Source organism: Pseudomonadota bacterium (genome assembly GCA_016711215.1).
Lineage (GTDB): Bacteria > Myxococcota_A > Polyangia.
Genome location: JADJTL010000002.1, coordinates 922247 through 979379 on the forward strand (window position 1 = coordinate 922247; position 57133 = coordinate 979379).

Below are 57133 nucleotides of genomic sequence, written 5' to 3' on the forward strand. Positions count from 1 at the left end.
GGCGACCTGTCGCTGCACTGGAGCGTGCCCTTCAATCGTGTCGCCTTCCCCGCCTCACCGGTCGGGACCGCGGCGCTGGAGCGACTCGATGAGGACGCGCTCGATTGCGCCGATCCACGCCAAGCGGCGGCCTGCGCCAACCGCGTCGACCCCGACCGTACCTCTCGCGGGACGCGCTACGACTTCGGCAACCGCCTGGCGGTGTTGCGCTTCCGCCCACGCCTATGGCGCGAGCGCCTCGCCCTCGACGCGCGCGCCTTCTTCGTGCAGTACCGCATCGCCTACGAGCCCCTGGCCTCGGTGCTGCCCTCTGAGCTGCTGCGTGGCGGTGTTTCAATTTACGAGAGCTACGTCAGCTCCCGCTCCGGGCTCTCCCTCGACGCCCAGGCGGTCCTGCCTGGCGACATCCGCCTGCTCGCTGGGGGCGAGCTCTTCTACGACGAGATGCCAGCAAACATCGCGCGCTGGCGCGCCGACCCCTCGCTCTTTGCCGGTGGCTCGCTCAATGGCGCACCCTGTCCGCCGGCCACGCCGGATAACCTCTGTCCAGTGGTGGTCCATAATGCCTCCAATCGCCTGACGAGTGGGCTCTTTGTCAGCGCTGAGCGCCGGCTGCCGGGTCAGCTGGTGCTCAACGCGGCGACGCGCGTGCAGTTCTACGGCGGCAAGCGGGCGCTCGATCCGGTCGTGCTCTTCTCCGGTGCGGCGGTCTGGGCGCCGACGCCGGCCCTCAGCCTCAAGACCAACTTCGCCGAGGGCTTTCGGCCGCCCTCGCTGCTCAAGACCGACAGCAACAGCGTTGGTTCCTGGCTCGGCAACCCGGAGCTCAAGGTCGAGCGCAGCCGTGCGCTCCAGGGCGAGGCCAACGTCAGGCTGCTCGCCGATCACGGCGGCATCCGATCGCTGAGCCTCCGCGCTGATTATGCCTATACCTGGGTCAGCAACTTCATCCAGCTCAACGAGGGCCGCTTCGTCAACGTGGCGTCGATCGGCACCCACAGCGCCGAGCTGCTGGCGCGGATCAATCTCAAGGGCGGTCAAAGCTTCGCGCTCGGCTACAGCTTCCTCGATGGCGCCAGCGACGATCAGGGCAAGCTGCGCTCGCAGCCCAATCAGTGGCTGACCCTGCAGGCCTTGCTGCCGCTGATCGGCCAGCGCTTCTTCCTCACCTCGAACCTGACGGTCGTCGGCGGCTTCGAGGATCCGAATCGGCGCGGCGCGTCGACGACTGCGATCTACCTCGGACGGATGGCCAATGGCCTGCCGGTCCAGAGCCCGGTGGTCACGGGGGGCTTCACCGATCAGACGATCGACTCCGTCGGGCCGACCGCGAGCTGGAACGCGGGCCTACGCTACCTGCTCAGCGACTACGGCCTGCGCCTGGCCGTCGACGCCTATAATCTCCTCGACCAGCGCGGCTTCCAGCCCAACGGCTTCCTCGAGCTGGCGTCGGGTTTGGAGCCCGTCCCCAATCCCTACCGCGGCGTCTCGGTCTTCGGCAGCGTCGAGCTCGCGCTCTGACGCCGAGCCGCTGGAGCGCCCGCGTCGCCCGTCCCTGTGCCCGGCTCGGTGTCGTGGCCGCGCGCGCCGCGCGCCCCCCCCCGCATCGCGCTGAACAGCATCGCGCTGAGCAGTTGTCCCGCGCTGGACGCGGGCGTAAGACTGATCGCGCGCGGGCGACACTGGCTCCAGCAGCGGAGGTGAGAGGGATGGCTTCAGCTCGACCCTGGTGGCGGATCTGGACCCTCGTTGCCTGCCTCGGGCTCGCCGGCTCGCTGGCGGCGCCGCCGGCGCAGGCAGCGCCGGACCCCGCGGGGAGCGGGCGCCGCGGCAGCGGTAGCGCTCGAGCCCCTGGGGACGCGATCGCTCCCGATTCCTCGGCGCCCGCGCTCGAGGACCTCGTGCTCTCGGCGATGAAGACGCCGACCACGGTCCAAGAGGCGCCCGCGGTCGTGACGGTGATCACCAGCGAGCAGATCCACCAGCAGGGCTTTCGCCTGCTGGCCGACGCGCTCGGGATGGTCCCGGGCTTTCTCACCCACGGCTGGGGCTACAATGTCGTGGCCACGCCCCTGACCCGTGGGATGCTCTTCGGCGCGCTCTATCTGCAAGACGGCGTCGACATGTACGACCCGATCGGCTTTGTCCTGCTGCCGGCCTTGCTGCCGATCGAGACCGTCCAGCGGGCCGAGGTGACGACTGGTCCAGGCGGCGTGCTCTGGGGCTCGAACTCCTTCGTCGGCGTGGTCAGCCTGGTGACCAAGACCGCCGACGACCTCGATGGCCTCGAGGCCCATGCCAGCTATGGCGGCGGCCCCAGCGGTCGCCAGGGCGATACCCGCGTCTACCTGATGGGCGGGACGAAGCTCCTCGGCGGCAAGCTCAAGCTCTTCGGCCACGCCGCCTATCGCAGGTTCCGCCAGGGCGGCTTCGGCCTGCCCCTGCGGCTGGTGGTCTCTCAGCTGACGCCCTCGCCGATCGTGATGGAGCCCGACTTCACGGCGAGCTCAGGCGATGCGCGCCAGATCGACCTCTCGGGCAACGCGCAGTACGGCGCGCTCTCGCTGCACTGGAGCGTCCCCTTCAATCGCTTCGCCTTCGCGGCCACGCCGATTGGCTCGTCGGCGATCGAGCGGCTCGACGAGGATGCGCTGGACTGCCGCAATCCCGCCCACGCGGAGGCCTGCGCCAACCGCGTCGACCCGGACCGCTTGACCCGCGGCACCCGCTACGACATCGGCAACCGGATGGCCGTGCTGCGCTATCGTCCGCGCCTCTGGCGCGAGCGGCTCGGCCTCGATGCGCGCGTTCTACGTCCAGTACCGGATCGCCTACGATCCCCTCTCACTGGCCCTCCCCTCGGAGCTGCTGCAAGGCGGCGTGTCGGTTTATGAGAGCTACCTCAGCACGCGCAGCGGGCTCTCGCTCGACGGCGACATCGCGCTGTCCGGCAACACCCGCTTGCTCGCGGGTGGCGAGGTCTTCTACGATCAGATGCCGCTCAATCTCGCGCGCTGGCGCGCCAGCCCCGCGGTGTTCGCTGGCAACCAGATCCAGGGCTCGCCCTGCCCCCCGGCGGTCGGTGACAACCTCTGCCCGGTGGCCGTGCACTACGCCTCGGACCGGCTGACGAGCGGGTTGTTTGCCAGCGCGGAGACGCGTCTGGCGCAACAGGTGGTGCTCAACGCGGCGACGCGTCTGCAGCTCTACGGTGGCAAGCGGGCGCTCGACCCGGTGGTGCTCTTCTCGGCTGCGGCGGTCTGGGCGCCGACGGCCGACCTGAGTCTCAAGGCCAACTACGCCGAGGGCTTTCGGCCACCCTCGCTGCTCAAGACGGACAGCGGCAACGTCGTCTCGTGGATCGGCAACCCGGAGCTCAAGGTCGAGCGCAGCCGGGCGCTTCAGGGCGAGCTCAACGTCAGGCTGCTCTCCAACCACGAGGCGATCCGGCTGCTCAGCCTGCGCGCGGACTACGCCTACACCGCGGTCAGCAACCTGATCCAGGTGATCGAGGGGCGCTTCGTCAACGTGGCCTCGATCGGGCTGCACACCGCCGAGCTGCTGCTGCGCCTTCAGCTCAAGCGCGGGCAGAGCTTCACGCTCGGCTATAGCTTCCTCGACGGCGCCACCGACAATCAGGGCAAGCTGCGCTCGCAGCCGAATCAGTGGTTGACGCTGCAGGCGCTGCTGCCGCTCTGGGCGCAGCGCTTGTTTCTGAGCTCGAACCTGATCGTCGTCGGCGGGCTCGAGGATCCCAATCGACGCGGTGCGGGAGCGAGCACGCTCTTTGTTGGGCGCATGGCCGACGGCCTGCCCGTCAGGAGCCCGGTGGCGCTCGGCGCCTTCACCGACCAGACCTTGGACTCGGTCGGCCCGACCGCGACCTGGAACGCGGGCCTCCGTTACCTGCTGGCGAAGGGTGGCCTGCGCTTGGCGGTGGACGCCTACAACCTGCTCGACCAGCGAGCCTTTCAGCCCAACGGCTTCTTCGAGCTGGCCGCCGGGCTGGAGCCGGTGCCGAACCCCTACTTCGGGGTTTCGGTGATCGGTAGCGTCGAGCTGACGCTCTAGCCAGCCTGCTGCGCGCTAGGGCAGGCCTTCGTCGCCCTCCTCGTCCTCGCCCGGCGCGGCTTCGACGAGCTGGTAGTCGCTGACGCTGAGGTGGAGCTCGCCGTCGGCGAGGCGCGCGAGGCCGACGACCTCGACGAAGGCCTCGACGAAGTTGAGCAGCTCATCGCCCTTCTCGCCGCTGTCGATCAGGTACTGCTCGCCCTCGGCGGTCGCCACGGCCACCGCCAGGGCCTCGCCTTCGTCGTCGAGCCTGACCGTCACGACGATGCCGCGCACACTGAGCTGCCCCGCTTGATTGGCTGCCATTGTCGCCTCCTCGCGCGACCTACGCGCCCGTCCATCTTACCTGACTCGGCGGGGAGCCGCGTCGGTCGTCCCCGGGCAGGGCCGATCGCGGCGCGCGGGCCTCAGGCCCAAAAGCGACGCTGCATCAGCACGAGTCCGAGCAGCAGCAGCAGCGCCGAGGCCAGCGCCCAGGGCGTGCCAGGCGCCTGGCGCACGCGGAGCGCAATCTCGGGCGGCTGACCCGCTTGCTGGAAGACGCCGGCGAGCAGCAGCAAGCGCGTGCCGGCTGCGAGCACCAGTGGCTCGTTGTAGCGCAGGTCGACCTCGCGCCGGGCGCCGCCGGCCGCCTCGAGCGTGAGGCGGGCGGTGGCCTGGCGCCGCGAGCCGTCGGGATGCGTCTCGAGCCTCAGCGTCCGCAGGCGCGCGCGGTGCTGCGCATCGAGCCTGGTGAAGCCCGTCGTCGTCAGCACCAAGGGCGGCTGCTCGCTCCCTCCCAGACCACCGATCAGATGCGCGAGCAGCGCCACCAGGAAGGCGAGGTGCAGCAGCGCGGGCCCATGCGCCCAGGGGCTGCGTTGGCCGCCGCGCCACTTGCGCAGGGTGCTCTGCCAGGTGCAGAGCGCCGTGTTCAGGCCGTAGATCACGAGCACGACGATCAGCAGGTAGAGCCAGAGGTGCCAGGCCGAGGGCGGGGCGAAGAAGGCGCGAAGATCATCGAGCTGGACCCGCGCCGAGGCGCCCTCGCGGGTGGCGGCGAGCACGATCGAGCCGATGGCGAGCAGCAGCACGGCGCCTTGGCCGCAGAGCAGCCCGAGGCCCTGCGAGCGCAGCAGCGGCAGCCAGCCTTTGGTGGCCGGGCCGCTAGAAGGCATGGCTCGAGGCGCCGAAGAAGAACGAGGTGCCGACGTAGGCCACCCCGACCCAGGCGAGGCCGATCCCGGCCAAGGCGGGGCGCACCCAGCTCCGTCCGCTCAGCGAGGGGGTCAAGCGCAGGTGCAGGAAGGACGCGTAGTGCAGCCAGAGGATCACCGACCAGATCACCTTCGGGTCCCAGAGGAAGTAGGCCCCCCAGGCGACGACGCCCCAGATGCCGCCGCAGATCATCGAGAGGGACCACAGCCCGAAGCCCTGCAGCGCGCGGCGGTCGAGCCGGCGCAGCCACTCGGGATTGCGGTCGTGCCACCAGGCCAGCGCCGCCGCGGCCGCCGCCGCCCAGAGGGCATAGGCGCCGAAGGCCAGCGGCACATGTAGCGGGTACCAGATGCTGCGCATCAGGGGCGGGGGAAAGCGCAGCGTCCAGGGGAAGGCGAGCGCCGCGCCGCTGGTGATCGTCGCCAGCAGCACGAGCGGCACCGTATACCAACGCGCCGGCTGCCAGGTCGCCAGCGCGACCAGGGCCAGCGCCAGGCCGAGGGCGCTGAAGGACTCGAGCTTGGTGGTCAGGGGGAAGAAGCCGATCGCCAGGCCGCGGCCCACCAGCCCCGCCGTCTGCAGGCTCACGCCGAGCGCCAGGCAAGCCCGGCCCCACCGCGCCCGCTGACCGAGGGCGCTGGCGACGGCGGCGGCCTGCAGCAGCAGGGCAGCGATGAGGAGCGCGGTCGACATCGAGTGGGGGCCCCGAGGAGGGCGAGGGTGAAAGCTACGCCGCGCCCCGCCGTGGCTCAAGCCCTTCCCGCTGGAGCGCTGCCCTTGGCGTCGGGTGCCCTGGTGAAGTGGCGACGGCCGCGTCAGGCGGACTATCATTCGACGGCGCGTGGTGCCTCGCAGGGGCGAGTCGCATCGCCCATGCGGGGGAAGGCACGATGGCTCAGCAAGATGGTGCCGCTAGAAGATCGATTGCGGCCGCGCTGGCCCTGCTGGCGGTGGCGCTCTGGCCCCTCACCATCCCCGCTGGCCAGTCGCCCGGCCAGTCGCCTGGCCAGTCACCTGGCCAGTCACCCAGCGCCGAGGAGCTGCAACGCCGCAGCTACTCGACGGAGCTGCGCCCCTACACGCGCAAGGTTTACCCCGACCATGGCCTCGCCGACACGCTGACGCCGCTCGGCCGCGCCGCGCGCGGCTTCTACCTGACGGCGGCCTACCTGCATCGCCTGGGCGCCGAGCGCGCGTCCGGCGTGATGCGGGACGCGCTGATGAACGCGGTCGTGATCGACGTCAAGGACGACTGGGGTCAGGTGCTTTGGCCGAGCGCGGTGCCGCTGAGCCGCGGCGTGCAGCGACCGCTGATGCGCGATCCGCGCGCCATGCTCGAGACCTTCCATCGGCGCGGCATCTACGTGATCGCGCGCATCGTCTGCTTCAAGGACAGTCGCCTGCCCTATGTGCGGCCCGATCTCTCGGTGCGCTTCCAGCCCCAGGGGCGGCGGCTCTTCCGTGCCGGCGCCGGTTGGATCGACCCATGGTCGGCCGAGGTGCAGGACTACATCATCGATCTGGCGCGCGAATGGGAGAGCTACGGCGTCGATGAGATCCAGCTCGATTATATTCGCTTCCCCAAGGGCAAGGCCGGCAAGGTCGGCCTCTGGCTCCATCAGGTCGGCGATACGCGCACGCGCTCCGAGCTGATCACCGGCTTCCTCGAGCGCGCCGATCGCGCGCTGAAGGTGCCCCTCTCGGTCGACATCTACGGTCTGACGACGCTCGTCGACGGCGATCCGCGGCAGCTCGGCCAAACGGTCGAGACGATGTCGCGCTATGTCGAGGCGATCTCGCCGATGATGTACGCCAACGGCATGACGAGCTACTTCCGCGATCAGACGATCAGCGAGTGGGTCTACGACTTCATCCAATGCGGGCTCTGGCGCGCCCGGCTGAAGATGCCGCCCAAGGTGGCGCTGCGCCCCTTCCTGCAGGCCTACCCCAACAACGTGCCCTTCTTTGGCGCCGACTTCATCAAGCGGCAGGTCCTCGCGGCTCGCGCGGCGGGCGCCGAGGGCTTTCTCTTCTGGAACTCGACGATGCGCAACAAGACGGCCTATCAGGCGCTGCGCGGGCTGGGGCGGCGCGAGCTCGACGCGATGGCCGTGCGGACGGGCTGGACTGAGGCCGCGACGATCGAGGCCGCGGTGCAGCAGCCTGGCGCCTGGTGCAAGCGACCGGGCGAGGGTGCCGTCTTCGGCGTGCCGAAGGCGCGCTAGCGCGGGAACGGCCTCGCCGACGATGCGGTCAACCTCGCTCAGCGGTGTGACGCTGATGCTGCTGGCGTCCGCCGCCTTCGCGGCGATGAGCGCCTGCGTCAAGGCGCTGGGCCCCGCCTTTCCCTTCGCCGAGGCGGTGCTCGTGCGAGCCTTGCTCAGCCTGCCCCCGCTCGTGCTCCTCGCACGGGCGTGGCGGGTGCCGCTGCGGGCGCGACGTCCGCTGCTGATGCTGGCGCGTAGCCTGCTCGGCTTCGCCGGGATGCTCTGCTATTTTTTCGCCCTGCAGCGCGGCCCGCTGGCCATCGTCACGCTGCTCAATCGGCTCCAGCCGCTCTTCGTCGCCGCGCTGGCGCCCTCCGTGCTTGGAGAGCGAACGACCCGCGGGACCGCGCTCGTGCTCCTCGCCAGCCTCGCCGGTGCGCTGCTCGTGATGCGTCCGGGGAGCGCGCACTTCGACCTGCCGGCGCTGGTCGCGGCGCTGGGCGCCGTCGTCAGCGCGCTGGCCCACCTGGCCGTGCGTCGCTTGAGCGCCACCGACGACCCGCTGCTGATCGTCATCGCCTTCACCGCGGTCGACGTGCTCGGTGGCGCGGCGCTCACTTTCGGCCAGTTCGTCTGGCCCAACCCGCGCCAATGGTGGCTGTTGACGGGCACCGCGGCTGCCGCCGGCCTCGGGCAGGTGCTGCTGACCCACGCCTATCGGCGTGATGAGGCCTCGCGGGTGGCCGCCGCGAGCTATAGCTCGGTCGTCTGGGCGCTGGTGATCGGCTACCTTTTCTGGCACGAGCTGCCGGATCGCCTGGCCCTGCTCGGCGGGGCCGCGATCGTCGGCGCCGGTCTGGCGCTGGTGCTGCAGCGAAAGGCGAGGGCGCGGTAGCCGCTAGCGGACCGAGCGGGTTGATAGGCGCCGGAGTCCCTGGCCGATCGGTCTTCCGGCGGCTGGCGATGGGGTCAACCATCCCGGCCCCAGCAGACCCGAGGCAAGCGATAGGAAGAAGCCCCTCCTCATATCTCCAAGGGTTTCAGTCATCGAGCCGACGGCACGCCGGTTGCTTCCACCTCTCGTCGGTGACTCTTTTCCTGCGACATAGGACCGTCGGACTCGCGCTGCTCGCCACGCTGGCTGCCGGCTGTGCGCCGCTCTCGGGCGGCGCTGCTTCCCCCGAGGCGCTGGCAGCCGAGGCTGCCGAGGCGCATGGCGACGAGGGTGAGCTGGTCGCGGGAATCGAGCTCGTCAGCTTCGGACCGAGCCTGAACGGCTCGGCCTGCAGCGACGCGCCCTTGCCGGAGCTGGAGATCATCGGCGCGGTAGACGCCGCCAGCCCGCCCGAGCCTTCGACGACCTGTGACGCGACGCCCAAGCCGGGGGTCCTGGCCTTTCGCGAGTTCGTCCTGAACCACTTCGCCTGCGGCAGCGACAACGGCATCGCTCGGACCTGCGGCAGCCGCGTCGGTGCGGAGCGCAGTGCTCACGTCGAGGGGCGCGCCTGGGATTGGGGCGTCAGCGGCTCGAGCGCGACGCGCGCCGCGGCCGAGGAGCTCCTGGCCTGGCTGCTGGCCTCGGATGCGACTGGAAGGCGCCACGCGAATGCCCGCCGCTGGGGCATCACCACAATCATTTACAACGAGCGCATCTGGTCGGCGAGCATCGATGAGGAGTGCGCCGAGGGCTGGAGCGAGCGCTGCACGCGCTACTGCAGCTCCTGTTCCGACTTGGCCCGCGCCGGACGCTCGGGCGACCTGCTGCACCGCAACCACGTTCACTTCAGCTTCAGCAGCGCTGGGGCCGGGATGCGGACCAGCTTCTTTACGGGTGGCTCCGTCGAGGCGCCGCAGTTCGCGACGGCGACCGGGACGAACGCGTCGGCTACAGTCGAGGCGGGGGACGGGGGGTCCTCGTGGTGGACCCTGCCCGACGCCAATAGGGTCGTCGAGCCGGCCGTGATCGCCGCGCGCAAGGCGGCGGCCACGGTGGCCGAGGCCGCAGAGCAGGCCTCCGAGTGGGCCGGAAGCGCCTGGAGCGGGACCGTCGACGCGGCCGCAGCGGCCTGGCCGGTCGGCTCGGTGGCGGGACTCTGGCGCTCTGATTCGACGACGACCGCGCCAAGCCTGCCGGGTTGGCAGCCAGCCGGGACGGCCTATCCGGCGACGACCTCTACTGGAACCTACGCTGGCTATGCTGGAACCTACGCTGGAACCTACGCTGGAACCTACGCTGGAACCTACGCTGGCTACGCGGGCAGCACCTATCAACCTGCGTACCAGCCTGCGTACCCATCGGCACTGAGCGGCTACGCGGCGACGAGCGGTCTGGCGGCCTGCTGGAACGCCGGCGGCGCCTGCGAGCTAGAGAGCGCCCCGGTTGGTCTGGGCGACTGCCGCTTGGGCATCGTCGTCTGCAGCGGCGGCGTCTCCGTCTGCACCCGGCGCGCGGCCTGCGCGAGCGTGCTGACCACGGCGGCGACGGATACGACGCTCCTCGGCAACGCGATGCTCCTCGGCACGGCGGCGACGGCAGCCCGCTGCACGCCGACGGCCGAGCAGTGCAACGGCCTGGACGACGACTGCGACGGCCAGATCGATGAGGCCGCCGATCTGCGCCAGGTCGAGGGCCTTCCCTGCCCGAGCAGCGGCGTCGGTGGCTGCCAGGCCGGCACGATGATCTGCGCCGGCGGCGAGCTGCACTGCCAGCCGCGCGCGCCGGCGCCCGAGGTCTGCGACGGCCTCGACGACGACTGCAATGGCACGATCGACGATGTGCCCGGCGGCTGCGCGGCCACCGCCGCGGCCGCCACTCAGCCGGTCCCGGAACTCTGCAACGGCAAGGACGAGGATCGCGACGGCTTCCCCGACAACGGCAATCCGGGCGGTGGCGCGCCTTGCACGCTGATCGAGTCGGGCGGCGGCCAGGGCACGGTGATGTGCGCCGCGGGCGAGCTGCGCTGTGTGGCGCTCAACTTCGCGGCACCCGCGGCGTCGCCGGCGACTGCTAGCGTGAGCGCCGCCGCCGCGGCCGCTGCCGACGCCGACGCCGATCCGGGCATGTTCGGCTGCGCGCTCGGCGCGCGCTCGCCAGGGTCGCGGACGCCAGCCGGCGTTTGGGGCCTGGTCTTGCTCCTCGGCGCGTGGCTTTGGCGCCGTCGCGCGCAGGGGCCGCAGCGCTGCGCGCGCCGCCCGGAGGTGGGCCGCGCGTGGGCCAGCGTCGGGCCTACCCTCGTCGCCGTCGGTCTGCTCGCGCTGGCGACGGGCTGCGGGCTGGTCTCGCCGAAGGGCGACGGCTCGGCCGTGGAGCAGACCTTGGCCGCGCCCTCCTTGAGCTTCACCTACGATCCGAGCGTCGGGCTGGCAGACTGCCAGACCGTCCGTGTGCTCATCGGGGTCGGCCGTGGAGCGACCTGCGCGACGGGCAATGTCGTGGAGCTCGATCTCGAGACCGAATATCTGCCGCAGGTCCTCGCCTGCGAGATGCCGGCGAGCTGGCCGCTCGAGGCGCTGAAGGCCCAGGCCGTGGCCGCCCGCGGCTTCGTCTGCCACAACAAGGCCCGAGGCGGAAAGGGCGTGGCGCGTGGTTGTGCCGACATGACCGACGACACCTCGTCGCAGATGTATAGCTGCGGCACGGTCCCCGCCGAGGCCGTGCGCGCCGCGGTCGAGAGCACGCGCGGCCAGCTCTTGCTCCTCGACGGCCGCGTCTTCGAGACGGAGTACAGCAACCCCGCCCTGGGTGGCCATGCACGCGGGCTGAGCCAACCCGGGGCCTTGGGACTCGCGCAACAGGGGACCTCCTACGATCAGATCCTCGCGACCTACTACGGCGGCGAGACTCGGCTCGTCGGCGAAGGCGGCTTCGTGCTCGGGGCAGGGGTGTCGACCTACGCTGCAGCGGGGACCACGCCGATTGGGCTGTCGATCAGCACCTGGACGGAAGAGGCGCGCGCGACTGCGGCGCGGGCGCTGGGGGCGACCCAGGCGGGCCTGACGACGGCCACGACGGCGGCCGGCAACCTCTGGGACGGCACGGTCACGGCGGCGGGCGATGCCACCGCCGCGACCAAGGCGTACTTCGCCGAGCTCCAGCGGCAGTGGGACGCGTCGCGGGTGGCCTCGTCCTCCTCGAGCTACGCGGCCTCGAGCTACGCGGCCTCGAGCTACGCGGCGGCGGCGGGCTACCAACCCGTGGCGGGCGATCTGACGAACTCGACCTGTCTCAACAGGGACTGCAGCAACGAGCTGGGGACCGTCTCGCTCCACCCGACGACTGGCCAGCGCTATTGCTATAGTCCTTGCAGCACCCGGCTGGCCAACGCGGGGCTCTACGCCAACGCCAACACGGTCTACGGGCGCTATCCCGTGACGGCCTACAACCCGAGCACCTACGCGACGGCCTACGCGGCGGCGACGACGGTCGATCAGAATGCCCTGCTGCTGGCGCTGGCGCGCGACCAGGCAGCGACTGCCGCGACGACGGCCGCGACGACGGCCGCGACGACTGCCGCCGCCGCGCGCTGTGTGCCGCTGGCCGAGACCTGCAATGGGCTGGACGACGACTGCGACGGCCAGATCGACGAGGCCGCGGATGTCGCCAAGTTCGAGGGCCTGCCCTGTCCGACGGAGGGCGGCCAGGGCGCCTGCTACGCCGGCACGACCATCTGCGCCGGCGGCGAGCTGCATTGCCAGGCGCGGCCGGCCTCGCCCGAGCTCTGCGACGGCTTCGACAACGACTGCAACGGCACGATCGATGACGTGCCGGGTGGTTGCGCCACGACGACCGTCTGCACGCCGCAGGGCGAGCAATGCAACGGTCTCGACGACGACTGCGACGGCTTCCCGACAACGGCAACCCGGGGGGCGGGGCGGGCTGCACGCTCGACGATGGCAGTGGCGGCCGCGGCACGGTGATGTGCGCGGCGGGCCAGCTCCGCTGCGTGCCGCTGCTCTTGGCGCCGACGCCCGCGCTCCTCTCCGGGGCCAACCCGCTGGCGGGTCTTGCCGACCACGAGGCCAGCGCCGCGCTCGGTTGCAGCGTCGGGACCGGCCCGCGCTCGCGGCCGGCCGCGCCATCGCTGGGTCTCGCACTCGCCGCGCTCGCCGCCTTCGCCGCGCTCGTCCGGGCCCACCGCCGCCGCCGCGCCCTCGGGCGGACTGGCGACCAGAGCCGCCAGCCTGGCTGATCCGGCCCTCGTCGCGCGGCCGGTCGCCAGCGCCACCCGCAGCCAAAAGCGTCAGCAATCAGTAGATTTTTCATGGAAGTAGCGCGCATTGCGCTTGGCACGCATGTCGCATCTAAGCTCAGCGTCGGGCAGCATGCGGGGCGTCAGCGAGGCGCCCCCGAGGAGCGGCGATGAAGACCACGACAGGGCGGCGCGGCGTGACGATGATGGCGATCTTGGGCCTGGCGCTCGCGCTGGTCGCCTGCGGCGCCGACGAGGGCGGCACCGACTTCGGCACCCCCTGGGACCACGGCCAGGGCGCGCCGACCGGCACGTCGACCGGCACGCCCGCCGGCAGCGACCCGGCTGGCGTCGGCGGCTATGACCAGGCGCTCAGCCCTGGCGGCACGCTCGCCGGCGCCCAGCCCGGCACCCAGCCCGGCACCCCGACGCAGGCCGGCGCGACGCCCCAGGATCCCTTCGGCGGCTACACGCCGACCAACGCCTACACGGGCACGACCACCAACCCCTACGGCACGCAGGGCGGCGTAACCCCGACGGGCGCCGGCGCCTATGGCGGCGGCACGGCGTCGACGGCGGTCTACGACGACGGCACCGAATACGCGCTAAGGCTCAACCGGGTCGAGTCAGGCTTCGAGGCCGCGCTGGCCTGCAACCTCTGGGATGCGCGCAACCTCGTCATTCCGGCGACCTGGGCGCTGAAGATCGTGCCCCTGGTGGGCTTCCTCTGGGGCTCGATGACCAAACTGGCGCTCGTCCGCAACGCGCTCTACTTGCGCTACGGCATCGCGCTTACCGATTGGGGCTGCGACCCGCGCGTGCAGGTCGCGGTCGGCGGCAAGTCGGCCACCTCCGAGGCCTTCACCGGCGACGCGCCGAATCTCGTTCTACTGCGGGGGCTCAAGCGCGGCGAGCTGCTGGGCAAGACGATCGACGTCGCGGTGCTCGACCACGACAGCATCATCGTCACGGAGTGGGATACGACGATCGCGCGCTGCACGGGGACCGTCACCGAGGCCGCGCTGACGGCCAACGTGCTGACGCTTAGCTGCAGCTTTCCCTGGCCGGGCGGGCTGGGCTCTGTGCTCTCGAGCGAGACGATCACGAACCTGGTGACCCAGACCGGCGCCACGCCCTCGGCCGATGGCAGCATCGTCCAGGTGACCTTCGCCTTCCGCCCCTAGCGCCGGTCCTTCGCCCCCAGCAGCGGACCGCGCTCAGGTCGGCTCGACCTTGATCGCCGGCAGCCGCCAGATCTCGCTCGCGTAGTCGCGAATCGTGCGATCCGACGAGAACATCCCCGTGCGGGCGATGTTGGCCAGCGACATCCGCATCCAGCGCCGCCGATCGCTGTAGGCGGCGTCGATCTTGAGCTGTGTCTGGCGATAGGCCGCGAAGTCGGCCAACAGCAGGTAGTAGTCGCGGTCGAGCAGCGAGTCGATCAGCGGCTGGTAGAGCCCGGGCTCATCGGGGCTGAAGAAGTCGCCGCTGATCAGGTCGATCACCTCGGCGACGTCGTCGTCGTCACGATAGATCGCGCGCGGGTCGTAGCCCTCACTTCGCAGCCGCGCGACGTCATCGACGTCATGACCAAAGATGAAGATGTTCTCACTGCCGACCTGCTCGGCGATCTCGACGTTGGCGCCGTCGAGGGTGCCGACGGTCAGCGCGCCATTGAGCGCGAACTTCATGTTGCCGGTCCCCGAGGCCTCGAAGCCCGCGGTCGAGATCTGCTCTGAGACGTCGGCGGCCGGGAAGATCAGCTCACCCGCCGAGACGTTGTAATTCGGGTAGAAGAGCACCTGCAGCCGGCGCCCGATCTGCGGGTCGCTGTTGATCCGGGCGCTGAGGTCACCGATCAGCTTGATCACCAACTTGGCCATCGCGTAGCCGGGCGCAGCCTTGCCGCCGAAGATGAAGGCGCGCGGGGTCCGCAGCGCCCCCGGGTCGCGCTTGACGCGCAGGTAGAGGTGCACGATGTGCAGCGCGTTGAGCAGCTGGCGCTTGTACTCGTGGATGCGCTTGATCTGAACGTCGAAGATCGCGTAGGGGTCGAGCTCGACGCCGTGGCTCTGGCGTAGATGCTCGGTCAGGCGCTGTTTCGCCTTGAGCTTGACGCCGTCCAATTCGCGCAGGAAGTCGGCGTCGTCCTGCAGCGGGTCGAGCCGGCGTAGCTGGTCCAGGTCGGTGATCCAGCCCGCGCCGATGCGGCGGGTGATCAACGTCGCCAGCGGTGGGTTACAGCCGAGCAGCCAGCGCCGCTGGGTCACGCCGTTGGTCTTGTTGTTGAACTTCTCCGGCCAAAGGCGGTGGAAGTCCGGCATCACGCGCTTCTTCAGCAGATCGGTATGCAGGCTGGCCACGCCGTTGACGGAGAACGAGCCGACGACGGCCAGATGGGCCATCCGCAGCCGCTTGGTCGAGCCCTCCTCGAAGAGCGAGACCCGGCTGATCAGGTCGTCGTCGCCGGGGAAGCGCTGGCGCACCTCGTCGAGGAAACGGTGATTGATGTCGTTGACGAGCTGGAGGTGGCGCGGCAGCACGCGCTGCACGAGGTCGATCGGCCACTTCTCCAGCGCCTCCGGCAGCAGCGTGTGGTTGGTGTAGGCCATCGTGCTGGTGACGGTCGCCCACGCCTTCTCCCAGCTGAAGCCATGCTCGTCGAGCAGGATCCGCAGCAGCTCGGTGATCGCCAGGGCCGGATGCGTGTCGTTGAGCTGAAAGACGACCTTCTCGGCCAGATCGTCGAGCGTCGGATGCGTGACGAGGTGGCGGCGCAGCGCGTCCTGCAGCGTGGCGGCGACGAGGAAGTACTGCTGCTTGAGGCGCAGCTCCTTGCCCGAATAGAAGTTGTCGTTGGGGTAGAGGACCTTGGTGATGTTCTCTGCCAGCACCTTATGCGTCACGGCGCCCACGTAGTCGCCGACGTTGAAGTCCTCGAGGTCGAAGTCCTCGGTGCCCCGCGCGCTCCACAGCCGCAGGGTGTTGACCGTCGGGTTGCCGTAGGCCGGAATCGGCGTGTCGTAGGGGACCGCCTGCACGTCGTGGGTGTCGAGCCAGCGCGAGCGCAGTTGCCCCGTGCCGTCATCGTAGACCTGCACGCGGCCGCCGAACTGCACGCGCACCGTCTGCGCGGGACGGGCGATCTCCCAGGGGTTGACCACGCGCAGCCAGTCGTCGGGTTCTTCGATCTGCCGGCCGTCGAGGATCTCCTGGCGGAAGATGCCGTAGTCGTAACGCAGCCCACAGCCGACGGCGGGTAGCTGCAGCGTGGCCATCGAGTCGAGAAAGCAGGCCGCCAGTCGCCCGAGCCCGCCGTTGCCGAGGCCTGGCTCGGCGCCCTGTTCCTCCAGCTCGTCGAGCGAGTAGCCAAGCTCGGCGATCGCCTTGCGATAGGTGTCGAGCAGGCCGAGGTTGGACAGCGCGTTATGCAGCGCGCGGCCCATCAGAAACTCCATCGACAGGTAGTAAACGCGCCGAGCGTCCTGGTGATAGTAGGTCTGCTGGGTCTGAATCCAGCGCATCAGCAGGTGCTCGCGCACCGACATGCAGAGCGCCTGGTAGAGATCCGCCGGCGTCGCCGAGTACTCGTCGCGTCCCAGGGAGGTCTGGATGTGGCGCAGGAACGAGCGCTTCACCGACTCGACGTCGGCGCCCACCACAGGCATGCGCCAGAGGCTGGGTCGGCGCTTGCGCGCCACGGTGCCGCTGCTCAAGGTGCTTCTCCTCAGTCGGCGCTCGCGCCGCTGAGGACGCGGCGGAGCTGCTCGCCAAGCTGCTCGATCGGCGCGGCGCCGTCGACGCGACGCAGCAGGCCGCGGCTCTCGTAGTAGGGCACGAGCGGCGCCGTCTTGGCGTGGTATTCGGTCAGCCGGCGGACGACGACCGCCTCGGTGTCGTCGCTGCGCTGCACCAGGCGCCCGGCCAGCGCGGCCGGTGGTGGGTCGAAGGCAAGATGGTAGATGCGCCCCGTCTGCGGGTCGCTGCGGCGACCGGTGATGCGCTCGACCAGCAGGGCATCGTCGAGCTCGAAGAGCACGACATGCGTCAGCGGCCTGCCGTCGCGCTCGAGCGCGGCGTCGAGCGCTCGAGCCTGCGCCAGCGTGCGCGGGTAGCCATCGAGCAGGAAGCCGCGCGCGCAGTCGGACTGAGCGAGGCGATCGTCGACCATGCGATCGACCAGCCCGTCGGGCACGAGCTGCCCGCTCTCGGTGAAGCTGCGCAGCTCGGCGGCGAGCGGCGTGCTCTGCTTGATCGTCGCCCGGATGATATCTCCGGTGGAGATGTGCGGAATCGCGAAGTGCTCGGCGACGGCACGCGCCTGCGTGCCCTTGCCGGCCCCCGGTGGTCCCAGTAAAACGAGCTTCATCTTCCTCAGCCCCCTAGCGGGCGCAGACTCTACGCGATCAGGCGCGAGCTGCCAACCCGTGGCAATCCGTGGCCGGTGGGCGCCGCGCGCGGCGGAGGGCGCGCCGCTTGCCACGCCCTGGCGGCGCATGGTACGGGCGGAGCATGTCCGAGAGTGACTCGGCGGCCCTCGCGGTCGACGTCCACGCGCTGCCGCGGCACGTCGCGATCATCATGGACGGCAACGGGCGCTGGGCCCGTCAGCGCGGTCTGCCGCGCCTCGCGGGCCACCGCAAGGGTGCGGAGTCGGTGCGCGAGGTCGTCCGCGCCGCGCGCGCCATCGGCATTCCGGTGCTGACCCTCTTCGCCTTCAGCGAGCAGAACTGGGATCGGCCGCGGGACGAGGTCGATGCGCTGATGGAGCTGCTCTACCGCTACGTCCTGGACGAGCGCGAGGAGATCCTCGGCAACGATATCCGGCTCGCGGCGGTTGGCGAGCTCGAGCGGCTGCCGGCGCTGGTCCGTGAGGCGCTCGGGTTGTTGATGAAGCTCTCCGCCAAGCGGCAGTCGATGGTGCTCTGTCTGGCGCTCAGCTACGGCGGCCGCGAGGACCTGGCGCGGGCCACGCGCAGGATCGCCGAGCGCGTGCAGCAGGGCGCGCTCCAGCCCGAAGCGATCGACGAGGCGCTGGTCGGCAGCCACCTCGCTACGGCCGGGCTGCCGCCCGTCGATCTGCTGATTCGCACGAGCGGCGAGATGCGGCTCTCCAACTTCCTGCTCTGGGAGCTGGCCTACGCCGAGCTCTTCTTCACGCCGACGATGTGGCCCGATTTCCGCAAACCAGACCTGCTGGCGGCGGTCGCCGAGTTCCAGAGTAGAGAGCGCCGCTACGGGCGCACCTCCGCGCAGCTCGACCCGCGAGCGGCGACCTCCGCCGGCGGCGGCTGAAGGTCGGATGCCACGCTTCGCAGCAGCAGCGGCAGCAGCAGCGGCAGCGAGGGCCGGCTGATGGCCTTTCTCGACCGGGATCTGGCGCGCCGGCTTTCGATCGTCGCGCTCCTTCCGCCGCTCGTCTGGCTGGTGTTGCAGCAGCGGGCGGTCGGCGTGGTGGGCGTGGCCCTCGTCGTCCACCTGGTGGCGGCGCTGGCGCAGGCCGAGCTCTACGCCATGACGCTGCGCGACGAGGCCCGGGTGCTGCGGGCCGCCGGCGTCGGGGCGGGGCTGCTCGCCGGTGTCGCGGTCGTCTGGGTGCCGAGGCTCGACCTGCTGCTGCCGCTGCTGATCGCCACGACGATGCTCTTGGCGATCCTCCAGCTCTTTCTGCACGCGGACCTGCAGCGCGCCGCGCTGGCGACCGCGGTGCTGGTCTTCGGCGTGCTCTACGTGCCGCTGCCGCTGGCCACCGTCGCCCTGCTCAAGCGCCTCGATCAGGGCCATCTGTGGTTGGTGCTGCTGCTCAGCCTGACCTGGCTCGCCGACACCGGGGCCTACCTGGTGGGGCGCGCCTGGGGCCGGCACAAGCTCTATCCGCGCATCAGCCCGGGCAAAAGCATCGAGGGCGCCGCGGGCGCGATCGCGGCGGGGCTCGCTGCGGTGGCCGTGGCCAAGCTCTGGTACCTCCCCCTGTTGAGCTGGTGGGATGTGCTGCTGATCGCGGTGCCCGGCAGCGTCCTCGGCATGCTCGGTGATCTGGTCGAGTCGATGCTCAAGCGCAGCGTCGGCGTCAAGGACTCGGGGCGGCTGCTTCCGGGGCACGGCGGGCTGCTCGATCGGCTCGATGCGTTGCTCTTTGCCGCGCCCTACGTCTACTACTATGCGCTCTTCGCGCTGGGACAGCGTTGAGCCAGCGTCGGCGCAGCGCGGCCGGCGGGGTTGCGGCGCCCTGCGCGCAGCGAGAGGGATGAGGCCAGGCAGCATGAAGCGAATCGCGATTCTGGGTTCGACCGGGTCGATCGGCGTCAGCGCCCTCGACGTGGTGGCGGCCTTCCCCGAGCAGTTCGAGGTCGTGGCCCTGGCGGCCGGGCGCAACGTCGAGCGCCTCGCCGAGCAGGTGGGCCGCTTTCGCCCGCGCCTGGTCTCGGTCGCAGGTGCCGACGAGGCCGAGCGCCTGCGGGCGCTGCTCGATTACGAGAGCGCCCGCGGTCTCGAGATCGTCTCCGGGCCGGCGGGTCCCGACGCCGTGGCGGCCCACGCCGACGTCGAGTTCGTGCTGACGGCGATGGTCGGGGCGATCGGTCTGCAGCCAACGCTGGTGGCGATTCGTCGCGGTATCGAGGTCGGCATCGCCAACAAGGAGCCTCTGGTCGCCGCTGGCGAGCTCTGCACCAGCGAGGCGCGGCGCAGCGGCGCGACCTTGCTGCCGGTCGACAGCGAGCATAACGCGATCTTTCAATGCCTCAGCGGCCAGCGCCGCGACGCCGTACGCCGCCTGATCCTGACCTGCAGCGGCGGGCCCTTCCGGCGCACGCCCGACCTCGGCGCGGTCACGCTCGAGCAGGCCCTCAAGCACCCCACCTGGTCGATGGGTCCCAAGATCACGATCGACTCGGCGACCCTGATGAACAAGGGCCTCGAGGTGATCGAGGCCCATTGGCTCTTCGGCCTGCCGGCGGAGCAGATCGACGTCGTGATTCACCCGCAGAGCGTGATCCATTCGATGGTCGAGTACGTCGACGGGTCGGTCTTGGCCCAGCTCGGCACACCCGATATGCGGGTGCCGATCGGCCTTGCGCTCGGCTATCCGGCTCGTTTCCCCCTGCCGATCCCGCGCCTCGACTTCGCGCAGCTCGCTCAGCTCAGCTTCGAGGCCCCCGACCGGGAGCGCTTCCCCGCGCTCGATCTGGCCTATGCGGCGCTGCGTCGCGGCGGCACGGCGCCGGCGGTGCTCAACGCCAGCAATGAGGTGGCGGTTGCCGCCTTCCTCGCCGGTCAGCTCCGCTTCGTCGAGATCGCCGAGCTGAGCGCGCGCACGCTCGACGCACACGCCGTGCAGGCCACCGACGCGCTCGAGGTCGTGCTCGAGGCCGACCGCTGGGCGCGCGAGCAGGCGCGGGCTCTGCTCGCGCGCGGCCTCGGTCGCGCGTGAGGGCGCTCGCCACCATGGCTCGTGCTGCGTCATCGGTCGCCGCGTCGCCCGTCTGCTACGACGACGGGGGCCTGCGCCTGCGCGGCACGCCGCTCTACTTCGACGCCCCGCGGCCGCGCGCGCTCTGCTTCGTCAGCCACGCGAATGTGGCGGGCGCCGCGGGCCACGCGCGCCTGGTCGCCAGCGAGGCCACGGTTCGCCTCCTGCCCGCGCTTCAGCCACGGCCTCGCCGGCGGGCGGGCGTCGACGGCGCCGCGGCGCTGACGCCGGCGCTCAGCGTGCCTTACGGGCAGCGCTTCTCGCTCGGCCGCCTCGACCTCGAGCTGCTGCCCTCGAGCTTTGCGCTCGGTGCCGCCGCGCTCTGGGTCGGCGGTGGTCGGCGCAGTGTGCTCTACACCGGGCCGTTGCGTCGGCCCTCACCCCTGCTCGCGCAGTCGCAGTCGCAGTCGCTGGCGCTGCGCACCTGCGAGGTGGTGGTCTTGCCCGCGGGGCCAGACGCGTTGCGCGCGCCCGAGGCGCCTGCGCCCGAGGTGAGCGCGCGGGCGCTGCTCGCCTTCATCGAGGCAGCGCTCGCGGGGCAGCAGCTTCCGCTGCTCTTGGTGCCGCCCCTCGGACTGGCTCAGGAGCTGGTCCACCGCCTGGCCGGCGCGGGCTACATCCTGCGCCTGCACCGGAAGATCTTCGCGGCCTGTCAGGCCTACGCGGCGAGCGCGGCGACGCCGCTAACGCTCGGTGCTCTGCGACGTGGGGTCCTGCGCAGGCGGCGTGGCGGGTGGGAGGCGCGCGAGGTGGCGCTCTGGCCGGACGATCCGGCCGAGGTGCTCGCGCTCGTTGGGCTGCCCAAGGTCCGTCGCGCGCTGATCGGTGGCGGGGCGGGATTGGCCGCCGCCGCCGGTCGGCTCGGCTGTGAGGCCGCGTTTGCGCTGGGCGGCGAACCCAGCTATGCCGAGCTGGCGCAGCAGCTGCGAGCGTCGCAGGCCACGCAGGTGGTGCTGCTGGGGGCGAGGGACGACGACGCGCTCGAGCGGGCACTGCGGCGCGACGGCTGGGTCGTCGAATGCTGTGGTCCCGCGCGCCAGCTGACGTGGCTCTGACGCGAGGGGGCGGGGGCCTGCGGGCGGTGCGTCAGCGGCGCCGAGTGCGTTAGGATGCGCTCGCCGCCGCGGCCGACGGCGTTGCCGGCGATGGGCAGCGGGTGGGGGCACGATGTTTGGTCTTTCCTTCTCCGAGCTAGCGGCGATCTTGGTCGTGGCCCTGGTGGTCCTCGGTCCCAAGCGCTTGCCGGCCCTGGCCAAAGGGCTCGGCGAGACGCTGCGTCAGCTGCGGCGCGCGTCGGCCGATCTGCGCGGGGCGATCGACGAGCCGCTGCGCGAGCTGCGCGGGCCGCTCGAGGAGCTGCGGGGCGATCTGCAGCAGACGGTGCACCACTTCGAGCGGCAGGTGCACCAGGCCGCGGTCGACGACGCGGCGCCCGCGCCGGCTGCGGTGATGGCGCCGGCTGCGGTGATGGCGCCGGCTGCGGCGGTGGCGCCGGCCGATCCGGCCGCGCTGCAACGCCAAGGTGAGCCTTGACCACGCAGGACCGGCCGATGAGCTTCGTCGAGCACCTCGAAGAGCTGCGCCGTCGGCTGATCTACAGCGCGATCGCCTTCCTCGCCTGCACGATCGTCGCCTATCTGATCAGCGATCTGCTCTTCGCCTGGTTGGCGCGGCCCCTGGTGCAGGCCTGGCGCGCCGCTGGCCTGGGGCGGCCGACCTTGCACTTCGCCAACCCGATCGAGCCCTTCGCCACCTATATCAAGGTGGCGCTGCTCGGCGGCGTCTTCCTCTCGGTACCCGTGATCTTCTATCAGCTCTGGTGCTTCGTCGCCCCGGGGCTGAAGGCCTCGGAGCGGCGCTACGTGATGCCCTTCACGCTGCTCAGCAGCGCCTTCTTCATCGGTGGGGCAGCCTTCGGCTACTTCGTCGTCTTTCCGCTCGGCTTTCGCTTCTTGCTCGGCTTCGCGCGCAGCGATGCGGGATCGTTGCAGCGGGCCTTCTCCGCCGTCGGCGTGGCGGTGGGGCAGGGCGGGCTGATCGCGCTCCAGCCGACCTTGATGATGGCGGAGTACTTCGCCCTGGTTTGGCGCTTGCTCGTCGCCTTCGGCGCGATCTTCGAGCTGCCGCTGCTGCTCTGCTTCCTGGCCCTGGCCGGCATCGTGACGCCGCAGGCGCTCTGGCGCTGGAATCCCTACTTCATCATCGTGGCCTTCGTCCTCGGCGCGATCTTGACGCCGACGCCGGACGTGTTGACCCAGTCGATGATGGCGCTGCCGCTGATCGTGCTCTACAACCTGGGGATCGGCATCGCCTGGCTGGTCGCGCGACGACGCTCGGCTGCGGGCGGGGGGACGAAGGCGGCGGGCGGGTCTGCTGGCGGCTAGCGCCGGGCCTGACTGGCGGGGCTCGGCTTCTCCCAGTGGTCGGGGCGGCCATCGCCCTTGGTGTCGCGTCCGACGCGGGCCAGCTTCCCGTCGGTGTACTCCTCCCAGTAGTCCAGCTGGCCCTTGCCGTCGCTATCGCGCTCGAGGCGCTCGACCTTGCCGTTGCGATAGTAGCGCCAGATGTCCGTCTGACCGTCGTAGTTCGTGTCGAGATCCTGGCGCACGAGGCGGCCCTGCTCCAGCACGTTGGTCAGGTCGACCTTGCCGTCGAAGTCGAGGTCCATCTCCTCGGCGGCGACCTGGCCCTGCGCCCAATAGCGCGTGAGATCGGGACGACCGTCGAAGTTGAGATCGACGGTCTTACAGGTCTGCTGGCTGCCGACGAAGAGCTCGACGACGTCGGGCTTGCCGTCGTGGTTGACGTCGAGGCGGCGGACCGTCTTGCCCTGTTCCTGGCAGGCCGAGCGGTTGATGGGGGCGTAATGCGGCACCGACGACCGGCTTCCGGCGCCAGCGGCGGTCGTGCCGCAGCCGCTGCCGCCAGCGGCCGCCAGGAGCAGCGCGACGAGGACGGGTGATCTCAATTCGGCCATCGATGTCTCCTGAGCCGACCTCGGCTGGGCGCATGGTAGGCCATGCCGACGATCATGTGAAACGAAACCAAAGGAAGAGCAGGCCGCTCGACATGGCGACCCAGATCAAGAGCGCGAACGCGCCGTGTCGGAGCTTGACGCTGAGGATCTCGTCCTCGACCTGCTGCGGGGGCCGATAGTCCGCCGGTCGCACCAACCGCTGGCCTTGGGCGCGGAAGGTCGCCAGGTCGGAGCGCAGCGAGGCCACGCGGTCCTGCATCACTGAACCGCTGTGGCAGAGGGGTGCGAAGCTGCTCAGCAGCAGCGCCAGGGTGAAGCCCAGGCTGATGCGCACGCGGGGGTAGTCGCGCAAGCGGCCGCCGAGCAGCGTCAGGGGCGGCGCCTTGCGCGCGCTGCCCAGGCGTCGCGGCTTGCCGAGACCGGGCTGCGTTCCCTCGCCGAGGCTGAGCGGCTCCAGCGGATCGAGCAGCTCGGCCTCCTCCTCGGGGGCCGCATAGGGGAGGTCGAGCTCGATGGCCTCGTTTTCGCTCCCTGGGCGCTGCTGCGGCCCGCCCAGCTCCCGACGCTCGAGGCCCGGCGCCGCTGCCGCGCTCGACGCCTCCTCGGCCACGGTACCGTCGAGCAGCACCAGCGCGTCCTGATCGATGCCCTCGAGCGTTCGATCCATCGCGGCGGCTGCGAGCGCGCCGGCAGAGAGCGTCGGATGCGTACCGCTCGGGAGCCCGGCGTCGGCAAACAGGACGTCGAGGTCGTTGGCTGAAACCGTATCGCTGGTCGCAGCGCGCGCGCTGGCCGGCGGCCTCGCCTGGTATCCGCCCGCCAGGGTGCGGCCACCCACCGGGCTGGCCGGCGGGCGCGTGCCCGGCGTGCCCCTCTTGCCTGCGCCAGCGTCGGGACCGCCGCGATCGACCACCGCGCCGGTCCCATCGACGATGCGAAAGCTGGCCCCCGCCTGCGCCACGCGGCGCGCGACGTCCTGGGCCTCGTCGAGGTCGCCGCTGGTCGCGACGACGACGCCCCGCTGGCTCAGCGCCGTGTCGAAGCCCGGCCGCGCCGGGAGCCCGAAGACCTGCAGCAGGCGCGGGGCGATCGCGCGCGCCGCGCCTGGTTCGCCCTCGACCAGGGCCAGCACGCGGTAGCTCTTGCTGATGGGGGCCTGTCCCAAGCGCTAGCTCCCCTCGCGCGCTAGCCGCCGCAGGGCGGCCTCGAGCCCGCTGCGAGCGGCCGCATTGCCGGGGGCCAGGGTCAGCGCGCGCCGGTACTGGGCGAGAGCGTCGTTGGTGCGCCCCTGCTTGAAGTAGGCGTCGCCGAGCATCACCACATAGCGCGGTTGTCCAGGGCTCAGCTGCGCCGCGCGGCGCAGCCGCTGCGCGGCCGTGACGTAATTGCCCAGCTCGAAGGCCACCTCGCCCAGACCGCCGTGCGCCTGGGCATTGCGCGAATCGAGTTGGACCGCCGCGCTGAAGTAGCTGCGCGCCTCGTTATAACCGCCGCGGCGCAGTCGCTGCTGGCCGAGGTCGACCTGCAGCTCCGCCGAGCGTTGATTGGCCTCGCGCGTGGGCCGGTCGGACCTCGCCGCGCGGGTCGGCGCAGCCGCCGCCGTGACGACGGGCCGCCGGGCGCGGCTGCGGGTCGCCGGCTCGGGCACGGGTGTGGGCGTGGGCGCCACCGCTACGGCCGGGCCGGGGGCGGGGGTTGGTCGGGCGACGGTCGTCGCCTTGTTGGTCTGCGCGACCGGCTCGCTCTGCGTGTTCGGCGCCGCGGCGTGCCCCTCGTTCGTGGTGTTCGCCGCCCGGGAGGGACTCCCCACACCCGAACTCACGTCGCCGGGCGCGGCGGCCGGCGTGGCCTCTGCAGGCACCTCGGCCACCGCGCCCCTACCGAGCGCCGCGCCCGGCGCGGGTAACGCTTCTTGCCTGGGGGTGACGCGCTTCTTCTGCAGCTCAGCGAGCGGGCTGCGGCCGCTGTCTCGCGCGAGCCAGAACACAGCGCCCAGCACCAGCGCAGCCAGTCCGAGCACGGCGCCGAGTACCAGCGCCGGCGACAGCGTGCGCTGCGGCAGCGCGTCGGTGCCGAGCGCGCCATAGAAAGAGGGGAGCGCCGCTGGCTCGCCGTGGCTGCGCTGCAGCGCCTCCTCGGCCGCCATGCCCTCGGCGAACCATTCGCGGGCCGCGTCCGTCAGCGAGACCCCCGTGGTGTCGCCGCTGCCGAGCGCGGTATCCGCTTCGCTGTCGGCGGCCTCTTCCGCCGCGGCGGCGTCGGCGGACGTGCCGTCGGGGAGCATCGTCCGCGCGGCAAAGACCTCGGGCGTCAACGCAGGCACGTCGGCACCCTGGACGATGATCGCAGCGCGCGACGCGGTCGCGCCGGGCGGCGCGACAGTCTGGGCTGCCGGCGCCTGCTGCGCGCGCTCCGAGTGTTCGGCGTGCTCTGTGTGTTGCCGCAGATGCGCTTCCATCTGGGCGCTGGTGATGCCAAGGCCGATCAGCGTTCGGTCGCCTGCAAAGGCGGCCTCGGCCGGCGCGGCGGCGACCTCTTGCAGCGTGTCGTCAGGGCCCCCGAGGGGGGCGGCCAGCGCTACCGCCTGGCTGCGGGTCGGGCGCAAGGGCGGCTGTCCTGCCGTCGGCGGGACAGTCGCAGCGTCTGCCGAGGACTGCAGCGCTTGGAGGAAGCGCACGACGGTGGGAAAGCGTGCCTCCGGAGCCTTGCTCAGCCCCTGCGCCACGGCCACGGTCAGCGCGACAGGGAGGTCGGGCCGACGCTCGTCGAGTGCCGGAGCCCTGGCCTCGAGGTGCTGCGTCAGCAGGAGAAAGGGGCTCGAGCCGGCGAAGGGCGGAAGACCGCAGAGCATCGCGTAGGTCAGGGTCGCGAGCGAATAGATGTCACTGCGGGAATCGACCGGGGCGCCGCGCGCCTGCTCAGGGCAGAGGTAGTGCGGATCGAGGAGCGCGGGCAGGCCGCGCCCGTCGCTCGGCGGTTGGCTGACGGCCGCGAGCGGCGCCAATCCTAGCCCCAATAGCTTGACGACGTCCTCGCCGTCGCGCCGCGTCAGGAAGACCTTGCGGGGCTGCAGGTGACCATGGACCAGGCCCAGCGCGTGGGCCTCGGAGAGGGCGTCGCCCAACTGCCGAAGCAGCGCCAGGGCCTGCGCGAGCGGCAAGGGCCCCTCGCGCTCCAGGCGGGCTGCCAGCGTTTCGCCCTCGAGGTACTCCATCGCCAAGAACAACGCGCCGTCGGCCTCGCGCCCGACCTCGCGCACCTTGGCCACGTGGACGCTCTCGATACCGCAGGTGCGGGCGAGCGCCTCCTCGACCTCGTCGCCGGTGCGGGGATCCTTGAGCCAGCGTGCCTCCACCAACTTGAGGGCGAGGCGCTCTGGCGGGCTGCCGCATTCGGCGCGGTAGACCACGCCCAAGGGGCCTTCGGCGAGGCGGTGGACGAGCAGGTGGCGCTGGGCGATCAGCTTGCCGAGCAACGGATCCGTCACGGTACAGGTCCACCCTTGAGCCCGCGGGGAAAGGCTCTCCTCACGCCGCTGAAGCACGTGCCGCCGAGGCTGGTCCCCATCGTCGTCGCCGCGCGTGGCGGATCGTCCCCCAACCGCGCCGCACATCGATCTTCTTCGCCTTCGTCGTCTTGTTCTCGCGAGTTGTTCTTGCGAGACCGACCAGCATAGCGCCACGCTCGCTTATCCTTGACCGGCAGGAAAGCTCAGGTCAAGTCGCGCGACCGCGCCGCCGACCGCGCCGCCGACCGCGCCGCCGACCGCGCGGCCGACCAGCGCCACGGACCGGCGCCGCCGACCAGTGCCGCCGACCAGCGCCTCAGAACAGCGCCTCAGAACACGCCGCCCCCGCCGACCAGCAGTCCCCCCGTGCGTGATCCCGTGAGTGAGCCCCTAACCGGCGCGAGGCGCAGGTGCTCCAGGAGGCCAAGCGCGGTGGGCGCGGAGCTCACCGCGGGTTGTCGACGGGGCGCGAGGTAGAGATAGAGCAGGGCAGCGGCGCTGGCGAGCGAGGCGAGGCCGAGGGTGGTCATCACCCAGCCGCCGCCCGAGGTCGCGTAGAGGCGCTCGCAGTTGCGGTAGTCGGGCCTCGCAGGGCCACGACAGTCGGTGCCCTTGCCGTCGATGGCGAGCAGGGGCAGCCCGATGGCGAGCCCGACGGCGGCCATACCGGTGGCGGCGAGGGCGGGCCAAAGGGGCCAGCGCGCGGGCGCCTTTGCCGTTAGCGGCGCGCCGGATTCGCTGGCTCGCGGCGCAGGCGCGTCCGCGCGGCCCGTGCGCGGCGCGGCGCCGGGGCCAGGGGCTTGCGCGGCGGTCGTGGCGCTCGGCGCGGTGGGTGCGGCCGCTGCCACGTCGGCTGGGGCGCTGGGCGCGGGCTCGACGGCGGCGGCCGCTGCCCCCGCGCTCCCCAGTGGCCCGGCGGCCTCGGCCACGCGCTCCGCGAGGGCGCTGGTGGCGGTGATCGCCTCGGCCAGCGTGCAGACGTCACAGCTCCCGCGCTCGCTGCCTTCGCGCTGCGGGCCGCGATAGAGGTCGATCGCCATGGTGTAGTTGCGACCGACCACGGCGATCCGCGCCGTGGCCGCGCGTTCGACGAAAAGCGCGCGTTGGGCCTGCGCCGCGCACTCGGCGCTGGCACAGGCAGTCCGCGCCTCCGCGGCCCGCAGGACCTGGCGGGCGCTCAAGGCTGGCAGCTTCGCCGCGCGCAGGCCGGCCGCCAGCGCCTCGTGAAAGCGCGCCACGATGGCCGGGTCCTGGGGGGGGTCGAGCCGCGGGATCAGCGGCGCGATCGGCTGGGCCGCCGCCTGCCGCAGCGGCACCACGAAGGCGAGCGCCGCGCAGGCCACGACGAGCGCGAGCACAGGGTCGCGCCCGATGCCGCGCGCGCGTCGCCGGGCCGCGGAATGCGGGGGGCGTTGGCGTCGGCATCGTTGCAGCAGAGGTGGCCGGGAACTCATTTGCGCGGCGCTTTCGCTCAGTCGAGGGCGCCCGCCCGTCGGGCTAATGGCGCCCAATTACGACAATCCGTGCGACGATCCGTGCGACGACGCGCAGGATGATTCCAGTGATCGCCACTCCAGCGACGACGACGATGCGACGACCGCGATACGCTTGCGGCTGTCGACCTTGCGGCTGTCGACCTTGCGGCTGTCGACCTTGGTAGGCGTTACAGGGTTCGAACCTGTGACCTTTGGCTCCGGAGGCCAACGCTCTATCCAGCTGAGCTAAACGCCCGAAGAAACTGTCCACCTCTTAGCGAAAACCCGCCCCAGCGTCAAGGAACGCGCGGCCCGGTGCCGGTCCACGGCTGCGGGCGCAGGGTGCGGCGAAGGGTTGACCCGCTCCCCTCGCAACGGCTATAGCGCGGCCAGGAGGGGCTCGCGATGTCTACGCGTCCCGGTCGAGCGCTGGTCAGCTTCGCCAACCCGCACCCGGAGCGCGACTACGAGGTGCGCCTGGACTGCCCTGAGTTCACCTGCGTCTGCCCGGTCACCGGCCAGCCCGACTTCGCCACGATCCGCATCGTCTATGTCCCCGATCGGCTCTGCGTCGAGCTGAAGTCGCTGAAGCTCTACCTCTGGTCCTTTCGCGAGGTCGGCAGCTACCACGAGGCGGTGACCAACCAGATCCTCGACGACCTCCGGCTAGCGTTGACGCCACGGCGCCTGCACGTCGAGGGCGATTTCCGCGTGCGGGGAGGCATTCATACCGTCGTCGCCGTCACCTATCAGCAGGCCAAGCGCGGGCGTACGACCCGCCGGCAGGCCTGAGGGCGCTTGCCGGCCTCCCGGTCGACGGTATATCTACAGACCGAGTCATATCTTCGCACCGCGTCGAGTTCCACACCGGGTCGGCCACGAGCCTGTTGCGGGGGGTGGGCTGTGAGCCAGTGCCTTGGCCAATCACGCTTCCTCTGCCGCGCGGCGCTCGCGCTCTTGGCCGTGGCGACGAGCGTTGCCCTTGCCTTGCCCCGAGCGGCGTCGGCCCAGGCGGGGCCGCCCCGCGCGGACTCGCCGCGCGCCGGCAGGCTTGACCAGTTCGATGGCACGTTGGCCGGCACGCAAGGGGCCGAGCGCGACGGGCCCGCGGCGCCGCCGCTCATGCCGCGCGGTGCCGCCGAGGCGTCGCCGGCCCCGCTGAGCGAGCCTGGCGTCGTGGAACGCCTCGAGGGAGCCGCGACCCACCCGCAGGTGCGGCGCGCACAGCAACTTCGTCGCCGTCAGAGCGCCGTCGCCCTCCAGCGCCCTTTCGCTGCCCCCGAGCAGGCGGCGCAGGCCACGCGGCGCGCGGTGGTCCAGGCCACGGCCGAGTATCGTCGTTATCATGCGCTGGGGGCGGCGCTCACTGTGCGCGCTGCGCCAGCCGTCGGCCCCGCGCCGTCTTCCACCACCTTGAATCGACAGGGCGCGCCCGTCGGTGGCGGTGCGCTCGGCCTCGCCGTCGGCGAGCCGAACCCCGCCGGCGTGGCGCCATCGCGCCGAGCGAGACAGCCCCCGCGCGCAGGCCGCCGCCTGCCCAGCGGCGAGGACGCCTGTCTGAGGGTCGCGCGGGTGGAAGCTGCGCTGGCTGCCTCCTCTGCAGCGCGGCGCCCCGAAGCGGGTGCGGGCGCGGGCGAACTGGCGGCGCGTGGCGCACGCGTCCCGGGTCCTAGGGAGCCGCCCTCCGTCGCGAACCGGTTGGCGGCCGAGCTGAAGGACCCACCTGCGGTGGGGCATGCGGCGCCGAGCTGCGTGGCCACTGCCCGCGCGCTGCGGACGCAGGCGCTGGAGCTACAGGCGATCTTTGGGTCGCTGAGCGGCTGGCCGGCGTTCGAGGCCGAGGTGATCGCGCCCGCCCTCGCCGTACCTGGCCCGATGCGGCCGCCCCCGGGGCGCATTCGCTACCTCGGTCACTAGCAGCGCCGCCATCGGCGGGCGGCCAAGGCCCGCTCAGGCCTCCAGGCTGATCTTCAGCTCGCCAGAGAGCACGCGCGCCAAGGCTTGCTCCTCGAGCAGGTCCTGCATCCGCTGGCCGCCATAGCGCTCGATGACGCGGTCATCCCATTCGTCGGCGATCAGCGCCACGTCGCGCACGGTGGCGACCAGCTCGTCACCATCGAGCGTGTCGCCGCCAAGGATCGAGTGCAGGAAGACCAGCAGGCTCCCCTCTTCGACGTAGGCAAAGGCGCCGAAGCGCAGTATCGCATTGAGCGTGAGCAGGCGGAGCTGCAGCTCCTGGGTCATGCGCACGCCTTTGACGAGCTGGGCGACGCAGCGCACGATGGCGCGCTCCTCACCCCAGGGCACGACGTTGATCATCACGTAGCACGAGCCCTGCTTGACGACATACATGCCGTCTTCGACCTTGCGAAAGGCGCGGTGCTTGCCGAGCGTGTCTGCAATTACTGCGCACGTCTTGACTTCGGCGGCGTTCATCGCTTGCTCCTTCAGCCTGACCCAAGGCTGCAAGCGTGATTTATCACGACCGGCCGGGATGCCCCAACAGCCATCGCAGGCGCCTTGTCTTGAGCCAGCGCCCCGCTCGGCCCGCGCACGAAGGCTCGACGCGGCGGCGGTGTTATGATGCCCGCGATGTCCCGCCTTCGCGCCCAGCGCAGCACCGACAAGCGTCACGCTCGCCCTTGCGCCAGCGGGCGCGCGCCGCGAGCGGCAGCCGCTGCGCGACGACGCGCGTTACTTGCCGGCGGCGCCGCGGTCTTCGCCTGCGCCCTCGGGCTCGCCTGTGGCGAGTCGGCGCCGGTGCCGACGCTGCGCTTTGAGGGCGAGGTTGGTCAGCGGGTCCCGCTGCAGCTCGTCAATGGCGTGCCCGCGCTCGCCGCCGTCGTCGATGGCGGCGACGCGCAGCTCTTTCTGCTCGACACGGGTGCGCCGCTCACGCTGCTCGCGCAGCGCGCCTTCCCCGAACGTCCGAGTGGCCCTCAGACCCTGCGCCTCGGCGCCTTCGGCCTGGCGTTCCCCGCCGCGCCCGCCGTGATGAGTGCCCTCTTCGCGAGCGAGAGCGCCTGCGCAGGTCCAACGCCGGCCGGCGTGATCGGCGGTGATCTCCTGCGCCAGTTCGGCCTCGAGCTCGACCTCGCTGGGCTGCAGGTGGCGCTGAGGGCGGCGGAACCCGCCATCGACGAGGGGGCAGCCGTCTCGGCGCCGCAGGTGATCCCCTTCCGCCTGCGCGGCGGTGGCACGGTGCACCCCACCGAGGACGTCAGCGTGCAGGTCGGCGCGACGCGGGTGATCGTGCCGCTGCGGGTCGAGGGTGTCGCGGTGGAGGCGCTGCTCGATACGGGGGCGACGACCACCTTGATCCGCGACGGCCTCTTGCGCCGCTTGCCTGCGACCGGTCGTCCACTCATCTGTTGCGAGAGGGTTGAGACTGCGAGCCAGGGCGCGCTGGCCGCGCGGATTACGCGGCTGCGGCGGACGGAGCTGGGCACGCTGCGGCTCGACGGGTTGGCGGTGCTCGTCTTGCCGGACGCGACGCCCTTCGCCGCGCTCTCGCGCGAGACCGGTCGCTCAATCGATCTGATCCTCGGGGCGGACGTCTTGCGGCAGCTCGTGTCGTACCTCGATTACCCGGCGCGCCGCTGGCGTGTGGCGCTGCGCGGCGACGCTGTTCTGGCGCCGGCCGACGACTTCGTGCTCGCGGGCTTCACCTTTTGTGCTGCGCGCGACGGCGATGGGGCGATCGTCCAGGATGTCTTCGTCGGCAGCGACGCCTTCGCCAAGGGCGTGCGTAGCGGAGAGCGGCTGCTCTCGATCGGCGGGGAGCCGGTCGCGGGCCTCGATCGCGCGGCGCTGCTGGCGCTGCTGCGCCGCACGCCCGTCGGCGAGACGGTCAGGTTGGCGTTCGGCACGGGCAGCGGGATCAGCGAGCGCGTCGTGCGCATCGAGCAGCACCTGCCTCCGCTCCCCTGACGACCACCCTGACGACGCAGAGGAGGGCTCCCATCGCCGCGCTCGCCCCGCCATCGCCAGCGCTGCTCTTTGGGCGGCGGCCAGCTGCCGGGCGGCAGCGGCGGCGAAGCGCGTCCTGGGGCGCGTTTCGCTCGCTTGGCGCCGTGGGCTGCTGCCTGCTGCTGTCGCTGTCGACGCCGGCGCGCGGCGCCGATCGCGCGGCCTATTGGGGCCTCCTGACGCGTGCGGTTGGCGAAGTGGTCGAGGGTGAGCTGCCGGCAGCGGTGGCCAGTTTGGGGCGGGCGCGCGCGGAAGCACCAGCGGCGGCAGCCGTGGTCGACACCTTTGTCGGGCTGGTGGCGCTGGCCGGTGGGCAGGTCGAGGCCGCGCGGCGCCACCTCGAGCGCGCCATCGCGCGCCGCTGGGCCGAGCCGCTGCTCTTCTACTGGGCCGCACGCGCTGCGCTGCGAGCCGGTCGCTCCAGGGTCGCGCTTGGGTATATGGATCGCGCGCTCGCCCTGGGTCGCGATCGCGCGCCGCTGTGGATCGGCGACGCGCTGATTGCTCGCGCTGCTGGGCGGTCGTCACGGGCCGCGGCTTCTGCCGCCGAGGCCGCGCGCCTCTGGCCCAATCTGCTCGACCCGCGCCTCTTTCCAACGCCGGCCGAGGGGGCGGTAGAGCTGCTCGGGCGCGCCCTCCACGAATTGCCGGATCCGCTGCGGCTCTGGCGCACCCAGGCCCACCTCTATTGGCGGCTGGATCAGGTGTTGGGCGCGCGCCAGCAGGTCTCCAGGGTGCTGGCGCGGCAGCCCGACGACGCCGATGCCTTGCAGCTCGGCGCGCGCTGCGCCCTCGCCCTCGGCCAGCTCGACGACGCCCTACGCCTGAGCGCGCGCGCGGTGCAAGTCCGGGGCGTGGCCGTGGCCCAGGCCTTGGCCACGCGCGGGCTGGTCCTGGCCGCCGCGGGTCGCGGAAGCGAGGCCCTGGTCTGGCTACGGCGCGGGGCAGATGCGCGCCCCCGCGACGTCGAGCTGCTCCTGGTCCTCGCGCAGGTCTGCGCTGCGGCGGAGCAGGGCGACTGCGCCCGGCGCTTCTTCGGCTGGGCCGCCCGCCTGGCGCCGGAGCAGGGCGCGGCTCAGCTCGGTCTCGGGCTGGAGCACCTGCAGCAGGGACGGCTCGAGGAGGCGCGGGTGGCGTTGGCGCGCGCGATCCGCGCGGCGCCGGGCGATCCGCGCGCGTACGCGGCGGCGGCGCAGGTCGAGCGCCAACGCGGTCGGGCTCCCGATGAGCTTGCGGGGCTGCTGCGGGCGGCGGCGCGTGTCGCCAGCGTCGAGCGGCGGCTGATGATGCGCGTCGGAAGGGTGGCCGCGGCTGGCCAGCGCATGCTTCTGGCGCTTGCCGCCTGCCGCTGTGAAGACGGGCCCTGCACGCCGCCCGCAGGTGGTTGTCTGCGCGCCGCCTCTCGCCCGTCCGGTGCGGCCGGCTGGTTCCTGCGCAGCCACCTGGCCGCGGTCAACGGCAAGGGAGCCTCCGCCCTTGCGGCGGCGCGAGCCGCGGTGGCGCGCTTGAGCCCGGCGTTGCTGCTGGGCGCCACCGCCCCGACCGCACTCTGGGCGGAGGGGCGCGGACTTGACGGGGTGCGTTACCGCTTGCGCAGGGCGGTCGCCTGGGTGCCACTCGGCGATAGCGCTGCGCTTGGCAGGCTATCGCCTTGATATCAAAGATCATAGCTGGCGATGGTGGGTCTCTGTAGGCAGATCTGGGCGGTCTCGCGGTGCGTCAGCTTCTACGCAGCTGCGGCGCAGCCGCTGACGCCCCGTTCCGGCGCTGTGTCGTAAGAGCTTAAAATCTTGCAGTAAAAACCTTCGATGATTCCACAAGTGCTGGCGCATAAAATGCATTAGCTGCGCGCTTCACGACGCGATGCGTCGTTGCACGGGTTGCATGATGGGGCATGATGGGGGTGCATGATGGGCGAAACCGACGCGACGGCGATCAACGCGACCTCGATCAGTGCGACCGCGATCAATGGAACCTCCGTCAACTGGGCCTCGATGAAGGGGGCCGCGGCAACTGACCTGCCCCTCCGCGCCGCTGCTGTCACGCCCGCCGTGATGCAGCCCGGGTGGCTGGCGTCGGCCCTGCGTCCGCGCGGCGGACTGGTCGTGGTGGTCAACCCCAACGCACGCGCTGTCGGCACGCGCGTGATTCGCCAATTGCAGGAGCTGACGGCGAACGACGCGCTGCTGATCTCCGAATCGCCTGAGCAGACGCCGCTGATTGCCCGACAGATCGTGCGTGGCGGTTACGATACCGTGCTCTGCGGAGGCGGCGACGGCACGTTCACGCGGCTCGTTACCGAGGTGCTGGCGCTGCGGCCGGCGCGTCGCCCGGCCTTTGGCCTGCTGCGGCTCGGCACGGGCAATGCGTTGGCGACCGCGCTTGGCGCGGCGCGGCCATCGGCGCGCGGTTTGGCGGCCGACCTTCGTTGCGCGCGCGACCGCTCGCGCCGGGTCACGCTGCCCTTGCTGCAGGTCGAGGGCCAGCTCGCCCCCTTCGCGGGGGTAGGCCTCGATGCCCTGATTCTCGAGGACTACGTCTCCTTCAAGCGCTCGATCGAGGACACCCCGCTGCAGCGGATCGGCAGCGGGCCCCTCGGCTATGGTCTGGCGATCGCCGGTCGGTCGCTTTGGCGTTACCTTCAGACGCCGCTGCCGAGCGTCGTCATTCGCAACACGGGCCTGGCGGCCTACCGTATCGATCGCGAGGGCAACCTCGTTGGCGCTCCCCTTGGGCGTGGTGAGGAACTCTACCGCGGTCCGGTCAGCCTGGCCGCAGCCTCGACCATTCCCTTCTATGGCTTCGGCCTGCGGCTCTTTCCGCAAGCGGACCAGCTACGCGATCGCTTTCAGCTGCGCATCGGCCATGTCGGAGCGGCCACCCTGCTGGCCAATGTTCCCGCGATCTTTCGCGGGTCGTTCGCGGACGAGCGCATCCTCGATTTCGCTTGCACCTCCGTTGCGGTGGAGTGTGAGGACCCGACTGCGTTGCAGATCGGCGGCGATCTGGTCGGTCGGCGCGAACGGGTGCAGATCGGCCTGCGGCAGGTCGAGGCCGTGGTTGGCAGCCGTGGCGACGAAGGCGGGAGCTGGGGTGCCGAGTCCGAGGTCTTGCGCGCGGGCGTCGCTGCCTCCTGGAGTCGGAGCGCCGCCACCGCCTGAGGAAACCCGCTGGCCCGAACGCCGCCGCGCGCGGGGCGTTGGTGCGCTGCCGTCGCGGCCAGCCGAGCCGAGGCGCGGCCAGCCGAGCCGGCGTTGCCCTCGGGCGCCGTTTGACACCCTGATCGCCGGTCCCTACCATCGCGCGCCATGCGCTATTGCCCGTCCTGCGGCAACGCTACCGGCGCCGTTGCCGCGCTCTGTGACCACTGCGGCGGCAGCTTGAAGCCGTCGTCCTCAGCCCCTCGTGGTCACGACGGCGTTCCAGCGGCCCCCGCGCCGATCGCTGCCGTCGCGGCGCCCGAGGTCGTGGACCTCGCGCCGCCCGCCGCGTTCGACGCTCCGGCCGCCAGCGACACCCTCCAGGGCTTCGTGCCCTCTGCCCGGCGGGCCGTCGCGCTTGATCAGACGGCCGCCCAGGCGCTGCCGCCGCCACCGCCACCGTCCGAGACGGCTCCTCCTTTGTCGCCGGCTGCGAGCGTCACCGACCATGCCGAGCCCGAAGCGCAGGCGGAGGGCGACCTGCCGGCGATCCCGCGTGGCGAGGTGCAGGGTTGGTGGTCCGTCGTGCGCTACGCTCTCGTGGTCAGCCTCGTGCGCGCGCGGCTGCGTGGCGTCCTGCGCCGCTTGGAGCAGGACGTCAGGAGCGCCGAGGGGCAGCTCGACGCGGCCTATGCTGAGCTGGGCCGGGCGGCCCGGTTCGGCGCGCGTGCGGTGCGCGGTGGCGAGAGCGCGCTCGACGCGCTGGAGCGCCTCGAAGGTCCGCGGGCTCAACTCGAGCAGCACTTCGCCAGCCTGCGCGCAGAGCGGCAGGCTGCCCGGCAGTGTTTCGCTGACGAGGCGCGCACCGCCGGTGACCGTCGCGACCGCGCGGAGGCGAGTGCCTCCGAGGTGCTGCAGACGCTCCAGGTGCGAAGAGGCGAGCGTGCCGCGCTGGCGTTGCGCCTCGGCGCTCAGCGCAAGTTACTGCGTCTGCTGGCGCGCGAGCGCGATGCCCTGCGGGTGCGTGCCGCGCGGGCTGACGCCGCCGAGGCCTCGCGAGACCTCGAGCGGGCCGCAGCCGAGAAGGCCGTCGCGCTCGGGGATGCCCTCCGCGTTCAGGTCGCGCTGAGCGCCGAGTTCCACCAACAGGCGCCGCCGCTGCGTGAGCTCGAGCAGGCGCTGAAGGATCAACGGCGCCGAGGGCGGCACGCCAGGCGCGCGCTGACGCTGGCGCGGCGCGCGCTGGCGACCACGCTGCGCGCCCTCGAGCGACGCGAGCAGGGCTGCCTGGCAAAGCAATGGCGCCTCGATGGCGAGCTGGCGCAGCAGCTCGCGGCGCTCGGTCGCCTCGTCGTGGCGGATGAGCGCTCGAGGGTCGAAGGGGAGCAGCGCTTTGCGGCGCAGCTCGCGCTGGCCGAGCGGCAGCGCGCCGTCTGGAGCCGCTTTCAGCACGAGCGCGCCCGGGTGCAGCACGGGCGGCGGGACTACGACCCGGTCGCCCTTTGGCGCGGGCTGGCGGCCATCGGTACGCTGGCCGTGCTGGCGCTCGCGGGCCTCCTTGCCCTCTTTGCCCTGAGCTAGTCAGCGGCGCGATCGAAGCGCCCGACCGGCCGGGACGTGACCCCACCACCGCTCGCCTGTTGTACGCAGCCGGCAGCGGCTACAATGAGCGGCACCGATGTCTGAGCGTTCCAGCAAGCCCAAGCCTCCCCCGCATGACGTGGTGCTCGTGCACGGCCGCACGGCCGATGGCCGCGGGGTGCGGGCATTGCGCTCGCGCCCGAATCGCCTCGAGCTGGCTGAGCTGCGCGTCGCCAAGGAGGGCCAGCCGCTCCATCCTGGCGGCGAGCTCGTGCAGCTCAAGCGCCGCGAGGAGAGCCCGCTGCTCTGGGACGTCGACGTGAAGTGGCGCGGCGAGGAGGCGGCCGCAGCCGCGGCGCCATCGAGCGGCCCCGAGGTCACAGGGCACGCGGGGCCCGCGCAGGTGGCCACCGACCGTTACCGAGAGAATTGGGAGGCCATCTTCGGCCTGGCTCCGGGCGGCCGCAGGCCGCCCGACGGCGGCTCGCTCAACTGAAGCGCCCGCTCGGCTGCTAGGGGAAGAGCGCCGGCCCGTCGCCGGCGGCCAACGGCAGCACCTCCCAGCGGTCGCGTCCCGCGTCCTTGGCGCGAAAGAGCGCGCGGTCCGCAGCGGCGATCAGGTCCGCGATCTTGCGTGGGTGGTCGGCGACCACGCTGCTGGCGCCACAGCTCAGGGTGACGTGGGGCGCGGCCGCCGAGCCGGGATGGTCGCAGCGCAGCGCCCGCACAGCGGTGCACAGTCGTTGGGCGACGAGCTCCGCACCGGCCAGCGGCGTGGAGGGCAGCACGACGGCGAACTCCTCCCCGCCGTAGCGCGCGACCACGTCTGTCGGGCGCAGGGCGGCGCGCCGCAGCGCGCCGGCGACCGCGCGCAGGCACTCGTCGCCGCGCTGATGGCCGTAGGCGTCGTTGTAGCGCTTGAAGAAGTCGATATCGGCGAGCACCAGGCCGAGCGGTGTCTTGCTGCGCGCCGAGCGCTGCCACTCGCGCTCGAGCACGCTGTCGAGGTGCGCGCGGTTGGCCAGCCCGGTCAGCCCGTCGGTGCTGGCCCGCGCCGTCAACCCACGATTGAGGTCCTCGAGCTGCCGCTTGGCCTCGACCAGCTCCTCATAGAGCCGGCTCTTCTCGATGATCGTGGCGACGAGGCGCGCGATGCGCACGAAGACCTCGACGTGGTCCTCGTCGTAGGCGTAGGGGCGCAGACAGGAGAAGAAGAGCAGCCCCGCCGGCTTGCCGGCGACCAGCAGCGGGCAGGTCAGGCTCGAACGCATGCCCTCGGCGACGATCTTCCGCGTCGCATCCGAGGTCGGGTGGACGCTCAGGTAGCCCTCGAGGTCGTTGATGATGCGCGGCTGGCTGCGCTCGAGCACCGCTTGGAGGCTGCCGCGGCTGAGCGAGAGCTCGTAGCCCGTATCGAGGTGCAGCTCGGCCGCCGTCGACCGCGCCCAGATCGAGCGCACGCGGCGCGCCCGCTCATCGACCAGGGCGAAGCCGATGCGATCATAGGGCACCAGGCTGCGGAAGCCGGCGTAGATGTGGTCCAAGACCTGGTGGACCGTCAGTCCGCGGTTGATCTGCTCGATCACCTCGAACAAACGCTCCTGCTGTTGCAGGCGCTGGTCGAGGATCTGGCCGAGCTCGACGAGCGTCAGGCCCAGGCGGCCGATCGCGTCGCGCGGCTCGATCGGCACGTAGACCTGGTAGTCGCCATGCACCATGCGGGCGGCGGCGAGGCGCAGGCGCTCGACGCGATCGTCGGCGGCGGCTTGCGTCGCATGCTCCCGCAGCAGTTGATCCGTGATACCAGGGTAGGGCGCGGTCTTGCTGCTCATCGCTCGCTCCCCGGCGGAGTGGACCGGCGGACGATCCTCCCGCTGAGAATTCCGGCACTCGAGGCTCGGGACGAGCGCGCATCATAACACTTCCCCGTCCAGGTGCGTCTTTCGGCGGCGCCGACGCTTGCGCAGGCCCCGCTCCGAGGTTAGATGTTCCTTCCGAGTTCCGAGGTGGCCGTGGCTCGCGAAGGCCCGCCCATGAGGTCGGACCCATTGGAGGTAGGCTCCTTGCAGTCGTCGGTCCTCGAGACGTCGGGCGTCATCGCCGCCGCGCAGCACCCCCCCGAGGCGTTCGCGCCCGCGCGCGCCGAGCGCGTGGTCTTCGTTGATCTGGCGCGCGCGATCACCGTGCTGATGATGGTGCAAGGGCACGCGCTGCATGTCTTCCTCGACCCAGCGTGGCAGCATAACGTCGTCTTCGACACCTGGCTCTACCTGCGCGGGCTGACCGCGCCGATGTTCCTGATGCTGGCGGGCGTGGCCTTCAGCATCGCCACGATGAAATACTGGCCGGACTACCTCGTGGCGGGGCCGCGCCTGCAGAAGCGCGTGCGGCGCTTCGGCTTCTTCCTCGTGCTCGGCTATGTCGTCCACCTGCCCGTGCGGCCCCTGAGCGCGATGGCGACGATGGGGCCGGAGGCCTGGGCGGCGTTTCTGCGCGCCGATGTCTTGCAGCTCATCGCCACCGTAATGCTGACCTTGCAGTTGCTGGTCTACCTGAGCAAGCGGCCGCAGCGCTTCGCCCTCGTCAGTCTGGCCCTGGCGCTGACCATCTTGACCTTGACCTCGACAGTGCGCGGCCTGCCCTGGAGCCAATGGGTCTGGCGGCCGATCGCGCCCTTCCTCGAGTCGTCCAGCGGTTCCTTCTTCCCCTGGTTCGGTTGGGCGATGTTCCCCTTCGTCGGCGCGGCCATCGGTGTGCTGCAGGTGCTGCACCCGCCCCGGGGTCTGCGCCACGGCGTGCTGCGACTGCTCGGCTTCGCGCTGGCGGCCACCCTCTTGGCGCGCCTGTGGCCGCTGATCGCCGGCAACGCCTTTCCTGCCGGACTGCCCGCCGAGGTCAAGCCGGAGTTTCTAATCAAGCGCCTGGGCTCGGCGCTGGCGCTCTTGGCCGGGTTCTACGCCCTGAGCCAGCGCGCCCGCCCGCTGCCGCGGCCCTTGCAAGCGCTGGCCGAGGAGTCGCTCGTTGTTTACGTCGTCCACCTCGCCCTCTTCTACGGCTCGATCTGGAATAAAGGCCTCGGGGGGTATCTCGGGCGGCTCGGGCTCGGTGCCACGCTCGGTTTAATCGTCGTCGCGCTGAGCAGCATGGCCACGCTCGCCTATGGCTGGAACAGCTTCAAGCGCCGTTATCCACGCGGCAAGCGCCTGGCACGCGTCGCGATCGGCATCGCCCTGGCGGCGCCGCTGCTGTGAGTATCGCCCGCGCACCCGTCTGGCTGCCGCAGCGTCTTGCGGTCGGCGGTCGGGACCTCGCCTGCGTCACCTGGTTGCCCCCCGCCTACGACCCGGCCCGTGCGTGGCCGCTGGTGCTATTTCTGCACGGCAAGGGCGAGCGTGGGGACGACGGCTGGGCCCCGACGACCGTCGGTCTGGGGCCAGCGCTCCGTCGTCACCCGGAGCGCTGGCCCGTCGTCGTGGTCTTCCCTCAGTGCCCGGTCGAGCGGCGTTGGGTGGAGCTGTCGGAGCTACTCGAGCTCGCCTGGGCCGCGGTCGCGGCCGAGCGCGCGATCGACGCGCGGCGCGTCTATTTGACGGGCATCTCGATGGGCGGCTTTGGCACCTGGCACCATGGTGCACGCTGCGCCGAGCGCTTGGCGGCCCTGCTGCCGATCTGCGGCGGTGGCGATCCGCAGGCCGCCGGCGCGCTGGCCACCCTGCCGATTTGGGCGCTCCATGGCGCGGCCGATCCGGTGATTCCGGTCGAGGCCTCGCGCGCGATGGTCGGCGCGGTGCGCGCGGCCGGCGGTCCGATCCACTACACCGAGTATGCCGACGCTGGCCACGACTGCTGGGATCGGGCCTACGAGGACGAGAGCGTCGTCGCCTGGTTGCTGGCGCAGCGCCGCGCCGCGCCGCCCGGCTGAGCCTCGCCCCACGGAAATCCACGATCGCCCCGTTCCAGTCCCTCGGTTTTTTGCGGCCGAGCGGCGCCACGGAGGCGCTTTTGCTGTACTTGCAACCACTCTTGACGCGTCGCGCCCTTGGCCCGTGGCGTGCTTTGTCGTCGATGCGAAGGGCCGCCGCCTCGATTCTCCCTTGTCTCAGCGGAGGGAGGGGGGATCGGCCCGCAAGGGCGCTGGCTGCCGCGCCGGCGATGGGCGCCGTCACGACCGCCAGCAGAATCAAGGAAGCGAGGGATCGATGCTTAGAAGGTCTTATCGGCGGCGCGGGTTGAGGCTCTTCGGTGCACCTGTTACTGCGGTCTGGCTGATCGCCGCCTGCGGCGTAGAAGCCCCGCCACCGCAGGAAGAAGGCGTGCTCGCGCTCGACCTGCAGTCGGGCGAGCAGCGGCGCTTCGACTCGCGGCAGATGGTGCCGGCCGGGTGGGGCATTTGCCCCGACGATCGCTGCGTCGTTCCGCCAGGCCTGCCCTGCGAAAAGCTGGGCCTGCGGCTCTGCATCGATCAACCGCAATGCAAGGCTCAGCTGGTCTGTGAGCTCGAGGCGGGCATCGAGCCGTGGACCGCCCCTGCGGCCCCTGATGGCGACCTCGCGGTGGCGCCGCCCTTGGAAAAGGACGCGGACGCTCCCGGGCTCGATTGCAAGATGAGCTGCGTCGCGCGCAGCCCGGTCTCCTGCGCGGGGGCCGAGGATCAGGCGACCTGCCTCGGCATTGCCAAGAAGCGCTGTGAATGGGTGCCCGTTGATCGTGATCGCTGCCGCTACTCCCCGTACTTGGACGCGGATCCGGCGCTGGGGCATCCACCGATGAATGCCTGCCCCATGCGCTGCCGCGAGGCCACGCCGCCGCCGCCAACGCCAGACGGGGCGTGCTTTGTCGGCGGTTGCTCCAATGAGCTCTGCACGGCAGAGCGCGGCGCGGTGAGCATCTGCATGTTTCCGCCCCCCAAGGGCTTGCCCCCCAAGGGCGCCGCCTGCGGTCGCCAGCCCGACGGCGACTGCGGCTGGATCCTTCCCCAATAGCCCTAGCGGCCCGGTAGGCTGACGCGTCAAGCGCTGCGCCTGCCGCCCCCCCCGCCGAGCCCACGAGAGGCCTCACTCCTCAGCCGGCGTCGGCGGGCAGCAGGAGGGTGCCGCCCTCGGTGCCCAGCCACACGCCCGTGCTCGTGCTCGGCACTGCATGCACCTTGGGGTCGGGCAGCGCCCGCTGCGCTGTCACCTTGCCGTCGCTACCGAGCCGAGCCGCGCCGCCCTGCGTGCCGATCCACAGCCCCCTCACCGCGCCATTGGCCTCGCGCTCTGCCGAGACGTGCAGCAGCCAGGCATCGGGCAGCGCGGCGATCGGAGCAAAGCGGCCGGCCGCGCGGTCGAAGACCTCCCAGCGCCCGCGCTTCGTCAGTCGCAACGCGCCGCGATCCTCGGCGGCCAGCCAGACGCTGCCGTCGTCGGCCAAGGTCACCGCCTGCAGCGCCAGCGCACCCCCCGGATTCCACTGCGCGCGCACGCGGCGAGCGCCCCAAGGAGCATGATGTCTGATCGGCCCCGCGCGCTTTGGGTCGTCTGCGAGGACGGTGTCGAGTATCTGGAGCGCTTTCGCCGCTTCTTGGCGGGCTTCGAGTTCGTCGGGGCCCTGGCGGCCGCTGCGCTCTGGCGCGTCCTCGACACGCACCAACCCCGTGGCCTCCTGCTCGACTTGGACTTCCGCCGGACACCGCGGGAGCTGCTGATCGACGAGCGCGGCCGGCCTGCGCCCAGCGCCATCGCCCTCCGGGCCGCGCGGCCGGGCGCTGCCATCGTCGCTGAACAGGGCCTGATGATCCTGCGCGCGCTACGCGCCAGGCACAGCCGGCTGCCGGTGGTGCTCTTCGCCGACCTCGCTGATCCCCAGCGCGGCGAGCGCCTGCTGCAGAGCCTCGGGCCCCTGCGCCTCGCCCCGAGCGACACCGGCCTCGACACGCTGCTGCGCTGGATGCAGGAGCTGGGCGCGGAGACCGGTCGCTAGTCGCCGCTAGCTGGCCGCTGGCCGTGGCTAGCCGCCGGCGCCGAGGTCGTAGCCGCGCTCGCCGTGCAGCGACTGGTCCATGCCCGTCATTTCGTCGCTGGGATTCATTCGCAGCCCGATCGTCTTCTGCACGAGCACCAGCAACAAGAGCGTGATCGTGACGGACACGGTGACGGAGACCAACACGCCCTTGGTCTGGTACCAGAGCTGGGTCGCGACCCCGTGGGCTGGCGCGGTGCGGAGGAAGAAGGTCAACCCGAGCGCGCCGGCGATGCCCGCGACCCCATGGATGCCGAAGACGTCCAGCGTGTCGTCGTAGCCCAGGCGGTTCTTGAGCTGAATCGCCAGATAGCAGAGCAGCGAGGCCACCAGCCCGAGCGCGATCGCCCCGAGGGGCCGTACATCGCCGGCGGCGGGCGTGATCGCCACCAGGCCGGCGAGGATGCCGGAGACGAGGCCGAGGGCCGTCGACTTGCGATGTACCACGGCCTCGATCAGGACCCACGCCAGGGCGCCCGCGGCGGCGGCGATCTGGGTCATCGTCAGGGCCTGCGCCGTGGCGAGCCCGCTGCTCACCTGCGAGCCCGCGTTGAAGCCGAACCAGCCGACCCAGAGCAGGCCGGCACCCATCATCGTCATCACCAGGTTGTTGGGGTGCATCGCGACGCGCGGATGACCCTGGCGCGCGCCGAGGAAGATCGCCGAGACCAAGCCGGCGACCCCGGCCGAGATGTGAATCACGGTGCCGCCCGCCAGGTCGATCGCCTCACCGGTGAGGAAGCCGCCGCCCCAGACGATGTGCGCGAGCGGACAGTAGATCAGCAGGCTCCAGAGCGTAATGAAGAGAATGTAGCCGCTGAGCTTGACGCGCTCCGCGAACGCGCCCGCGATCAACGCCGGGGTGATGATCGCGAACTTGCCCTGAAACATCGCAAAGACGTACTCGGGGATGCGGCGCGTACCCTTGAGGATCGGCACCCAGGTCTCATCGATGCCGCTGAGCAGCACCTTGGCCGGGTCCCAGCCGATCCAGCCGCCGTGGCTCGTGCCAAAGGAGAGCGCGTAGCCGCAGACCGGCCACAGCACGCCGATCACGGCCATCGCCACGAAGCTGTGCATCATCGTCCCGAGCACGTTCTTGGCGCGAACCAGGCCGCCGTAGAACATCGCCAGGCCCGGCACCATCAGCAGCACCAGCGCGGTCGCCGTCAGCATCCACGCCGTGGCGCCGCTGTCCTCCGGCAGGCTCATCACATCTGGTCCCGACGCCAGCGCGGAGGGCAGCAGCGCCAGCCAGCTCAGCGTCCCCGCGGCGACTGCCGCCAGCCCTGCACCGCTTCGCAGCGGGCGCGCCCGTCGGCCGCCCGAGGATAGGTCCCTTTGCATCGCCTTCAGCTCCTTCGTTCGAGTATCCGAGTTTCCGCCTGCGGCCGCGCGCCTCGGGGCGCGCCGCGTCGAACGCGACGGTTGTTATCACCAACGGCCGTCGGCCGGAAGGGGCGCGACGGGCTCCGCTTGGGACCCCGGTCGTCGGTCTCAGTCTCGGGTAGCAGCGCAGTGCGAGGGTGGCGCGGGCGCTCAGGCGCCGCGCGGCAGCCGTACCTGCTGTAGGGCGAGCGCGAGCTCGCTGCAGCTGGCGAAGCGCTGGCGCGCATCCTTGTCCAGCAGGCGCAGCACGACGCTGTCGAGCTCGGGCGGCACCTCGGGGCGATGGGTGACGAGCGACGCTGCCTGCTCGTTCAGCTTCTTCATGATCAACGGCATCATCTCTTCATGATCGAAGGGCAGCACGCCCGCGATCATCTGGTACGCCACGACGCCGACGCTGTAGAGGTCCGCCGCCGCCGTCACCGTGCTGAAGCCGGTGATCTGCTCAGGCGCCATGTAGCGTGGCGTGCCCGCGATCATCCCGGTGCGCGTCAGGTTGTTGGTGTCGGCCGCCTTGGCGATACCGAAGTCCATCACCTTGAGGACGTCGTCCTGCGTGACGAAGAGATTCTGCGGCTTGATGTCACGATGGATCACCCCGGCCTCATGGGCTGCCTGCAGTCCGCGACAGAGCTGCAGCAGCAGGCCGATCGCGCGTTCCAGCGGCAGCGGCCCGCCGAGCAGCTCATCGAGCCCGCTACCGACCAGCAGCTCCATGCTGAGGTAGCGATGCCCCTGATAGAGACCGATGTCGTAGAGCCGCACGATGTTCGGATGGGCGAGCTGGCGGTTGAGCTTCAGCTCCTGCTTGAAGCGCGCCAGGCTCTGGGCCTGCATCGCCGCGTCGAACTGCTCACCGAGAAAGACCTTGAGCGCCAGCGACTCCTCGAGCTCGAGGTCGAAGGCCTTGAAGACCACCGCCATGCCGCCCTGGCCGAGGCGGCTGTCGAGGCGATAGCGTCCCGCGACGATGGCGCCAAGCGCCAGGGGTGCGCCGGCGACCGCGCCGAGGTCGCGCGTCGCCGCGTCGCCGTGGCCTGCCTGCGAGGGGGCGCTGCCGTGCGCTGCCGCGGGCGCCGCCGCCGCTGGTGCGGGCGCCGCCGCCGCCCTCTGGGACGCCGTCGCCAGTGCCTGGGCGCCGACCCCGAGCCGGGTGCCCGCCGTCCCGACCATCGGTCCACCGGGCAGATCGGGCAGCGCCGGCAGGCCCGGGAGGATCTCGTCGTCGGCCCCGCGACCGCGGCCACTGAGAAAGGCGCTGTCCTGCTCGCCGATATGACGCAGCAGCGCCGACGGGCGACGCGTCGATTGCTCGACCTGCTGCAAGCGCGCCACCGTCTCGGCGTCCCCCGGGAAGCGATCGAGCAGGCGGCGAAGGGCCTCCTTGGCGCTATCAGGGGCGTCGTGGAGCAGATAGAGCTCCGCGAGCTGCAGGAAGGCAGCGCGCTCTTTCTCGTCCTCGGGACCCTGGCGCACGAAGTCGCTGAGGAAGTACTCGAGCTGGAAGTTGAGCAGCTTGAGCTGGGTCGCGACCTGCACGGCCAGGCGCGCGGCCTGGCGATAGCGGGCATCGCCGCGCGGCACGCGCACGAGGTTCTCCATCCCCTTGCCCGTGTCACCCGCCTCCAGGTAGCAGAACGCCGCCTCGTAGGGCAGATTGCCCTCCACATAGAGCTGGGCTGCGGCCGCCGGCTTGCCGAGCTCACGCATCAGCCGGCCCGCGTCCGCGTATTGCTTGAGCGCCACATAGACCTGCGCCGCGAGCTCGCGCTGCCCGCCGCGCTCGAGCTGGAGCGCCTTGTCGCGGTTGACCGCCTCGCCGCCGACGGCGTTGACCGTCTGTGGCGCGCGACCGCCGCGCCGGGCGCCGTGCTGGCGTAGCTTCTGCGCGCCCAGCAGGTCACCCATCCGCTCGAGCACCTCCGCCGCCCGCACCGGGTCCCCGAGGCTGACGAAGAGCTGCACCGCCAAGGGGGCCGCCGCCGTCTTCGCCAGGTAGCTCGCCGCGAGCCGCGCGAGCTTGCGCCGCGGCTCGTCGAGGTCACCGACCTGGTCCGCAGGCACCCCCAGGTGCTGCAGGAGCGTGTGCCCCGCGTCCTCATAGCGCGCGTACTGGGCCAGCAACGCGGCCGCCTCGGCCGGCGTCCCCGCCGCGAGGTGCTGCTGCACCGCCCGATCGACCTCTTGCTTGCCGCTGCGCTCGCGGCCGCCAGCGCCGCCCCGCGATTGACCGCGATCCCGCTCCAATTTCAATCCTCCGGGCTGAAGCCGCCGCAGACGTTGCGCACCTGATCAGGGTAGTGCGCCACGGAGGCCCCCTCATCGAGCGTGATCAGCCCGTCGCGGACGTACTGGATGATGCAGTTATCCAGCGAGCACATGCTCGTCGTCTCGTAGTTGACCGACTGCAGGTAGCCCTCGATCTGGTGGATCTTGTTCTCGCGGATCATGTTGGCCACGGCCCAGCTCTGCAGCAGGACCTCCAGCACCGCGATCTGCCCCTCACCATTGGCGCGCCGGCAGAGCTGCTGCGAGAGCACGCCGCGCAGCAGCATCGCCAGCACGCCGCGCATCTGTTCGCGCGACTCCTCGGGCAAGGCGTTGATCACGCGGTTGACGGACTTGGCGGCGCCGCTGGTGTGCAGCGTGCCGATCACCAGGACGCCCGTCTCGGCCGCGTTGAGCGCCAACGAGATCGTCTCCTCGTCGCGCAGCTCACCGACGACCAACACGTCGGGGGCCTCGCGCAGCGCCGAGCGCATCGCGCTGCCGAAGCTGCGCGTATGCAGGCCGACCTCGCGCTGCGTGACGACGCTCTTGAGCGGTGCGTGGATGAACTCGATCGGATCCTCGATCGTGATGATATGCCGTTGGGTCGAGGCGTTGATCTCGCTCACCAGCGCGGCCAGCGTGGTCGTCTTGCCGCAGCCCGTCGGCCCGGTCACCAGCACCAGGCCGTTGGCCTGGTTGATCAGGGCGCGCAGCGTGCGCGGCAGGTCGAGCGACTGCAGCGTCGGCACGTGCGGCGGGATCACGCGGAAGACGCCGCCCATCCCGTCGCGTTGGTGAAAGACGTTGGCGCGAAAGCGCCCCACGCCCTCGAGCTCGTACATGAAGTCGATCTCGCGCGCCTTGGCGAAGAGCTCGCGTTGGCCGTCGGTCATGATCTCCACCATGAAGCGACGGGCCTGGGTCTCGGTCAGGCTGCGAAAGGGCAGGGTGATCATCTCGCCGTTGTGGCGGATCAACGGCGGCTTGCCCGCGTGGAAGTGCAGGTCGCTCGCCTTCTGGTCGACCACCAGCTCCAGAAATGAATCGATCCGCGCCATCGTTACTCGCTGCTTCCTCGTCGCCTCAGCGTGAGGCAGGGTTCGGCCGGCGCGCCGAGCTCGGTCCGGCCAGCGGCAGGGCCGCAGCCGCAGCCGCAGCCGCAGCCGGCCGCGGCTGCTCAGCAGCCGGCGCCGGAGGTACCGCCGGCGCCTCACCGGCGCCTCGCGCCTCGTCGAACGCCTTCTTGTCGATCGCCTTCATCTGCGCATCTTCCAGGCCGATCACCCCGGCGCGGTAGAGGCGCATCAGCTCCGAATCCATCAGCTGCATGCCCTGCTCGCTGGCGGTCGCGACGACAGAAGCGATTTGATAGGCCTTGCCCTTGCGAATCAGGTTGGCCACCGCGTCGTTGTTGAGCAGCACCTCGCAGGCGAGGATCCGCCCCGGATCGTCGATGCGCTTGATCAGGTACTGGCAGACCACCGCGCGCAGGCTCTCGGCGAGGGTGAAGCGCATCTGATCCTGGGTCCGGGGCGGGAAGGCGCTGATCAGGCGGTCGATCGCCGTGTCGGCCGACGCCGTATGAACCGTGCCGAAGACCAGGTGCCCCGTGTCCGCCGCGGTCAAGGCGAAGTTGATCGTCTCGAGATCACGCATCTCGCCCACGAGGATGACGTCGGGATCCTGCCGCAAGGTCGAGCGCAGCGCGGTGTTGAAGGTCGCCGTATGCGTGCCCAGCTCGCGCTGGTTGATCAGGCTCTCCTTCGACGCGTGCACGAACTCGATCGGGTCCTCGAGGCAGATCACGTGCCGATGCGAGGTGCGGTTGATGTGGTCGATCAACGCCGCCAACGTCGTCGACTTGCCCGATCCCGTCGGTCCGCCGACCAGCACCAGCCCGTCGCGCAGATCGCCGAGCTTGGCGACCACCGGCGGCAGGCCCAGCTTCTCCAGCGCGGGCAGCTCGCCCTTGATCGTGCGGAAGACGGCGCCGAGGCCGTTGCGCTGCTGAAAGACGTTGACCCGGAAGCGCAGCTCGGCCGACTTGACCTCGTGGGAGAAGTCGACGTCGCGCAGCTCCTTCAGCTCCTCGACCTGCGCCAGCGTCAGGTGCGGCGTGAGCAGCGCGGCGACCTCTTTGGCGCTGAATAGCGTCTCCGCCAGGGGCGTGACGCGCCCCATCTTCTTGACGCAGGGCGGACGTTCCGCGCAGAGGATCAGGTCGTCGGCGCCGGCCCGCTCCATCCCGATCAGCATCCGATCGAGGAGCGAGGTCGCCTGCTGCAGCGCGGCAGTGTCCTCGCCGCCGAGCGCGATGTTCCAGTGCAGCAGCACCTCCTTGGCCTTGCGGGCCACGGCGATCTCGGGGTCGTTGAGCAGCGGCTGCACCTGCGCCGCGGTCTCGATTGCCTGCAGCTCGTCGAGGGTCCTGAGCGCGGCGACGCGCACGTCGACGTCCGCCGACGCCAGCAGCTCGGCAATTTGGGGCGAGGCGGTGCGCGCGCCCAGGTCGACGAGCGCCTGCAAACAGACGAGCTGGACCTCCTGGTCGCGGCGCATCAGGTCGACGACGTAGGGCACGGCGCGCTGGTCGCCGAGGTTGCCGATCGTCTCGATCGCCCGCTCGCGGGTCCACCAGTCGTCGTCCTCGCGTGCGGTCGCGACGAGCGCGCCGAGCGCGCGGGCGTCCTTGAGCTGCGCCAAGATGTCGACCGCGAAGCGGCGCAGCGTCTTGTGGCGGTGCTTGAGGTAGCGGCCCATGAAGGGTGTGAGCTGCGTGCCCGCCATCGCGACGATCGAGTCCTTGACCCGTTCGCGCACCCACCAGTCCTCATCGCAGAGGTAGTCGAGCAGCCGTGGCCAGAGCTCGGCGTTCGGGTCGGGCACCGAGCGCGCGATCTCGACGGCCATCCGCCGCACCTGGACCTTGTTGCTGCGCAGCAGCCAGATGATCACGCGCGGCACGTCGAGCTTGCCGGCGCGGCCGAGCTTGGAAAGGATCTCGCCGGCGCGGGTGCGCACGGGGGCGCTGTTATGAGCCAGGGCCTCGACCAGCGGCGGCAGGATCTCGTTGCTGGCGATCGCCTCCAGCGCGTTGAGCACCTCCAGGCGCACGGCACCGGGCCCCGAATAGAGCTTGCGGCTGAGCGCCGAGATCGCCGAGGGCGTCGAGAACTGGCGCAGACCCCGCACGGCCGCGCGCACCAACTCGACGTTGGCCGCGGAGAGGAAGGGCGCGAGGTGCTCGAAGTACTCCTGCTCCTCGCAGAGACCCGAGTAGGCCTCGATCGCCTGCGCCACCACCCGGGCGTCCTCGTCGGCGAGGGCCGGCCGGATCGCGCGCAGCGCCTCGGCGGCGTGGCCCTCCATCTGCGCGCGATCCCCGAGGTGACGCAGCGCCCGCGCGCGTTCGAGCGAGCTGCCGTGCGTGACGACCGCCTGCAGCAGCGCCAGGCCGCGGGGACCCCCGCAGCGGCCGGCGATGTCAGCCGCCTCGGCGCGCCCCGGGAAGCTCTTGGCGCTCGCGAGCCCCTCGATCTCCGTGAGCGCGGCGGGCGTGGCGAGCTGCTGCAAGACGGCGCTGGCCGCCTTGCGCAGCTCGCCCTCCGGCGACTTGAGCAGATCGACCAGCTCGCCGTGGTCGGCGGGGCTGTTGTTGGCTGCAATCAGCGGTAGGATCGCGGCGCGCGCCTGGGGGTCGGCGCGCTTGATCGCGCGCACCAGCGGCACAAATAACGCTGGCGCGCGGGCCGCGTCGGCGAGCTGCTTGAACGCCGCGCAGCGCAGGCGATGGGCGCGCAGGTCGCTGGCCAGGCGTTGATGACAAATCAGCTCGAGCAGCTCGCTGATCTCATGGGCCGTCACCGCCTCCGGCGGGACCCCAGCGAGGAAGAGCTCGAGTTCCTTGGAATTGACCCAAGGGGCCGCCTTGACCTGCTTGAGCAGCTCCTTGCCGTTCATCGGCGGGATCCTCGCCTCTTGCTTCAGCGTGGCTGATGGTGAGCCCGTAACGGTCGCTTCTTTCGGCCGCTGCCGTCAAGAAAGATGGGCCGATGGCGCGCCTCCGCGGCTGCGGGGCGGCGGTAGTCTCGCGCGCTGAACTGTGGCAGAAGCGGTCTCCTGGAGGCTCAGAGACATGCAACGAGGGTGGTTGTTCGAGCGGCGCTGGCCTCGGTCGGCGGCGCCGCAGTGGTGGGTCGGGGCGCTGACAGGGCTGCTGCTGATCGGCTGTGGCGCCGACGAGCGGCGCTGCAAGGGGCCTGCAGACTGCGCGCTGCCGGAGACCTGCGGCAGCGACCGCCGGTGCGCGCTGCCCGAGCCGGTGGCGCTCGGTGTGAGCTGTGGCCACCCGACGCACTGCTTGAGTGGCAGCTGTATCGATTGGGGCGAGGGCGCCGTCTGCGCGCAGCCCTGCGACGAGGCCGGCGCTTGCGCCGCCAATGACGTCTGCGTGCCCCGGCCCGGCCGAGCGCCGAGCGAGGCGGCGGCGACGCTGCGGCTGCGTTGTCTGCCGCCGCCGAGCGCCGCCGAGCGCTTCCTTACTGAAGCCTGCGCCGACGACAGCGCGTGTCGCAGCGGCCTATGCCAGGCGGGAAGCTGCAGCCAACCCTGCGGGAGCTGTCCCGCCCTGACCGCCTGCGACGGCGCCGAGCTGCAGCGCGAGGGGTTGCTGCTGAACCACGCGCTTTGCCTGCCAGAGCCGGCCCTGCGCGTCCTCGAGCTCGGACCGCTGGTGACGCCGGTCACCGGTGCGCCACCGCTGCGCTTCGAGGTCGGAGCCGACGCGGTGTCGCTGATCATCTTCGCCGAGGACAGCGACGGCCTGCGCGTCGCCCTGCGGCGGCTGGTCGCGCCCGACGGCACGGTGCTGGTGGATAGCGACGACCCGAGCGCGGCCCCGCTGCGGGCCTCGGCCTACATCGGTACCGCGACCCTGCTCCTGCCGGGCAGCGACGACCCGCGCGCGGCGCTGCAGGTGGGGAGCTACGAGCTCACCGTCGGCACCTACGAGCCGGCCCGTTTCGATGCGCTCGTGCCGGTCGAGGGCGCGCTGGAGCGGATCGCCGTCGTGACCCGGCGGCGCGCCGGCGGCGGCCTGCTCGACCTCAATCTGCACGTGACCCCAGGCACGGGCCTGACCGCCGCGACCGCGCCGGAGAGCGACTACGCCCAGGGCGTGCTGGCGCGCGTCGACAGCCTCTTTCGCCAGCGCTTCGGCGTGGCGCTGGGGGAGGTGCGCTGGGCCGACCTGCCGGCCAGCGCCGACGCGGTGCCTGACGGCAACCAGGCGCGGGCGCTCGTCAGCAGCGCTGCCGTCGATAGCGGCAGCCACGGCAGCGCGGCCAACGTCTTCTTCGTCAAGACGCTGGGTTTCGCGGCCGGCTTTGCCGGGGTCGTGCCCGGCGTTCCGGGGCTGCTAAAGCGTCCGGCGAGCGGGGTGGTCCTCGCGCGCTCCGCGGACGTCCAGACCATGGGCGCGCTGATGGCCCACGAGCTGGGCCACTTCCTCGGCCTTTGGCATACGAGTGACCCCGAGGGCAGCGGCGCGAACGATCCGATCAGCGACACGCCGGCTTGCGCGGCGGGCAGCGCCACGGCGAGCTGCCCCGATCGCAGCAATCTGATGTTTCCGTCCTTCGTCGTGCGCGGCGCCCTCGCCATCTCCAGCGGTCAGGCCGCGGTGCTACGCAGCAGCCCCTGGCTCTACGAGCTGGCTTATCCCGACGTCTGTGGCAGCGGGCTCCCAGCGGTCGATATCACCGGGCAGGGCTTCGCCAGCGGCAGCAGCGCGGAGGGAGGCGCGGGGCTGCTCGCGGGGGTCTGCGGCGGCGCGCAGCAGCCGGAGCGCGTGCATCTCCTGCGCCTGCCGGCACAGGTCGGGGCGCTCGAGATCGAGGTGCTGGCCCAGGGCTTTGCCCCCGTGGTCTACGTGCGACGCGACCCCTGCGCCGACGCGAGCCAGGAGCTGGCCTGCGCCGTCGGCCTGGCCGACCAGGCGCTGAAGCTGTCGCTGCCGCTCGCCGCCGCCGGGACGTACTATCTGGTGGTCGATGGCGTTGCGGGGGGCGGGCGCTACGCGCTGTCGGTGCAGACGCAGCCGCTGGCGCCTCCCAGCTGAGGACGGAGCGCGTCGCGGGCGCTTCGGTCTACAGTCGGTCTACAGTCGGTCTACAGTCGGTCTACAGTCGGTCTACAGTCGGTCTGCAGTTGATCTACAGTTGATCTGCAGGGGCTTGGCCTCGCCGGCGAGCGTCCTGTAGACTGGCACGAAGGGGCCGGTTGGGGCGCGGGGTGGCGCGAGCACAACGGCAACGAGACCGCGGCAAAGGTGAAGTCAGGTGCAGGTCTCCGGCAATCTCCGCGTCTGGATCGAGTACGAGCGGCAGCTCGTCGAGCTGCCCCAGGGCGAGAGCACCGCCGGGCGCGGGATCGACTGTCGCGTCCGCTTCAACGATCCGACCGTGTCGCGAGCCCACCTGCGCCTGGTCGTCGAGCGCGATCGCGCGCTGGCCGAGGACCTCGGCAGCAGCAACGGCACCTGGATCAACGACCAGCCGCTGCTACGCAGTCAGCGTCAGCTCGCCGACGGCGATACCGTTCGGATCGGTCAGCGCCGCATGCGCGTGCGGATCGGCGCGGCCGAGGAGGCAGAAGGCGACGAGGACACGCTGACCGCCGCGGATGCGACAGCGGTGGCGTTGGGCGCCGGCCGCCCGTCGGCCTCCGACGATCTGTGGTGGGCCGATCTCAAGCCGGGCACCGTGCGGCGCGAGACGCCGACGCCGCCGAATGCCCTGCCCGTGGTTCAGTTCGACGAGCCGGTGTCGATCGACGAGTATCGGATCGTCACGGTGCGCCTGCAGCACTGTCCGCGCTGCCGCACCCCGGTCTCGTTCAGTGACACGGTCTGTCCGACCTGCAGCCATCGCTGGCCGCGCGAGCATCCCAACGCGCCGACGCAGCCCTTGCAGGCCGTCGACGAAGACCGGCGTCAGCAGCAGCGCTGGCGGGTCGATCTGCCCGTGCTCTATGCGAGCAGCGAGCTGACCTTTCATGGTGCCGTCAGAGACGTGAGCCGCGGGGGCATCTACATCGTCTCCGATCTCCTCGACCCCGAGGGCACGCCCTGCAAGGTCGACCTGCTGCCGGAGGGGCAGTCGGTGATGCCCTTCAACGGGCTGGTGCGGCATGTGGTTTCGGACGCCGCCGGTCAAGGTGGTCGCCCGCCCGGGATGGGCGTGCGCTTCACCTCGATGAGCGAGGCCTCGGCGCGCTGGCTCAACGACTTCCTCAGCCTGCTCGAGGCCACCACCTAAGAGCTAACAGCCTGCTGGGCCCGCCGCTGGCCCCGCCGCTGCGGGCCAGCGGGCTCCCGTGCTATAGCGCGGCCCTTCCCCCAAAAAGGAGCTGCCCGATGCGTCATGTCCTCTGCCTTTCGCTGCTGATCGGCCTCACGCTCAGCGGCGTCGCCCGTGCCGCCATCGTCGGTCAGCCGGTCGACTACCGCGCCGGTGAAACGACGCTCAAGGGCTTCCTCGCCTTCGACGACCAGCGCAGCGGGCAGCGCCCGGGCGTGCTCGTCGTCCACGAGTGGTGGGGCCATAACGACTACGCTCGCGAGCGCGCGCGTCAGCTCGCCCGCCTCGGCTACGTGGCGCTGGCGATCGACATGTACGGCGAGGGCAAGCAGGCCGCGCATCCAGCGGAGGCGGGAAAGTTCTCGGCCGCGCTGATGGCCAAGCTGCCGCTCGCCGAAGAGCGCTTCCAGGCCGCCTATGCGCTGCTGGTGCAGCACCCCCGGGTCGACGGCACGCGCATCGCCGCGATCGGCTACTGCTTCGGTGGCGGCGTCGTGCTGCACATGGCACGCACGGGCCTCGAGCTGCGGGGTGTGGCGAGCTTTCATGGCAGCCTCGGCGCGCTGCGCGCCGCCGAGCCCGGCAAGGTTAAGGCCAAGGTGCTGGTCTGCACCGGCGCCGACGATCCCTTCGTCGGCGCCGACGAGGTCGCCAAGTTCGAGCAGGAGATGAAGGCCGCGCGGGTCGACTACAAGCTGATCCGCTACCGCGGCGCCAAGCACAGCTTCACCAACCCGGCCGCCGACGCGCTCGGCAAGCAGTTCAACCTGCCCCTGGTCTACAACGCCAAGGCCGACAAGGCCTCCTGGGCCGCGCTCAAGCACTTCCTGCGCCGCGTCTTCAGGTAGCGTTGCGGGTGCGCGCGCCGCGTGCGCGTCGCGTGGCGCTGGCGCGCCGCGCCCTCCCGCCAATGGGGCCGGCCTATCACGGTTGCCCCGCTCGCGGCGCTCCCGTGGCACAATCGACGCGCGATGGCCCCTCCCGCGCGTTATGATGAGCACCGCCTGCTGATCCGCGATGGCTGGCGCCACTACCGCCCGCGCTACGCGCTGGCGGAGGTCTACGCCGGGCTGCTGCTGCTCGTCGGCCTGATGGCCGTCGCGATCTGGGTGCTCTGGAAAGGCGCTCATCCGGATTCAGAGCTGCTCGCCGTCGGCGCCGCCTTGCTCGAGGGGGAGCCCGCGCGCCCCGTGGCCGGCGCCCGCGCGGCCGCCCCGGCTGCGGGCGCTTCGCGCGGCAGGCTGCCGCAGGGCCTCGCGGCGCCGGGTTGGCGCGAGCAGCGTCTCGCGCACTACGGGGTCGACAACCTCTACGAGAAGATCAACGGGCGCGCCGACTACTTCAAGAGCTTCGGGTTTCGTCGCCTGAGCTGGGTCGCGCTGATCGCCGACGCACCCCTCGTGGCCAGCGTCGACCTCGAGCTCTACGACCTCGGCAGCGCCGCCAACGCGATCGGCGCCTTCGCCGGGGAGCGGCCGGCCGAGGCCAGCGTCCGGCGGATCGGGCCCGGCCTGGCCTACGACGCGCCGAACGCGCGCTTCCTCACCCACGGGCGCTACTACCTGCGGGCCCTCGGCAGTGACGCCAGCGTGGCCGTCGGCGCCGCGCTCGACCATCTGGCCCAGCGCCTGCGCCGGGCGCTGCCGGGGGAGCCCCTTCCCTGGGCCTACGCGCTCTTCGTCGAGGCCCTCGGCCTCGACCTCGCGCGCTTGACCTACCTGCGCGAGAACGCCTTCTCCTTCGGCTTCGCCCGCGAGGTCTGGACCGCACGGCTCGACGCCGAGGCCGAGCTCTTCGTCGCGCGCAGGGCGGACGCGGCGCAGGCGCGCGCCTTCGCGGCGCAGTTGACGGCGGGCTTCGCCAGCTACGGGACGCCGCGCGGGCAGGCCGAGGGCGTGAGGTGGATCGCCGACCGCTACCTGAATACGCTGGCCGGCGCCACGAGCGCGGGGGTCTGGGTGCTCGGTGTACGCGGCGCCGCCGATCGCGCGGCGGCGCTCGCGGCCCTGCGGCGCCTGCGCGCGGCCCTGCTGGCGCTGGCGCAGGAGAGCATTGCCGATGGCTGACGCGCAGCGAGGCCCTGACGCCGATCGCGCGGCCGCACGCCGCGCCTTCTTGAAGCAGGCGGGCGCCGCCGCCGGGATCGCCGCGCTCTGGGGCTGGACCACTCTGGCGCCGCCGGGCTGGCCGCTCGCCCTGCGTGACCCGGACGGTGAGCGGGGCAAGCCCCGGCCGCGCGCCCACCGCCTCCCTGCCGCTGGCTTCGCGGTGGCCGCGGCGCCGACGGCGGCGCGCCTCGGCGTCGCGCACGGCACGCGGGTCGAGGCGATGCTGCGCTACGCCGTCGACGCGATCGGCGGCATCGGCCACTACGTGCAGCGCGGCGACGTCGTGCTGATCAAGCCCAACGTCGCCTTCGAGCGGCCGGCGGCGCTGGCCGCGACGACCCAGCCCGAGTTATTGGCCGCGCTCGTGCGCCTCGTCCGTGAGGCCGGGGCCGCCGAGGTGCGCGTCGCCGACAACCCGATCGAATCGCCCGAGAGCTGCTTCGCGCGCAGCGGCATCGGCGCCGCCGCGCAGGCCGCAGGGGCGCGCGTCTACCTGCCGACGCGCAGCGACTTCGAGCTGCTCGAGACGCCCGGCGCGACGTGGATCGCGCGCTGGCCCTTCTTCTGGCGTCCGTTTATCGGGGTGACGAAGGTCATCGGCGTGGCGCCGACCAAGGACCACAACCTCTGCCGGGCCTCGCTGACGACCAAAAACTGGTACGGCTTGCTCGGCGGCCGGCGCAATCAGTTCCATCAGGACATCCACGGCATCATCGCCGACCTGGCGTTGATGCTGCGCCCGACCTTCGTCGTCCTCGATGGCACGCGGGTGCTCTTTCGCGGTGGACCGACCGGGGGCAACCTCAGCGACGTCCGCGCCGGTCAAACCCTCGTCGCCTCGACCGACTCGCTCGCCGCCGATGCCTGCGGCTGGGATATGCTGCTGGATCGCCGCGCCGAGCCGCTGCCGGGCTACTTCGCCCTGGCTGCCGCCCGCGGGCTCGGCCAACCGCGCTGGCGCTCGTTGCACGTCAAGGAGGCACGCCTCGGATGAGCGAAGCGCCGGCCAATAAGGGGTTCTTCGCGCGCAACGCCGATGGCACGCCGTGGGTCGCGCGCAGGCTCCGCCTGACCGTCTGGCGCACCTTCACGCAGGGCTTCTTCCTCGCGCTCTTCTTCTTCCTGCTCTGGACCGCGTGGTTCAGTCGCCTGGGCGGCTATCCCGTCTCGCTCTTCCTCGAGCTCGATCCCCTGGTCACCTTCGCCACCGCGCTCTCGACGC

47 protein-coding genes and 1 tRNA gene (2 of these 48 cut by a window edge) are annotated in these 57133 nt (G+C 71.4%); 31 read left to right on the forward strand and 17 right to left on the reverse strand.

Annotation, left to right across the window (positions count from 1 at the left end; all coding sequences use genetic code 11):
- The 3 genes from IPL40_08730 to IPL40_08740 all read left to right on the forward strand — a co-directional run.
- A protein-coding gene (locus IPL40_08730; protein MBK8481245.1) for a TonB-dependent receptor crosses the window boundary here: on the forward strand, positions 1-1521 show its 3' portion. The gene continues 846 nt to the left of window position 1, outside the view; the window shows 1521 of its 2367 coding nt (coding positions 847-2367); its start codon lies beyond the left edge, outside the window; the stop codon is at positions 1519-1521.
- A 188-nt stretch (positions 1522-1709) separates the two neighbouring features.
- Positions 1710-2894: a TonB-dependent receptor plug domain-containing protein gene (locus tag IPL40_08735; GenBank protein MBK8481246.1), complete on the forward strand. Its 1185-nt coding sequence runs from the start codon at positions 1710-1712 to the stop codon at positions 2892-2894.
- Positions 2800-4071, forward strand: coding sequence for a TonB-dependent receptor (locus tag IPL40_08740; GenBank protein MBK8481247.1), 1272 nt, complete (start codon positions 2800-2802; stop codon positions 4069-4071). The genes IPL40_08735 and IPL40_08740 overlap by 95 nt, the downstream gene beginning before the upstream one ends.
- A 15-nt stretch (positions 4072-4086) precedes the next feature.
- Here the strand turns inward: IPL40_08740 and IPL40_08745 are convergent, their stop codons facing one another.
- The 3 genes from IPL40_08745 to ccsA form a co-directional block, all read right to left on the reverse strand.
- Positions 4087-4377, reverse strand: a complete 291-nt coding sequence (locus tag IPL40_08745) for a hypothetical protein (protein ID MBK8481248.1) — start codon at positions 4375-4377, stop codon at positions 4087-4089.
- Between the two features lie 101 nt (positions 4378-4478).
- Positions 4479-5228 (reverse strand): hypothetical protein, encoded by a 750-nt coding sequence (locus tag IPL40_08750; GenBank protein MBK8481249.1) that lies wholly within the window; start codon positions 5226-5228, stop codon positions 4479-4481.
- Positions 5218-5961: a cytochrome c biogenesis protein CcsA gene (gene ccsA, locus IPL40_08755; protein MBK8481250.1), complete on the reverse strand. Its 744-nt coding sequence runs from the start codon at positions 5959-5961 to the stop codon at positions 5218-5220. Before ccsA ends, IPL40_08750 begins: the two co-directional genes overlap by 11 nt.
- Positions 5962-6158: 197 nt before the next feature.
- Here ccsA and IPL40_08760 point away from each other — a divergent pair, with 197 nt between their 5' ends.
- From IPL40_08760 to IPL40_08780, 5 genes are all read left to right on the forward strand, one after another.
- Positions 6159-7493, forward strand: a complete 1335-nt coding sequence (locus IPL40_08760) for a hypothetical protein (GenBank protein MBK8481251.1) — start codon at positions 6159-6161, stop codon at positions 7491-7493.
- Positions 7494-7515: 22 nt separating this feature from the next.
- Complete coding sequence (locus IPL40_08765) at positions 7516-8370, forward strand: DMT family transporter (protein MBK8481252.1); 855 nt, start codon at positions 7516-7518, stop codon at positions 8368-8370.
- A gap of 191 nt (positions 8371-8561) precedes the next feature.
- A complete protein-coding gene (locus tag IPL40_08770; protein ID MBK8481253.1) occupies positions 8562-12392 on the forward strand; it encodes a hypothetical protein in 3831 nt (1276 codons plus the stop codon).
- A complete protein-coding gene (locus IPL40_08775) occupies positions 12392-12664 on the forward strand; it encodes a hypothetical protein (GenBank protein ID MBK8481254.1) in 273 nt (90 codons plus the stop codon). Before IPL40_08770 ends, IPL40_08775 begins: the two co-directional genes overlap by 1 nt.
- Before the next feature lie 170 nt (positions 12665-12834).
- Positions 12835-13848: a hypothetical protein gene (locus IPL40_08780; protein ID MBK8481255.1), complete on the forward strand. Its 1014-nt coding sequence runs from the start codon at positions 12835-12837 to the stop codon at positions 13846-13848.
- A gap of 33 nt (positions 13849-13881) precedes the next feature.
- Here the strand turns inward: IPL40_08780 and IPL40_08785 are convergent, their stop codons facing one another.
- Both IPL40_08785 and IPL40_08790 read right to left on the reverse strand, forming a co-directional pair.
- The gene (locus IPL40_08785) at positions 13882-16332 is read right to left on the reverse strand and encodes a glycogen/starch/alpha-glucan phosphorylase (GenBank protein ID MBK8481256.1); all 2451 of its coding nucleotides are present in this window, start codon (positions 16330-16332) and stop codon (positions 13882-13884) included.
- Positions 16333-16391: 59 nt separating this feature from the next.
- Entirely contained in the window at positions 16392-17033 is a 642-nt protein-coding gene (locus tag IPL40_08790) for an adenylate kinase (protein MBK8481257.1), read from the reverse strand.
- Between the two features lie 143 nt (positions 17034-17176).
- Here IPL40_08790 and uppS point away from each other — a divergent pair, with 143 nt between their 5' ends.
- From uppS to tatC, 6 genes are all read left to right on the forward strand, one after another.
- A complete protein-coding gene (gene uppS / locus IPL40_08795) occupies positions 17177-17959 on the forward strand; it encodes a di-trans,poly-cis-decaprenylcistransferase (protein ID MBK8481258.1) in 783 nt (260 codons plus the stop codon).
- A gap of 60 nt (positions 17960-18019) precedes the next feature.
- Positions 18020-18853 carry a phosphatidate cytidylyltransferase gene (locus IPL40_08800; GenBank protein MBK8481259.1) on the forward strand — a complete coding sequence of 278 codons (834 nt, stop codon included), beginning with the start codon at positions 18020-18022 and terminating at the stop codon, positions 18851-18853.
- Between the two features lie 73 nt (positions 18854-18926).
- A complete protein-coding gene (locus IPL40_08805) occupies positions 18927-20096 on the forward strand; it encodes a 1-deoxy-D-xylulose-5-phosphate reductoisomerase (protein MBK8481260.1) in 1170 nt (389 codons plus the stop codon).
- Between the two features lie 14 nt (positions 20097-20110).
- Positions 20111-21190, forward strand: a complete 1080-nt coding sequence (locus IPL40_08810) for a hypothetical protein (GenBank protein ID MBK8481261.1) — start codon at positions 20111-20113, stop codon at positions 21188-21190.
- Positions 21191-21302: 112 nt separating this feature from the next.
- On the forward strand, positions 21303-21668 hold the full coding sequence (locus IPL40_08815) for a twin-arginine translocase TatA/TatE family subunit (GenBank protein ID MBK8481262.1): 366 nt from the start codon (positions 21303-21305) through the stop codon (positions 21666-21668).
- Positions 21669-21685: 17 nt separating this feature from the next.
- Positions 21686-22519: a twin-arginine translocase subunit TatC gene (tatC, locus tag IPL40_08820; GenBank protein MBK8481263.1), complete on the forward strand. Its 834-nt coding sequence runs from the start codon at positions 21686-21688 to the stop codon at positions 22517-22519.
- Here the strand turns inward: tatC and IPL40_08825 are convergent.
- The 5 genes from IPL40_08825 to IPL40_08845 all read right to left on the reverse strand — a co-directional run bounded on the left by IPL40_08825 (position 22516) and on the right by IPL40_08845 (position 28351).
- Positions 22516-23112 (reverse strand): hypothetical protein, encoded by a 597-nt coding sequence (locus tag IPL40_08825; GenBank protein MBK8481264.1) that lies wholly within the window; start codon positions 23110-23112, stop codon positions 22516-22518. The genes tatC and IPL40_08825 overlap by 4 nt on opposite strands.
- Before the next feature lie 52 nt (positions 23113-23164).
- On the reverse strand, positions 23165-24277 hold the full coding sequence (locus tag IPL40_08830) for a hypothetical protein (GenBank protein MBK8481265.1): 1113 nt from the start codon (positions 24275-24277) through the stop codon (positions 23165-23167).
- A gap of 3 nt (positions 24278-24280) precedes the next feature.
- A complete protein-coding gene (locus tag IPL40_08835) occupies positions 24281-26599 on the reverse strand; it encodes a tetratricopeptide repeat protein (protein MBK8481266.1) in 2319 nt (772 codons plus the stop codon).
- Positions 26600-26949: 350 nt separating this feature from the next.
- Positions 26950-27978 (reverse strand): hypothetical protein, encoded by a 1029-nt coding sequence (locus tag IPL40_08840; GenBank protein ID MBK8481267.1) that lies wholly within the window; start codon positions 27976-27978, stop codon positions 26950-26952.
- A 296-nt stretch (positions 27979-28274) separates the two neighbouring features.
- Positions 28275-28351 (reverse strand) — tRNA-Arg (locus IPL40_08845).
- A gap of 149 nt (positions 28352-28500) precedes the next feature.
- On the opposite strand from IPL40_08845, the gene queF reads away from it, so the two are divergent.
- Together queF and IPL40_08855 are read left to right on the forward strand one after the other, a co-directional pair.
- Positions 28501-28887 carry an NADPH-dependent 7-cyano-7-deazaguanine reductase QueF gene (queF, locus tag IPL40_08850; protein ID MBK8481268.1) on the forward strand — a complete coding sequence of 129 codons (387 nt, stop codon included), beginning with the start codon at positions 28501-28503 and terminating at the stop codon, positions 28885-28887.
- 279 nt (positions 28888-29166) lie between these two features.
- Complete coding sequence (locus tag IPL40_08855) at positions 29167-30012, forward strand: hypothetical protein (protein MBK8481269.1); 846 nt, start codon at positions 29167-29169, stop codon at positions 30010-30012.
- 33 nt (positions 30013-30045) lie between these two features.
- Here the strand turns inward: IPL40_08855 and IPL40_08860 are convergent, their stop codons facing one another.
- Positions 30046-30531: a hypothetical protein gene (locus tag IPL40_08860; GenBank protein MBK8481270.1), complete on the reverse strand. Its 486-nt coding sequence runs from the start codon at positions 30529-30531 to the stop codon at positions 30046-30048.
- Positions 30532-30687: 156 nt separating this feature from the next.
- Between IPL40_08860 and IPL40_08865 the strand changes: the two genes are divergently transcribed.
- The 5 genes from IPL40_08865 to IPL40_08885 all read left to right on the forward strand — a co-directional run bounded on the left by IPL40_08865 (position 30688) and on the right by IPL40_08885 (position 37281).
- Positions 30688-32025 carry an aspartyl protease family protein gene (locus IPL40_08865; protein MBK8481271.1) on the forward strand — a complete coding sequence of 446 codons (1338 nt, stop codon included), beginning with the start codon at positions 30688-30690 and terminating at the stop codon, positions 32023-32025.
- A 143-nt stretch (positions 32026-32168) separates the two neighbouring features.
- Positions 32169-33719 (forward strand): tetratricopeptide repeat protein, encoded by a 1551-nt coding sequence (locus IPL40_08870; protein MBK8481272.1) that lies wholly within the window; start codon positions 32169-32171, stop codon positions 33717-33719.
- A gap of 252 nt (positions 33720-33971) precedes the next feature.
- Positions 33972-35225, forward strand: a complete 1254-nt coding sequence (locus IPL40_08875) for a hypothetical protein (GenBank protein MBK8481273.1) — start codon at positions 33972-33974, stop codon at positions 35223-35225.
- A 147-nt stretch (positions 35226-35372) separates the two neighbouring features.
- A complete protein-coding gene (locus tag IPL40_08880; protein MBK8481274.1) occupies positions 35373-36785 on the forward strand; it encodes a hypothetical protein in 1413 nt (470 codons plus the stop codon).
- 97 nt (positions 36786-36882) lie between these two features.
- Entirely contained in the window at positions 36883-37281 is a 399-nt protein-coding gene (locus tag IPL40_08885; protein ID MBK8481275.1) for a hypothetical protein, read from the forward strand.
- Between the two features lie 16 nt (positions 37282-37297).
- On the opposite strand, the gene IPL40_08890 is transcribed toward IPL40_08885, so the two are convergent.
- The gene (locus IPL40_08890; GenBank protein MBK8481276.1) at positions 37298-38617 is read right to left on the reverse strand and encodes a diguanylate cyclase; all 1320 of its coding nucleotides are present in this window, start codon (positions 38615-38617) and stop codon (positions 37298-37300) included.
- Positions 38618-38848: 231 nt separating this feature from the next.
- Here IPL40_08890 and IPL40_08895 point away from each other — a divergent pair, with 231 nt between their 5' ends.
- The 3 genes from IPL40_08895 (at position 38849) to IPL40_08905 (ending at position 41767) form a co-directional block, all read left to right on the forward strand.
- Positions 38849-40036 (forward strand): DUF1624 domain-containing protein, encoded by a 1188-nt coding sequence (locus IPL40_08895; GenBank protein ID MBK8481277.1) that lies wholly within the window; start codon positions 38849-38851, stop codon positions 40034-40036.
- Entirely contained in the window at positions 40033-40707 is a 675-nt protein-coding gene (locus IPL40_08900) for a dienelactone hydrolase family protein (protein ID MBK8481278.1), read from the forward strand. Before IPL40_08895 ends, IPL40_08900 begins: the two co-directional genes overlap by 4 nt.
- Positions 40708-40984: 277 nt before the next feature.
- Positions 40985-41767, forward strand: a complete 783-nt coding sequence (locus IPL40_08905) for a hypothetical protein (protein ID MBK8481279.1) — start codon at positions 40985-40987, stop codon at positions 41765-41767.
- A gap of 79 nt (positions 41768-41846) precedes the next feature.
- Here the strand turns inward: IPL40_08905 and IPL40_08910 are convergent, their stop codons facing one another.
- Positions 41847-42248 carry a hypothetical protein gene (locus IPL40_08910; GenBank protein MBK8481280.1) on the reverse strand — a complete coding sequence of 134 codons (402 nt, stop codon included), beginning with the start codon at positions 42246-42248 and terminating at the stop codon, positions 41847-41849.
- Positions 42249-42272: 24 nt separating this feature from the next.
- On the opposite strand from IPL40_08910, the gene IPL40_08915 reads away from it, so the two are divergent.
- Positions 42273-42746 carry a hypothetical protein gene (locus IPL40_08915; GenBank protein ID MBK8481281.1) on the forward strand — a complete coding sequence of 158 codons (474 nt, stop codon included), beginning with the start codon at positions 42273-42275 and terminating at the stop codon, positions 42744-42746.
- A 27-nt stretch (positions 42747-42773) separates the two neighbouring features.
- On the opposite strand, the gene IPL40_08920 is transcribed toward IPL40_08915, so the two are convergent.
- From IPL40_08920 to IPL40_08935, 4 genes are all read right to left on the reverse strand, one after another.
- Positions 42774-44132 (reverse strand): ammonium transporter, encoded by a 1359-nt coding sequence (locus IPL40_08920; GenBank protein MBK8481282.1) that lies wholly within the window; start codon positions 44130-44132, stop codon positions 42774-42776.
- Positions 44133-44324: 192 nt separating this feature from the next.
- Entirely contained in the window at positions 44325-46421 is a 2097-nt protein-coding gene (locus IPL40_08925) for a serine/threonine protein kinase (protein MBK8481283.1), read from the reverse strand.
- A gap of 2 nt (positions 46422-46423) precedes the next feature.
- Positions 46424-47503 carry a PilT/PilU family type 4a pilus ATPase gene (locus tag IPL40_08930; protein MBK8481284.1) on the reverse strand — a complete coding sequence of 360 codons (1080 nt, stop codon included), beginning with the start codon at positions 47501-47503 and terminating at the stop codon, positions 46424-46426.
- 25 nt (positions 47504-47528) lie between these two features.
- The gene (locus tag IPL40_08935; protein ID MBK8481285.1) at positions 47529-50405 is read right to left on the reverse strand and encodes a PilT/PilU family type 4a pilus ATPase; all 2877 of its coding nucleotides are present in this window, start codon (positions 50403-50405) and stop codon (positions 47529-47531) included.
- Between the two features lie 175 nt (positions 50406-50580).
- Here IPL40_08935 and IPL40_08940 point away from each other — a divergent pair, with 175 nt between their 5' ends.
- The 6 genes from IPL40_08940 to IPL40_08965 all read left to right on the forward strand — a co-directional run.
- A complete protein-coding gene (locus IPL40_08940) occupies positions 50581-52563 on the forward strand; it encodes a hypothetical protein (GenBank protein ID MBK8481286.1) in 1983 nt (660 codons plus the stop codon).
- Positions 52564-52783: 220 nt separating this feature from the next.
- Complete coding sequence (locus tag IPL40_08945) at positions 52784-53761, forward strand: FHA domain-containing protein (GenBank protein MBK8481287.1); 978 nt, start codon at positions 52784-52786, stop codon at positions 53759-53761.
- Between the two features lie 98 nt (positions 53762-53859).
- Complete coding sequence (locus IPL40_08950) at positions 53860-54651, forward strand: dienelactone hydrolase family protein (protein ID MBK8481288.1); 792 nt, start codon at positions 53860-53862, stop codon at positions 54649-54651.
- A gap of 123 nt (positions 54652-54774) precedes the next feature.
- Complete coding sequence (locus IPL40_08955) at positions 54775-55869, forward strand: hypothetical protein (GenBank protein MBK8481289.1); 1095 nt, start codon at positions 54775-54777, stop codon at positions 55867-55869.
- Complete coding sequence (locus IPL40_08960) at positions 55862-56905, forward strand: DUF362 domain-containing protein (GenBank protein ID MBK8481290.1); 1044 nt, start codon at positions 55862-55864, stop codon at positions 56903-56905. The genes IPL40_08955 and IPL40_08960 overlap by 8 nt, the downstream gene beginning before the upstream one ends.
- A protein-coding gene (locus IPL40_08965; protein MBK8481291.1) for a 4Fe-4S dicluster domain-containing protein crosses the window boundary here: on the forward strand, positions 56902-57133 show its beginning. The gene runs 1484 nt beyond the window's last position; 232 of the gene's 1716 nt are visible here — the first part of the coding sequence; it begins with the start codon at positions 56902-56904; its stop codon lies beyond the right edge, outside the window. The genes IPL40_08960 and IPL40_08965 overlap by 4 nt, the downstream gene beginning before the upstream one ends.

Excerpts from the sequence above, each read along its gene's own strand:
- IPL40_08765 (MBK8481252.1), top strand. The coding sequence starts at position 7,516 with ATGCGGTCAACCTCGCTCAGCGGTGTGACGCTGATGCTGCTGGCGTCC.
- IPL40_08890 (MBK8481276.1), bottom strand. The coding sequence starts at position 38,617 with ATGAGCAGCAAGACCGCGCCCTACCCTGGTATCACGGATCAACTGCTG.
- IPL40_08740 (MBK8481247.1), top strand. The coding sequence starts at position 2,800 with ATGCGCGCGTTCTACGTCCAGTACCGGATCGCCTACGATCCCCTCTCA.
- IPL40_08940 (MBK8481286.1), top strand. The coding sequence starts at position 50,581 with ATGCAACGAGGGTGGTTGTTCGAGCGGCGCTGGCCTCGGTCGGCGGCG.
- IPL40_08735 (MBK8481246.1), top strand. The coding sequence starts at position 1,710 with ATGGCTTCAGCTCGACCCTGGTGGCGGATCTGGACCCTCGTTGCCTGC.
- uppS (MBK8481258.1), top strand. The coding sequence starts at position 17,177 with ATGTCCGAGAGTGACTCGGCGGCCCTCGCGGTCGACGTCCACGCGCTG.
- IPL40_08800 (MBK8481259.1), top strand. The coding sequence starts at position 18,020 with ATGGCCTTTCTCGACCGGGATCTGGCGCGCCGGCTTTCGATCGTCGCG.
- IPL40_08775 (MBK8481254.1), top strand. The coding sequence starts at position 12,392 with ATGTGCGCGGCGGGCCAGCTCCGCTGCGTGCCGCTGCTCTTGGCGCCG.
- IPL40_08860 (MBK8481270.1), bottom strand. The coding sequence starts at position 30,531 with ATGAACGCCGCCGAAGTCAAGACGTGCGCAGTAATTGCAGACACGCTC.
- IPL40_08915 (MBK8481281.1), top strand. The coding sequence starts at position 42,273 with ATGTCTGATCGGCCCCGCGCGCTTTGGGTCGTCTGCGAGGACGGTGTC.
- IPL40_08745 (MBK8481248.1), bottom strand. The coding sequence starts at position 4,377 with ATGGCAGCCAATCAAGCGGGGCAGCTCAGTGTGCGCGGCATCGTCGTG.
- IPL40_08750 (MBK8481249.1), bottom strand. The coding sequence starts at position 5,228 with ATGCCTTCTAGCGGCCCGGCCACCAAAGGCTGGCTGCCGCTGCTGCGC.
- IPL40_08805 (MBK8481260.1), top strand. The coding sequence starts at position 18,927 with ATGAAGCGAATCGCGATTCTGGGTTCGACCGGGTCGATCGGCGTCAGC.
- IPL40_08885 (MBK8481275.1), top strand. The coding sequence starts at position 36,883 with ATGTCTGAGCGTTCCAGCAAGCCCAAGCCTCCCCCGCATGACGTGGTG.
- IPL40_08960 (MBK8481290.1), top strand. The coding sequence starts at position 55,862 with ATGGCTGACGCGCAGCGAGGCCCTGACGCCGATCGCGCGGCCGCACGC.
- ccsA (MBK8481250.1), bottom strand. The coding sequence starts at position 5,961 with ATGTCGACCGCGCTCCTCATCGCTGCCCTGCTGCTGCAGGCCGCCGCC.
- IPL40_08815 (MBK8481262.1), top strand. The coding sequence starts at position 21,303 with ATGTTTGGTCTTTCCTTCTCCGAGCTAGCGGCGATCTTGGTCGTGGCC.
- tatC (MBK8481263.1), top strand. The coding sequence starts at position 21,686 with ATGAGCTTCGTCGAGCACCTCGAAGAGCTGCGCCGTCGGCTGATCTAC.
- IPL40_08810 (MBK8481261.1), top strand. The coding sequence starts at position 20,111 with ATGGCTCGTGCTGCGTCATCGGTCGCCGCGTCGCCCGTCTGCTACGAC.
- IPL40_08935 (MBK8481285.1), bottom strand. The coding sequence starts at position 50,405 with ATGAACGGCAAGGAGCTGCTCAAGCAGGTCAAGGCGGCCCCTTGGGTC.
- IPL40_08865 (MBK8481271.1), top strand. The coding sequence starts at position 30,688 with ATGTCCCGCCTTCGCGCCCAGCGCAGCACCGACAAGCGTCACGCTCGC.
- IPL40_08790 (MBK8481257.1), bottom strand. The coding sequence starts at position 17,033 with ATGAAGCTCGTTTTACTGGGACCACCGGGGGCCGGCAAGGGCACGCAG.
- IPL40_08880 (MBK8481274.1), top strand. The coding sequence starts at position 35,373 with ATGCGCTATTGCCCGTCCTGCGGCAACGCTACCGGCGCCGTTGCCGCG.
- IPL40_08875 (MBK8481273.1), top strand. The coding sequence starts at position 33,972 with ATGATGGGCGAAACCGACGCGACGGCGATCAACGCGACCTCGATCAGT.
- IPL40_08930 (MBK8481284.1), bottom strand. The coding sequence starts at position 47,503 with ATGGCGCGGATCGATTCATTTCTGGAGCTGGTGGTCGACCAGAAGGCG.
- IPL40_08785 (MBK8481256.1), bottom strand. The coding sequence starts at position 16,332 with ATGCCTGTGGTGGGCGCCGACGTCGAGTCGGTGAAGCGCTCGTTCCTG.
- IPL40_08780 (MBK8481255.1), top strand. The coding sequence starts at position 12,835 with ATGAAGACCACGACAGGGCGGCGCGGCGTGACGATGATGGCGATCTTG.
- IPL40_08955 (MBK8481289.1), top strand. The coding sequence starts at position 54,775 with ATGGCCCCTCCCGCGCGTTATGATGAGCACCGCCTGCTGATCCGCGAT.
- IPL40_08905 (MBK8481279.1), top strand. The coding sequence starts at position 40,985 with ATGCTTAGAAGGTCTTATCGGCGGCGCGGGTTGAGGCTCTTCGGTGCA.
- IPL40_08760 (MBK8481251.1), top strand. The coding sequence starts at position 6,159 with ATGGCTCAGCAAGATGGTGCCGCTAGAAGATCGATTGCGGCCGCGCTG.
- queF (MBK8481268.1), top strand. The coding sequence starts at position 28,501 with ATGTCTACGCGTCCCGGTCGAGCGCTGGTCAGCTTCGCCAACCCGCAC.
- IPL40_08920 (MBK8481282.1), bottom strand. The coding sequence starts at position 44,132 with ATGCAAAGGGACCTATCCTCGGGCGGCCGACGGGCGCGCCCGCTGCGA.
- IPL40_08825 (MBK8481264.1), bottom strand. The coding sequence starts at position 23,112 with ATGGCCGAATTGAGATCACCCGTCCTCGTCGCGCTGCTCCTGGCGGCC.
- IPL40_08950 (MBK8481288.1), top strand. The coding sequence starts at position 53,860 with ATGCGTCATGTCCTCTGCCTTTCGCTGCTGATCGGCCTCACGCTCAGC.